Annotated in this window: 55 protein-coding genes and 2 pseudogenes (1 of these 57 only partly in view); 30 read left to right on the top strand and 27 right to left on the bottom strand. The window is 60.6% G+C overall.

The window, feature by feature from the left end:
* From CO660_RS19705 to oiaX, 8 genes are all read right to left on the bottom strand, one after another.
* Positions 1–922, bottom strand: the 5' portion of a protein-coding gene (locus tag CO660_RS19705) for a sugar ABC transporter ATP-binding protein (RefSeq protein ID WP_097600148.1). The gene continues 629 nt to the left of window position 1, outside the view; 922 of the gene's 1551 nt are visible here — the first part of the coding sequence; its start codon is at positions 920–922; its stop codon lies off the left edge, out of view.
* On the bottom strand, positions 919–1563 hold the full coding sequence (locus CO660_RS19700) for a DUF2291 domain-containing protein (RefSeq protein WP_097600147.1): 645 nt from the start codon (positions 1561–1563) through the stop codon (positions 919–921). The genes CO660_RS19705 and CO660_RS19700 overlap by 4 nt, the downstream gene beginning before the upstream one ends.
* Positions 1564–1637: 74 nt before the next feature.
* The gene (locus CO660_RS19695) at positions 1638–2579 is read right to left on the bottom strand and encodes a D-ribose ABC transporter substrate-binding protein (RefSeq protein WP_097600146.1); all 942 of its coding nucleotides are present in this window, start codon (positions 2577–2579) and stop codon (positions 1638–1640) included.
* 77 nt (positions 2580–2656) lie between these two features.
* Positions 2657–3484: a phosphogluconate dehydrogenase C-terminal domain-containing protein gene (locus CO660_RS19690; RefSeq protein WP_097600145.1), complete on the bottom strand. Its 828-nt coding sequence runs from the start codon at positions 3482–3484 to the stop codon at positions 2657–2659.
* A 78-nt stretch (positions 3485–3562) separates the two neighbouring features.
* Positions 3563–4009: an RpiB/LacA/LacB family sugar-phosphate isomerase gene (locus CO660_RS19685; protein ID WP_097600144.1), complete on the bottom strand. Its 447-nt coding sequence runs from the start codon at positions 4007–4009 to the stop codon at positions 3563–3565.
* Positions 4006–4809, bottom strand: a complete 804-nt coding sequence (locus CO660_RS19680) for a triose-phosphate isomerase (RefSeq protein WP_097600143.1) — start codon at positions 4807–4809, stop codon at positions 4006–4008. The genes CO660_RS19685 and CO660_RS19680 overlap by 4 nt, the downstream gene beginning before the upstream one ends.
* Position 4810: 1 nt before the next feature.
* Positions 4811–6148: a four-carbon acid sugar kinase family protein gene (locus tag CO660_RS19675; RefSeq protein ID WP_097600253.1), complete on the bottom strand. Its 1338-nt coding sequence runs from the start codon at positions 6146–6148 to the stop codon at positions 4811–4813.
* A 5-nt stretch (positions 6149–6153) separates the two neighbouring features.
* The gene (gene oiaX, locus CO660_RS19670; RefSeq protein WP_097600142.1) at positions 6154–7410 is read right to left on the bottom strand and encodes a 3-oxo-isoapionate-4-phosphate decarboxylase OiaX; all 1257 of its coding nucleotides are present in this window, start codon (positions 7408–7410) and stop codon (positions 6154–6156) included.
* A 179-nt stretch (positions 7411–7589) separates the two neighbouring features.
* Between oiaX and CO660_RS19665 the strand changes: the two genes are divergently transcribed.
* Positions 7590–8294: a transcriptional regulator NanR gene (locus tag CO660_RS19665; protein WP_097600141.1), complete on the top strand. Its 705-nt coding sequence runs from the start codon at positions 7590–7592 to the stop codon at positions 8292–8294.
* 371 nt (positions 8295–8665) lie between these two features.
* Positions 8666–10720: pseudogene (locus tag CO660_RS19660) on the top strand (adenylate/guanylate cyclase domain-containing protein).
* A gap of 15 nt (positions 10721–10735) precedes the next feature.
* Here CO660_RS19660 and CO660_RS19655 read toward each other — a convergent pair.
* The 6 genes from CO660_RS19655 to CO660_RS19630 form a co-directional block, all read right to left on the bottom strand.
* Positions 10736–11239 (bottom strand): YHS domain-containing (seleno)protein, encoded by a 504-nt coding sequence (locus tag CO660_RS19655; protein ID WP_097600140.1) that lies wholly within the window; start codon positions 11237–11239, stop codon positions 10736–10738.
* 12 nt (positions 11240–11251) lie between these two features.
* The gene (locus CO660_RS19650; protein ID WP_097600139.1) at positions 11252–11845 is read right to left on the bottom strand and encodes an ankyrin repeat domain-containing protein; all 594 of its coding nucleotides are present in this window, start codon (positions 11843–11845) and stop codon (positions 11252–11254) included.
* Positions 11846–12117: 272 nt separating this feature from the next.
* A complete protein-coding gene (locus CO660_RS19645) occupies positions 12118–12531 on the bottom strand; it encodes a curlin (RefSeq protein ID WP_176536326.1) in 414 nt (137 codons plus the stop codon).
* 168 nt (positions 12532–12699) lie between these two features.
* Positions 12700–13098, bottom strand: a complete 399-nt coding sequence (gene csgH, locus CO660_RS19640; RefSeq protein ID WP_097600137.1) for a curli-like amyloid fiber formation chaperone CsgH — start codon at positions 13096–13098, stop codon at positions 12700–12702.
* Between the two features lie 63 nt (positions 13099–13161).
* Positions 13162–13599, bottom strand: coding sequence for a curlin (locus tag CO660_RS19635; RefSeq protein WP_097600136.1), 438 nt, complete (start codon positions 13597–13599; stop codon positions 13162–13164).
* A 184-nt stretch (positions 13600–13783) separates the two neighbouring features.
* Positions 13784–14674 carry an alpha/beta hydrolase gene (locus CO660_RS19630; protein WP_097600135.1) on the bottom strand — a complete coding sequence of 297 codons (891 nt, stop codon included), beginning with the start codon at positions 14672–14674 and terminating at the stop codon, positions 13784–13786.
* Between the two features lie 295 nt (positions 14675–14969).
* Between CO660_RS19630 and CO660_RS19625 the strand changes: the two genes are divergently transcribed.
* From CO660_RS19625 to CO660_RS19615, 3 genes are all read left to right on the top strand, one after another.
* On the top strand, positions 14970–15374 hold the full coding sequence (locus tag CO660_RS19625; protein WP_085781361.1) for a hypothetical protein: 405 nt from the start codon (positions 14970–14972) through the stop codon (positions 15372–15374).
* Between the two features lie 936 nt (positions 15375–16310).
* Entirely contained in the window at positions 16311–17147 is an 837-nt protein-coding gene (locus CO660_RS19620) for an alpha/beta hydrolase (RefSeq protein ID WP_348627649.1), read from the top strand.
* 176 nt (positions 17148–17323) lie between these two features.
* Positions 17324–18052, top strand: a complete 729-nt coding sequence (locus CO660_RS19615; RefSeq protein ID WP_097600133.1) for a gamma-glutamylcyclotransferase — start codon at positions 17324–17326, stop codon at positions 18050–18052.
* A 49-nt stretch (positions 18053–18101) separates the two neighbouring features.
* Here the strand turns inward: CO660_RS19615 and CO660_RS19610 are convergent, their stop codons facing one another.
* Positions 18102–19001, bottom strand: coding sequence for a LysR family transcriptional regulator (locus CO660_RS19610; protein WP_085781364.1), 900 nt, complete (start codon positions 18999–19001; stop codon positions 18102–18104).
* Positions 19002–19114: 113 nt separating this feature from the next.
* Here CO660_RS19610 and CO660_RS19605 point away from each other — a divergent pair, with 113 nt between their 5' ends.
* The 6 genes from CO660_RS19605 to CO660_RS19580 all read left to right on the top strand — a co-directional run bounded on the left by CO660_RS19605 (position 19115) and on the right by CO660_RS19580 (position 25584).
* The gene (locus CO660_RS19605; RefSeq protein WP_097600132.1) at positions 19115–20047 is read left to right on the top strand and encodes a VOC family protein; all 933 of its coding nucleotides are present in this window, start codon (positions 19115–19117) and stop codon (positions 20045–20047) included.
* Positions 20048–20358: 311 nt separating this feature from the next.
* On the top strand, positions 20359–21048 hold the full coding sequence (locus CO660_RS19600; protein WP_097600131.1) for a hydrolase: 690 nt from the start codon (positions 20359–20361) through the stop codon (positions 21046–21048).
* A gap of 65 nt (positions 21049–21113) precedes the next feature.
* Positions 21114–21401 carry a XapX domain-containing protein gene (locus CO660_RS19595; RefSeq protein WP_097600130.1) on the top strand — a complete coding sequence of 96 codons (288 nt, stop codon included), beginning with the start codon at positions 21114–21116 and terminating at the stop codon, positions 21399–21401.
* Positions 21401–23383: an amidohydrolase gene (locus tag CO660_RS19590; protein WP_097600129.1), complete on the top strand. Its 1983-nt coding sequence runs from the start codon at positions 21401–21403 to the stop codon at positions 23381–23383. The genes CO660_RS19595 and CO660_RS19590 overlap by 1 nt, the downstream gene beginning before the upstream one ends.
* Before the next feature lie 162 nt (positions 23384–23545).
* Positions 23546–23989, top strand: coding sequence for a DoxX family protein (locus CO660_RS19585; protein ID WP_097600128.1), 444 nt, complete (start codon positions 23546–23548; stop codon positions 23987–23989).
* Positions 23986–25584, top strand: coding sequence for an MFS transporter (locus tag CO660_RS19580; RefSeq protein ID WP_097600127.1), 1599 nt, complete (start codon positions 23986–23988; stop codon positions 25582–25584). The genes CO660_RS19585 and CO660_RS19580 overlap by 4 nt, the downstream gene beginning before the upstream one ends.
* A gap of 98 nt (positions 25585–25682) precedes the next feature.
* Here CO660_RS19580 and CO660_RS19575 read toward each other — a convergent pair whose 3' ends face one another.
* Complete coding sequence (locus tag CO660_RS19575; protein ID WP_097600126.1) at positions 25683–26321, bottom strand: hypothetical protein; 639 nt, start codon at positions 26319–26321, stop codon at positions 25683–25685.
* Between the two features lie 773 nt (positions 26322–27094).
* Positions 27095–28018, bottom strand: coding sequence for a LysR family transcriptional regulator (locus CO660_RS19570; protein WP_097600125.1), 924 nt, complete (start codon positions 28016–28018; stop codon positions 27095–27097).
* Positions 28019–28171: 153 nt separating this feature from the next.
* On the opposite strand from CO660_RS19570, the gene CO660_RS19565 reads away from it, so the two are divergent.
* On the top strand, positions 28172–29353 hold the full coding sequence (locus CO660_RS19565) for an MFS transporter (protein ID WP_097600124.1): 1182 nt from the start codon (positions 28172–28174) through the stop codon (positions 29351–29353).
* Positions 29354–29623: 270 nt separating this feature from the next.
* Here the strand turns inward: CO660_RS19565 and CO660_RS19560 are convergent, their stop codons facing one another.
* Together CO660_RS19560 and CO660_RS19545 are read right to left on the bottom strand one after the other, a co-directional pair.
* On the bottom strand, positions 29624–30391 hold the full coding sequence (locus tag CO660_RS19560; RefSeq protein WP_097600123.1) for an IS5 family transposase: 768 nt from the start codon (positions 30389–30391) through the stop codon (positions 29624–29626).
* 907 nt (positions 30392–31298) lie between these two features.
* Complete coding sequence (locus CO660_RS19545) at positions 31299–32594, bottom strand: GGDEF domain-containing protein (protein ID WP_097600121.1); 1296 nt, start codon at positions 32592–32594, stop codon at positions 31299–31301.
* 152 nt (positions 32595–32746) lie between these two features.
* Between CO660_RS19545 and CO660_RS19540 the strand changes: the two genes are divergently transcribed.
* The 3 genes from CO660_RS19540 (at position 32747) to CO660_RS19530 (ending at position 35083) form a co-directional block, all read left to right on the top strand.
* Positions 32747–34441, top strand: a complete 1695-nt coding sequence (locus CO660_RS19540; protein WP_097600120.1) for a cache domain-containing protein — start codon at positions 32747–32749, stop codon at positions 34439–34441.
* The gene (locus CO660_RS19535; RefSeq protein WP_097600119.1) at positions 34438–34794 is read left to right on the top strand and encodes a response regulator; all 357 of its coding nucleotides are present in this window, start codon (positions 34438–34440) and stop codon (positions 34792–34794) included. Before CO660_RS19540 ends, CO660_RS19535 begins: the two co-directional genes overlap by 4 nt.
* A gap of 103 nt (positions 34795–34897) precedes the next feature.
* Positions 34898–35083: a hypothetical protein gene (locus CO660_RS19530; RefSeq protein ID WP_097600118.1), complete on the top strand. Its 186-nt coding sequence runs from the start codon at positions 34898–34900 to the stop codon at positions 35081–35083.
* A 42-nt stretch (positions 35084–35125) separates the two neighbouring features.
* Here the strand turns inward: CO660_RS19530 and CO660_RS19525 are convergent, their stop codons facing one another.
* The 4 genes from CO660_RS19525 to CO660_RS19510 all read right to left on the bottom strand — a co-directional run bounded on the left by CO660_RS19525 (position 35126) and on the right by CO660_RS19510 (position 37663).
* Complete coding sequence (locus CO660_RS19525) at positions 35126–35644, bottom strand: hypothetical protein (RefSeq protein WP_097600117.1); 519 nt, start codon at positions 35642–35644, stop codon at positions 35126–35128.
* Positions 35645–35751: 107 nt separating this feature from the next.
* A complete protein-coding gene (locus tag CO660_RS19520) occupies positions 35752–36297 on the bottom strand; it encodes a GXWXG domain-containing protein (RefSeq protein ID WP_097600252.1) in 546 nt (181 codons plus the stop codon).
* Positions 36297–36794: a metallophosphoesterase family protein gene (locus CO660_RS19515; protein WP_085781379.1), complete on the bottom strand. Its 498-nt coding sequence runs from the start codon at positions 36792–36794 to the stop codon at positions 36297–36299. The genes CO660_RS19520 and CO660_RS19515 overlap by 1 nt, the downstream gene beginning before the upstream one ends.
* 47 nt (positions 36795–36841) lie before the next feature.
* Positions 36842–37663, bottom strand: a complete 822-nt coding sequence (locus tag CO660_RS19510; RefSeq protein ID WP_085781380.1) for a DUF1206 domain-containing protein — start codon at positions 37661–37663, stop codon at positions 36842–36844.
* A 97-nt stretch (positions 37664–37760) separates the two neighbouring features.
* Between CO660_RS19510 and CO660_RS19505 the strand changes: the two genes are divergently transcribed.
* Positions 37761–38234, top strand: coding sequence for an NUDIX domain-containing protein (locus CO660_RS19505; protein ID WP_097600116.1), 474 nt, complete (start codon positions 37761–37763; stop codon positions 38232–38234).
* A 32-nt stretch (positions 38235–38266) separates the two neighbouring features.
* Here the strand turns inward: CO660_RS19505 and CO660_RS19500 are convergent, their stop codons facing one another.
* A complete protein-coding gene (locus CO660_RS19500) occupies positions 38267–39271 on the bottom strand; it encodes a LacI family DNA-binding transcriptional regulator (protein ID WP_085781382.1) in 1005 nt (334 codons plus the stop codon).
* A 446-nt stretch (positions 39272–39717) separates the two neighbouring features.
* Between CO660_RS19500 and denD the strand changes: the two genes are divergently transcribed.
* The 6 genes from denD (at position 39718) to CO660_RS19470 (ending at position 46130) form a co-directional block, all read left to right on the top strand.
* Complete coding sequence (denD, locus tag CO660_RS19495) at positions 39718–40704, top strand: D-erythronate dehydrogenase (protein WP_097600115.1); 987 nt, start codon at positions 39718–39720, stop codon at positions 40702–40704.
* Complete coding sequence (locus tag CO660_RS19490; protein ID WP_097600114.1) at positions 40701–41474, top strand: SDR family oxidoreductase; 774 nt, start codon at positions 40701–40703, stop codon at positions 41472–41474. The genes denD and CO660_RS19490 overlap by 4 nt, the downstream gene beginning before the upstream one ends.
* A 71-nt stretch (positions 41475–41545) precedes the next feature.
* Positions 41546–42613 (top strand): sn-glycerol-3-phosphate ABC transporter ATP-binding protein UgpC, encoded by a 1068-nt coding sequence (gene ugpC / locus CO660_RS19485; protein WP_085781385.1) that lies wholly within the window; start codon positions 41546–41548, stop codon positions 42611–42613.
* Positions 42614–42804: 191 nt separating this feature from the next.
* Entirely contained in the window at positions 42805–44109 is a 1305-nt protein-coding gene (locus CO660_RS19480; protein WP_097600113.1) for an ABC transporter substrate-binding protein, read from the top strand.
* Positions 44110–44293: 184 nt separating this feature from the next.
* Positions 44294–45220: a sugar ABC transporter permease gene (locus CO660_RS19475; protein WP_097600112.1), complete on the top strand. Its 927-nt coding sequence runs from the start codon at positions 44294–44296 to the stop codon at positions 45218–45220.
* 10 nt (positions 45221–45230) lie between these two features.
* On the top strand, positions 45231–46130 hold the full coding sequence (locus CO660_RS19470; RefSeq protein WP_040112047.1) for a carbohydrate ABC transporter permease: 900 nt from the start codon (positions 45231–45233) through the stop codon (positions 46128–46130).
* 76 nt (positions 46131–46206) lie between these two features.
* Here the strand turns inward: CO660_RS19470 and CO660_RS19465 are convergent, their stop codons facing one another.
* The 3 genes and pseudogenes from CO660_RS19465 to CO660_RS19455 form a co-directional block, all read right to left on the bottom strand.
* The gene (locus tag CO660_RS19465; RefSeq protein WP_097600111.1) at positions 46207–46671 is read right to left on the bottom strand and encodes a 2,4'-dihydroxyacetophenone dioxygenase family protein; all 465 of its coding nucleotides are present in this window, start codon (positions 46669–46671) and stop codon (positions 46207–46209) included.
* A gap of 39 nt (positions 46672–46710) precedes the next feature.
* On the bottom strand, positions 46711–47415 hold the full coding sequence (locus CO660_RS19460; protein ID WP_097600110.1) for an SDR family oxidoreductase: 705 nt from the start codon (positions 47413–47415) through the stop codon (positions 46711–46713).
* A gap of 496 nt (positions 47416–47911) precedes the next feature.
* Positions 47912–48109 (bottom strand): annotated as a pseudogene (locus tag CO660_RS19455) (type II toxin-antitoxin system ParD family antitoxin); the annotation flags it as partial.
* 271 nt (positions 48110–48380) lie between these two features.
* Between CO660_RS19455 and CO660_RS19450 the strand changes: the two are divergent.
* The 8 genes from CO660_RS19450 to CO660_RS19410 all read left to right on the top strand — a co-directional run bounded on the left by CO660_RS19450 (position 48381) and on the right by CO660_RS19410 (position 55698).
* Positions 48381–49265, top strand: coding sequence for a dihydrodipicolinate synthase family protein (locus tag CO660_RS19450; protein WP_097600109.1), 885 nt, complete (start codon positions 48381–48383; stop codon positions 49263–49265).
* 6 nt (positions 49266–49271) lie between these two features.
* On the top strand, positions 49272–49949 hold the full coding sequence (locus tag CO660_RS19445; protein ID WP_176536325.1) for a GntR family transcriptional regulator: 678 nt from the start codon (positions 49272–49274) through the stop codon (positions 49947–49949).
* A gap of 54 nt (positions 49950–50003) precedes the next feature.
* A complete protein-coding gene (locus tag CO660_RS19440) occupies positions 50004–51332 on the top strand; it encodes a sugar ABC transporter substrate-binding protein (protein ID WP_097600107.1) in 1329 nt (442 codons plus the stop codon).
* Positions 51332–52270 carry a sugar ABC transporter permease gene (locus CO660_RS19435; protein ID WP_085781402.1) on the top strand — a complete coding sequence of 313 codons (939 nt, stop codon included), beginning with the start codon at positions 51332–51334 and terminating at the stop codon, positions 52268–52270. The genes CO660_RS19440 and CO660_RS19435 overlap by 1 nt, the downstream gene beginning before the upstream one ends.
* Positions 52270–53085, top strand: a complete 816-nt coding sequence (locus CO660_RS19430; protein ID WP_085781403.1) for a carbohydrate ABC transporter permease — start codon at positions 52270–52272, stop codon at positions 53083–53085. The genes CO660_RS19435 and CO660_RS19430 overlap by 1 nt, the downstream gene beginning before the upstream one ends.
* A gap of 18 nt (positions 53086–53103) precedes the next feature.
* Complete coding sequence (locus CO660_RS19425) at positions 53104–54090, top strand: sugar kinase (protein WP_097600106.1); 987 nt, start codon at positions 53104–53106, stop codon at positions 54088–54090.
* Positions 54091–54712: 622 nt separating this feature from the next.
* Positions 54713–54982, top strand: coding sequence for a hypothetical protein (locus CO660_RS19415; protein WP_097600105.1), 270 nt, complete (start codon positions 54713–54715; stop codon positions 54980–54982).
* 149 nt (positions 54983–55131) lie between these two features.
* On the top strand, positions 55132–55698 hold the full coding sequence (locus CO660_RS19410) for a sugar transferase (protein ID WP_097600104.1): 567 nt from the start codon (positions 55132–55134) through the stop codon (positions 55696–55698).
* The last annotated feature ends 84 nt before the right edge of the window (positions 55699–55782 follow it).

The following is a 55782-nucleotide window of genomic DNA, read 5'->3' as shown; positions in this document are numbered from 1 at the left end:
ACTCGCTGCGTCCCGCGCCCATCAGGCCGTAGATGCCGAGGATCTCGCCAGCCTTGACCGACAGCGAGACATCGTTCACCGCAAGTCCACCGGTCGGCCTGGGAAGGCTGATGTTTTCGGCGCGGAAGACTTCTTCGCCGATGGAATGGGTGACGGATTTGGCAAAATCCTTGGCGTCCGAGCCGATCATCGAACGCACGATCCAGCGCGTATCGATATCGCGCACCATCGCCTGGCCGGTGATCTGACCGTCGCGCAACACCGTGATGTAATCGCCGATCCGCATCAGCTCTTCCAGCCGGTGCGAGATATAGACGATCGCCACGCCCTGGGCCTTCAGCTCGGCGATCACCTTGAACAGGATTTCGACTTCGGCGGACGAAAGCGCCGATGTCGGCTCGTCCATGATCAGGATTCGGGCATTGAGCGACATCGCCTTGGCGATCTCGACGAGCTGCTGCTGGCCGATCGGCAGGTCCTCGACCATCGTATCGGCCTCGATGCCGGCATCGAGACGCCGCAGAAATTCGTTGGCCTTCTCGACCTGCGCCTTGTGATCGATGCCGAACAGTCCGCGGGTGATCTCGCGCCTGGCGAAGATGTTTTCGGCCACCGACATATTGGCGAAAAGATTGAGCTCCTGGAAGATCATGCCGATGCCGTGCGCCTGGGCCTGCGCCGGACTGTCCAAGGATACGGGCTCGCCGTCCAGGATGATGCGTCCGAGCGTCGGACGCTCGACGCCTGCGATGATCTTCATCAGCGTCGATTTGCCGGCGCCATTTTCGCCGACGAGCACGTTCACCGCGCCGCGGCGCAGCTCCAGATTGGCGCGCTTGACGGCGACGATGCCGGAATAGACCTTCGACACGTCGTCGAGGCGCAGGATGACATCGTCCTGATGTGGCTCGGCCGCCGTCATGGGCCCACCTTCAGTTCCGAAGGCGTCACCAGCGGAAGCTCGCCGCTTTTCGGCAGCGGAAAGGCGCCGATCACCGTCACCGTCTTGCCGACCAGGCCATCGCGCGGGACGGCGGAGAGGAAGGCTGTATTGGCCTTCTCGTTGAAAGCCTTGCCGAATTGCGCCCATTCGATCTGGTTCTTGAATTCATTGAAATTGACGAAATCCAGCGTGTCGCGCAGCGCCGTGCCGCGCAGCGCCGGCCCGATCTGCACCTTCGCATCGGCCTTGCCGTCGCCGTCGGCATCGACATCGAGTGTCGCCGCGCGCGAGGCCGTGTCCGCCTCAACGACCTTGCCGGTGATCTTCACCGCATAGGTCCAGGGCGAGCTGCTCTGTTTGCGGGGATTGCCGTATTTCTCGCCCGCGGCATCGGGGCTCGTGGCAACAAGCTGCATCACATCCTTCAGCTCGCCGGCGCGTTTTTTGAAATAAGGCACGACCTGAGGCTGCCAGATCGCCTCCACCTTCGCATTCGGGTCGAAAGCGGTCTTGGCCGCTGCCGCCGCCTTCTCCTCCGCGGTCGGCGTCTTGATGATCTTGCAACCGGGCAAGGCCGCCGCCACGACGGCAGCGAGCAGAGCGCCCTTCATTCTCAGCATCCGGGTGAACCTCGAGGTCTTGCAAATCGGATGCAGAGGGCGCGGCTGACGCACCCTCTGCCAATCGCGGCGGATCAGTTCGTCAGGGCGAAGGTCTCAAGCTTGCCGGCATTGTCGGCATTGATGAGAACGCAGTCCATCAGCTGCTTCTCTTCCTTCGGCGCCGTCTTGTTCTTGATGTAGGCGTCGGCCTGTTCCACAGCGAGCTGCGCCTGGGCGTAGGCCGGTTGCAGGACGGTCGCCTTGATGCCGCCCGACTTGATGGAGTCGCGCACATCGTTTGAGCCGTCGAAGCCGACGACGATCACGTCCTTGCGGCCGGCCGCCTGAAGGGCGGCGATCGCGCCCATGGCCATGGTGTCGTTGCCCGAGATGACGCCCTTGATGTCAGGATTTGCCTGAAGGATGGTCTCCATCTTCGAATAGGCTTCCGTCTGGCTCCAGTTGGCCGACTGCTTGGCGACCGACTTCAGCTCCGGATAATCGTCAATGACGTCATGATAGCCCTGCGAGCGGATGCCGGCATTGGTGTCGGACTCCTTGCCGACGAGCTCGACATAATTGCCCTTTTCGCCCATCAGCTTGACGAATTCCTGCGCCCCGAGCTGCGCGCCCTGATAGTTGTTCGAGACGATCTGGGCGACGGCAACGCCGGTCGCATTGATTTCGCGGTCGATCAGGAAGGAGGGGATGCCGGCATCCTTGGCCTTCTTGACGGCGGCGACGGAAGCGTCCGCGCCGGCATTGTCGAGGATGATCGCCTTGGCGCCGCGCCCGATCGCCGTGTCGATCATTTCCGACTGCTTGTTGGCGTCGTCGTCATGGGTCATGACGAGGGTCTCGTAGCCGAGCTCCTTCGCCTTGGCTTCGGCGCCGACGGCTTCAGCCTTGAAGAAGGGGTTGTCATGCGCCGGCGTGATGATGGCGATGAGATCGGCCGCATAAGCCGGCATGGACGTTCCGAGCGCCAATGCGCCGGCAAAAGCTGCAAGTGTCAGTCTGCGCGTCAGTTTCATTCTTTCCTCCCTGTCGTGAATGAAGCCCCGTCTCCTCGGAGCGGTTAAAGGGGAGGGCTTTGCCTCCCCGGGCCGGTTCAGGTGATGCGCCGGATGCTTTCGGCGATCTCCTGCGGTTCGAATACTTTCTTCCAGTCGTCGCGCATCAGCGCCGGGATACCGAACTCGATCGCCTTGTTGCAGGCATCCGAGAAGACGCCGTCGACTTCCTTGAAGATGACCGCGCCGAGCACGTTCATATGGCCGAGCAGGAAGTCGCGGGCGGCCTGTTCCGGCACGCCGCGGGCCACGCATTCGTCCATGGCCTGGCGCATGATGACGAGAAGCGATGCGCAGACGGTTTCCGAAAGGCCGGGTTCCAGCATCGCGAGCTGCTCGACCGTGACGCGATGCGAGCGCATGACCGGCGCCCAGATGATCCTGGCGATTTCCTCGCCGAGCGCATAGGCGCTGTCGGGGCCCTGCATCAGCGCCGAGACGATGTGCTGCTTGGCGAAGAGGCCGCCGAAATGATCCTTCTTGGCCTGCATATCCGTCTCGTCGTTGAAGATCGGCGGATGGCAAGGGTGGGTGACGAAATAGGTGAGGTCGTCACGCTGCGGCAGGTGGCCGGCAAAGGGTGCCGCGGCGTCGAGCGCCACAACCATGGTGCCGGGCGCAAGCTTGTCGACGATGCCGGCCGCGACCTTGCCGATCGCCGTATCCGGCACGGCGAGGATGACCACGTCGGCGCCGTCGAGGGCGGCATCGACCGGCATGCAGTCGAGGCCGAGATCGTTCTTCAGGCGGGCCTTGCCGGCGTCGCTCACCTCGACATGGCGCACTTGGAAGCGCGAGCCCTTGAGATTCTTGGCAAGCCGGTATCCCATTTTGCCGCCGGCGCCGAAGAGAGCAATCTTGGTCATGTTTTCCTCACCTTTTCAGTTCTGGATAGGATCATATGCTGGTATGATGAGTCAATCACCATATCATTACTTGCGTGTTCAAGGCGCATGTTTTTCCGCATCGAGCCGGTCGATCGCCTGGACGTTGCCGGCCGACGGGCCGTCGGGGTCGAATTCGGAGGCAAGCCAGACGTCGACGATCGATTTCGCCAGTTCCGGCCCGATGACGCGCGCGCCCATCGTGATGATCTGGGCGTTGTTCGATTTCGCCGCGCGCTCGGCGGAATAGGTGTCGTGGGTCAGCGCGGCGCGAATGCCGGGCACCTTGTTTGCGGAAATGCACACGCCGATGCCGGTGCCGCAGAAGAGGATGCCGCGCTCATGTTCGCCGTCGACGATCGTCTGCGCCAGGCGCTGCGAAAGATCGGCATAGAAGCCGGACTGGCTGAGATCATGAACTTCGAGATCCGCCTTGCCGGCGAGATGGGCGGCAATGACATCCAGGAGCGGTTTGCCGGCGCTGTCGGCGCCGATTGCGATCTTCATGGCATTTTCCTTTCACTCGCCGTCTGGCGTGGTGATGAGCGGTCGATCGCCGCGCTGACGCGGCAGAGGATGTCGAGATAGCCTTCGACGGACCAGGCGGAGCGGCCGATGAACAGGCCGTCGATATGCGGTTGGCCGATCAGCTCCTCGCAATTGCCGGGATTGACGCTGCCGCCGTAAAGAACAGGCACGGCGCGGCCGAGAATGGCTTTCGCCACCTCGGCGATCCTGCCGTGCCGCTCCGACGCATAATCGGCAGTGGCAGGAATACCGTTGACGCCGATCGCCCAGACGGGCTCGTAGGCGAGCAGGATCGGAGCCTCGTCTGCCTCGGTATCGACGCCCCTCAAGGCCGACTCGACCTGCCGCCGCAGCACGCCATCGGCTTGCCCCGCCTGACGCTCCTGCAAGGTCTCGCCGATGCAGATGAGCGGCGTCAGGCCATGGCGGATCGCGGCCGAAACCTTGAGGCCGACGGTTTCGTCGGTTTCGCCGAAATGCTCGCGCCGTTCGGAATGGCCGAGCTCGACGAGATCGAGCCGGCAATCCTTCAGCATGAGCGGCGAAATTTCGCCGGTCCAGGCGCCGGCATCCTCCCAATGCATGTTCTGGGCGCCGACCTTCACCGAGGTTTCGGCAAGCACGCGCTTGACCTCGCGCACAGACGTAAACGAGGGAATGACAAAACGCTGCACGCGGGGATCGCGGTCGCGGTCGGCATAAGCGAGGCGGCGCGCGAAGGCGAGCGCTTCCTCCAGCGTCTTGTTCATCTTGAAGCTGGTGCCGACCCAGACGACCATCTCAGTTCTTCCTCCCGTCGCGGATCTGCGCGAAATAGCCGTCGGTGCCGACCTGGCCGCCCTTGAGCGCGATCTGCAGGCCGTTGGTCGCAGGGTAGTCGCCATGGGCGAGGCAAAGCGGCGACCCCGGCGTCTGGGGAAGCGGCAGCAGCGTCGTCAGCGCGTCAATCTTCAATTGCCGGAGTGCGTGGCTCGACGTGTCGCCGCCGGCGACGACCGCACGCGAAAGCCCCTCCGCTTCGATCAGCCGGCGCAGGATCGTGCCGAGCGCGCTGCCGAGGCGATGTCGTGCGCCCGGAAGCCTGTCGATATCGGCGCCGCGATCGGCGGATGGGCCAAGCGCGGTGTAGAGAATGACGCTTCTGCCTTCCCTGAGCTTGGCAATGCCGGCCTGCGCCGCCGCTGCCACCGCGGCTTCGCCATTCTCCGAAACCAGTGCGAGCGGATCGAGCGCGAAAGCCTCGAAGCCGTTCTCGACGGCGGTGCGGATCTGGCGCTCGGTCGTCGGCGAGACGCTGCCGGAGACGACGGCAAGGCGATCGACCGGACCGGCATCGGGAAATTCCGCGCCGGTCCGGACGATGACGCCGACCCGCCGCCAGGCATCGAGCAGGGCATATTCGACCCCGGACGAGCCGGCGACGAAGCTGCCGGAACGGCTGGCGACGCGCAGCATCTGCCGGCCGGCGGCTACCTGCGTCGTATCTGAATCGACGTCGAGGAGCAGGATGCCTTCCGGGCTCGAGGCCAGCGCATCGATACGCCGATCGGCGTCTTCGGCCGTAATCGCGACGAGATCGGCGAGAAGGACGGGGAGGGAGGTCTGCTTCGACAGATGCAGCACAAGGTCGGCCTCGTCCATCGGCGTGACCGGATGGCGGCTCATAACGGGATGGCGGTCGATGCGGAATACGCGGCCCTGATAGGCGGCGAAGAGATTGCCGAATGCCGTGTATCTTTTCAGCTGCGGCGCACCGACGATAACGGGCACGATCGCCTGCCCAAAGGTCTTGCGTCCGATCTCGATCGCCTTGCCGATATTGCCGATGCCGGGGCTGGAATCGAAAGTCGAGCAGACCTTGTAATGGCAGATGGCGGCGCCGAGCGAGCGCAGCCAGTCGAAGGCGGGCGCAAGATGCTGCTCCATCCAGGCCGGCGTCTCGCTGCGGCTCGTTCCGGCAATGCCGATCGCGCGGCAATGGCTGAAGCGCGCCAGCAGCTCCGGCGAGGGAAGATCGAGGAAGAGCACCGAGGGAACGCCGTTCGAGGCTAACGCCTCCATGACATCGGTCGAGCCGGTAAAATCATCCCCGTAATAGCTGACGAGAAGCTGATCCATGACGGTCACGCGCCCTTGCCGTCGCTGAATTTCGCGATCGAGGCGGCAAGCTCCGGATGCTCTTTCGCATAGACATCCAGCGGAATGTCGGCGACCGCCGCCTGCCAGGCCTGCTGCACGGCGCGAACACCGGCCGCCGGGCCGCCGGGATGGCTGACGATGCCGCCGCCGCAGAGATAGAGGAGATCGACAGTGCGGCCGGTACGCTGATAAGTTTCCGGCGCCTGTCCGCCCCACTGGCCGGAGCCGGCGACCGGAAGCGGCCGATCGGCGTCACCGAAGAGCGGCGCGCTGACGGCCTTGAAGGAGGAGACGAAACTGTCATCAGGCTCCCAATATTTGACCCTGATGCCGTTGATCTGGAACTGGTCGACGCCGAGCAGCCGCCAGAACTGCTGATAAACCTTGAAATCCATCCCGGCGCCTGGATCGCGCGTCAGCACGTCCCAGCCGTTGCGATGGGCATGCAGCACCAGGCTGGAGCGCTTGCGCAGGAAGCTCATGCCGCCAAAGCCGATCGAATTGATGTTGACGACGGCGCAGTTGCCTCCAGCGGCAGCGACGATGTCGTGGTTCCGCATCATCTCGTCCGGATCGGCATGCGAGATGCCGAAGGCATACATCACCTTCTTGCCGGTCTTCTGCTCGTGATCGAGAATGCGCGGCATGATCGCCGCGACGCGCTCCTTGAGCGGCGAATAGGCCGGGCTCATCAGCTTCTCGTCATCCTTGATGAAGTCGACTCCCGATTGGATCAGCTCGGCAACAAGCTCCGCCGTCTCGTGCGGCCGAAGCCCAAGCGCCGGCTTGACGATCGTGCCGATGATCGGCCGGCCTTCGACGCCGGTCAGCCGCCGGCTTCCGGGAATGCCGAATTGCGGGCCGGGATGGGCGCTCTTGAAGGCTTCGGGCAGCTTCATGTCGGCGATGCGGATGCCGGTCATGCCCTTGATCGAATAGACGCCGCCGATCGCGATGGTCATCAGGGCGGAGAGATCGGTGCCGATCGCCTCCAGCGGAAAGGCGATGTCGACATCGGCGCGGTGGAGCCGCGTGCCGGGAGCAGCCTCCGGCCAGGTCGGATGACGCGCCTCTTCGAGCGGGCGGATCGCCAGCACGCGAGCGGCGACGCGCGATTTCAGCTCTTCCGTCTCGCCGGGAACCGGAACGAAGGTTCCGGTCGACTGGTCGCTGGCGATCTTGTCCGCCATCGCCTCGACACTGCCGGGCGTTTCGATGCGGTAGGTCAGGGTTATGATCATGAAACGGCCGGTTGCTCCTCTCGCCAGGCAGATTGTCATGGCGTCAACTCATGATCTGGTATAATGAGTATTCCAACTAATGAAAAGCGGAATCTTCGGCTGTGCAAATTTTGGGTCGCGAGCTTTGTTCTCAGCCCGGAAAACTGTTAGGAGGAAACATTTTGAGCCAGCGAGATCTCATGACCCAGCCCATCGAACAGATCGTCCGCCGAAAACTCTCCGACGAGGTGTTTGATCGACTCGAGCGAATGATCACCTCAGGCGAGCTTCAGCCCGGTGATGAGATGCCCTCCGAGCGGGTACTGATGGAGCGCTTCGGCGTCGGACGGCCAGCGATCCGCGAAGCCATGCAATCGCTCGCCAACAAGGGCCTCGTCAGCATCTCGCATGGCGAGCGCGCGAAGGTGCTGCGGCTGACGGCTAAGTCAATCTTTCGCCAGGTCGATCTCACGGCCAAGATCATGCTGTCGCAATCGGCCGACTCGCTGGAACATCTGAAGAGCGCACGCATCTTCTTCGAGCGCGGCATGGCCCGCGAGGCCGCACAGCGCGCCTCGGCAACCGACATCAGCGATCTCAGGGCCATCATCGAGCGCCAGCGCATGTCGCTCGGCCGCGCCGAAGAGTTCATCAATGCCGATATGGAATTCCACACCCGCATCGCGCAAATCTCGGGCAATCCGATCTATGTCGCCGTTAGCGAGGCCATGCTTGCCTGGCTGAAGGAATATCACACAGAAATGCTGATCTGGACCGGCAAGGAAAAGTTCACCTTGGCTGAACACGAGGAAATCGTGGAGTGCCTGGAGGCCAACGATACCGACGGTTCGGAAACCGCGATCCTCAAGCACCTCGAACGATCGCGCGCCCTCTACGCAAAGTGAGGATTGGCAGAAGCACGAGCTCCAGATGTATGGCGCGACTGCTGATCTTTTGAAAAGGTGCTAGCCTTCACTCCCGTGGACGTTGCTAGGAGGTCGACTGATTGACGGTCGTGGAAGAGATTGTTCCGAAGTGAGTGCAATCGCTCGCCTCACACTCTTATGCCGCCAATTTCGGTTTATCAGGCACTTAGCTTATCTGAGTTGAGGGGCCGCGGGTTCACATCCCTTCAACTGCAAAAGCTATCTCGCGATTCGTCAGGGCGCATCACGAACGCGGGCCAAATTAGCGAAAAGACCGGACTCCTGTGCCAGCGCCTCCTCGGTCGTGGTAAGATGCTCAGCTCCCTGTATCGAAAAGGTGGGGCAGAGAAATGGATAGGCGTCTCGCCGCGATACTCTCCGCTGACGTGGTAGGCTATAGTCGTCTCATGGGAGTGGATGAGAGCGGCACGTTCGAGCGGTTGAAGGCCTGCCGTCGGGAGCTGGTCGATTCCGCCATCGAAGAGCACCATGGCCGGATCATCAAACTCATGGGTGATGGCGCGCTCGTCGAGTTTGCCAGCGTTGTGGATGCGGTTCAATGTGCGACCGAAATCCAGCGGAAAATGCCCAGCAGAGACCAAGGAGTTTCCGAGGAGCAACGCATTCGATTTCGCATCGGGATTAATCTCGGCGACATTATCGTTGAAGGCGACGACATATATGGCGACGGCGTCAACATAGCCGCCCGTCTGCAGGGAATTGCCGAACCTGGCGGAATTTTCATATCTGGGACCGCATTCGACCACGTTGCGCACAAGGTTGACGTCGGCTTCTCGGCACTCGGCGAGCATCGGCTGAAAAACATAGCGGATCCGGTTCGCGTCTATCGCGTTCTGCTTGGCCCGGGGCACACTGGCACGGTCGTCATTTCCAGTCGGGCAAGGTCACGAGGCGTGGCGCTGTTGGCGCTCGCAGGACTGTTGATCGTTGCCAGTGCGGCTGTCGTCGCTTGGCAATGGCCCCATAAACAACGCGCATCGATCGCAGTGCTACCCTTCGCCAACTTGAGTGACCAAACCCAAGATTACTTCGCCGATGGCATTACCGACAACCTGATTACCGATCTCACCAGGTTATCCAAACTTGATGTCATTTCCCAGAATTCCGTCTTCGCCTACAAGGATAAGCCCCACTTGCTGGCAGACATTCGCCGCGATCTCGGCGTGCGCTTTGTCGTGGAGGGCAGTGTGCAGCGAATGGGCGACCTGATGCGTGTCAACGCGCAACTGGTTGACACTGTAAGCGGCGATCATCTGTGGGCCAATCGGTTTGATCGCAGCGGGGCGGACGTGTTTGCTGTCCAGGATTCGATGAGCCGCCAGATCGCCGATGCGCTCGGTCTGGAACTCACCCCCTCCGAGGCAGAGCGAATTGCCCGTCCGCCGACCGTCAATCTCGAAGCTTATGATTATTATCTGCGTGCCGAGCAGGCCGCCCGTACCGGACGTCGTTCTCGGATGCTGGAGGCATTGGCGCTTTATGACAAGGCCGAGGAACTCGACAACGGCTTTGCTGAAGCATTCGCATCCGATGCGCATGCGACGGCCTTTGTCTGGCGAAGCGCATATGACGACGTCCTCCAGAGTGCCCTGGCGCGAAAAAGAGCCTACGATAAGGCAAGTCGAGCACTCGCCCTCGATCCTGAACTACCGTCGCCATATGCAGTCCTCGCTATCATGCAGGTCGTGGACCGACGTTATGACCAGGCGATCGCCTCGGCACAGAAGGCCGTGTCACTTGGGCCCGCCGACGCCGAGGCCCATATGGCGGCCGCATATGTTCAATCGGTAACGGGCAACCACGCCGACGCTACTGCGGCGGTCGATAAGGCGCTCAGGTTCGATCCGAACCCGTCCGCTGTCGACCGGTATACGGCGGGTATAGTTTTTTATCTGCAACGAGACTACGAGAGGGCGATAGACAGTTTCAAACGCGCTGGCTATGGCTCCCAGGGGAACGGCGAGTTCGTTACCCCTCTCGCCATGGCCTATGTCCGCGTCGGTCGCATTGATGAGGCTCGAGCGACTGTCGCCGAGGCCCAACGTCTTATGGGGGGCGTGACTGCCTCGCGTCATGGCGGCTCGGCAATGCCCATTTCAGGGACCAGGATTTGGCATTTATGCTGGACGCGCTACGCGAGGCGGGACTACCGGAATGGCCGTTTGGCTTCCAGGCAACTGGACGGAAAGGCCGCATTCCGCTCGGCGTCCCAGATGATGACCGAGAAAATTTCTGTCAAAGGGAACCTGCTTTGCGAGCAAAGTGAAAACGCATTTGGCCGAGCCGATTGCGGTCCGGTCTATAGACACGTAAACCTTGCCGGCGAAACCAGCTATGCTTACGTAAATTCGACCAAGGTCTTTTATTTTTCACCTGCCCAATAGGCGCTTGCCAGTCCGTCAGTGATACTGATCCCGTTCGAGATCGGCCGCGACCTTCGGCCATTTGGCGTCGGCACGGGCCACAGTGTCCGCCGGATGCGCGGCAAAGTCCTCCGCATCAGCCTTGTCATACATCAGGTAAAGCTTGCCTTCGACAATCTTGAAGGCTTCCGGATCGATGTTGACCGTGACGGACCCGCCACTCACCTCGCCCGTGCAGTAGCCGCCGTACTGGGGCGCGTATTTAAGCGGTTCGCTCATGAACATCTCCCGATGTTTGGCATTGGCGAAATGCCAGGGCGTCCCCATCCATTCGTAGGAGATTTTTTCCGAGCCTTTCGTCGCTTTGCCTTCGGTAAAGTAGGCGACGGTATCGTACCCCATGATGGCGACACCGCCGAAGTAGCCCGTATTTACCGAATCGTCGGCTATGGCCGGCGATCCACCGACAGTGCCTGCGACAGCCAGACCGATCGTTACCAAACAGCGACCAATGCAGTATTTCCCGTATCCAACGTGCATCTTCGCCTCCTGTTATTCGTGGATTTCCATGCATTTAGCGTAATTTCCCTCACCTAGGACGCTGGCCGGAGGACATGCCACGCCATGGCGCTTGAAGAGGCGCACGATATCGAAATTGCCTTTCCACATGGCCCTCGTTATCGGCGCGTAGCCGTGAACCTCGGCGTGGGTGACGTCAGCCCCCTGGGCGAGCAAAAATTCTGCGAGGAGGACGTGGTTCTCTTCGCCCGCAACCATGAGCGGCGTAACGCCCGCTTTGTTGGATGCATCGTCGAGAATTGCTCCGTGCTCCAGAAGCAGCTTGGTAATGGGTACGTTACCGGAAAATGCCGCGGCGTGAAGGGGTGTGAAGCCGCCTGAATTCCTCGCCATAACGTCGGCATTCCTGCCTATCAACAACTCGGCGACGGCAAGCTGATTTTTAAGGGCGGCGGTGATGAGCGGGGTCGCCTGGTCCCGAGTGCGGCGGTTGACATCGGCCCCCGAAGCCAGAAGCTGTTCCACGGCGGCCGTGTTGCCCGCTGAAACGGCGTCGAACAAGGGATCATCCGCGGCCGCCACTGTCGCAGACAAAAACAACGCTACCGATGTAAGGAACCGGCGCATGGCTTCACCTTGGAGATTTCCCGCAGCATAGCACGCCGTCGGCACTTCGGCTACTAGCACCTGCGGCGGCCGCCCTGACGACGCTTCTCGTTGGGGCGATGAAGAAGGAAATTTCCGCCTCTTCCAGATCAGCACAAACTAGGCGGGAAATTTCCCGATCTATAGCCAGTGCGTTCAGCAAATGGTGTCACATTGGTGCGTCAAAGTGGGGTATTCGCTTTAAAATGTGGACGCGAGCAACCGCAGAGCCACTGCCCGGCTTGTGAACTGCCTTACCAGCCATAGCTGAAGGTAGCGCCACTGCCGTTATCCCCATCTTGCACCACGTCGGTTTCAGTATTTCGCCCATACTGGAAAATGCCATAGGCATTGTTGTTGCCGTTCTGCCGCAACGTCGCGGAATGACCATTGCCCCGTTGCCTGACGAAGCCGAGGTTGCCGCGGCCGGCCTGAGCGATACCAGCCGCATTACCCCGACCCAGCTGTCGGATGTCAGCGTCTTTCAGACCGCGGTACAGCGAATAGACCCGCAGCCCGGTTGAAAAAAGTCCGGCATCCCGCGCATTGTCCGGTGCGAGGTTGAATGAGATCCGGCCGCCGGCATAGGCTGGCGCAGACAAGGCTACTTGGCCGAGGTTCCCAGCAAGAAGGGTGACGGCAAGGATCTTAAACAGGTTGCGGGTCATTCTGATCTCCATTTGCGGCTGCCTCAGCCGATGATCAACTTTCACATCTTGCAGCTGAACCCAGTCGGAATCGCCCGTTCAGTTGTCGTTCAGTCGCTTCGGCCCGGTAGAAGCAAAAGGACGCCGGAAACGGCGCCCTTTAGGAAAACTGGAGAATGTGGAGGCCGATTAGTTGCCGCCGATCTGCTTCACGCAGCTGAAACTCTCATCCCCGACGACGACGTCCAGCGTGGCTTTGTATTTGGCTCCTTTCGAGTCGAGCGAGACCGAACCAAGGATTGCCGCATGTCCCTCGACTGCATCAAAATCGCCACTCTGGTTGATCGTGGAGCTTCCGCCGCCTCCCACTTTTTCGACATGGAAGGTGTAAGTCCCGCCGACATGCTTGTCGGCGTGGACGAGCGCGTCCAGTCTCACCATACCTGCCCCCGGGGTTGCTTTGATTTCGCAAAGCTGCACCCGGTCAGATTGGTTGGCTTTCGTCATGGCGGAAACCGCGCCGACGGGAAGCAGGACCAGCGCGAGAATCGTCATCACGCGGTGCGGATGTTTGATGCTATTTGGCATGGTCGTTTTCCCCTGATGGTCTGCTGTTGCGATCTTGACCTCTTTTACGTCACGTGCAGGCGCCTAAGGGCAGGCCTGGACGAAGGCCGCGACATTGCCGTTGCCGCCCTGGCTGACATTCGCGCTGCAGCCATGGCCGACCTGAACGCCGGCCGCGATGTTGCCATTACCGTCCTGGGTAAGAATGGTCGTGTGGCTGGAGCCGAATTGACCAATGCCCGCTACGTTGCGGTTGCCGCGCTGATAGGTGGCGCCATAATTGTCATTGCCTTCCTGACCGACAGCTGAAAGATTATGATGACCATATTGACGGCCGAGAATCCGGTTGTAGCCACCGTTCTGATAGGTTCTGATCCGGTTTCCGTATCCTTCCTGTGCCCCACCGGCAGAGTTCGACCAGCCATATTGTTCGATACGAACATCATTGGCCATGGCGGGGGCTGCGGCGGCAATGCCGACGAGAGCGACGAGTGCGGTTGCAATGATAGACGTGCGGATCATGAATATGTCTCCTCAGGCGGATAAGACCGCGGTTGAACGTCTTTCTTCTAGACGCTCTCTTCGGAACGGAAGCTGAAGACACCATTCAGTCGGGGTTCATTCGCGGAGATCGGCGCCCCTCCGCGGCCAGATCACCCCTATCCTGCCTACTCGAGAGTTCAGGCGAGGGGGTAGGTGGGCCCGCTCACGCGACACCAGCCAAATTCCGCTCAAACGATTGCTGTGCTTGCTCCCTCGCAAGGTCGGTCAGCATCTGTCGGGCTACGGCTGGCACAACATGATGTGGAAGGTGGCCGACGCCCTCGATCACCCTGATCGTCGGCCTCGGATGCTTCTGCCGAAGGCCATCGATATGCCAGGCCGGCTGAACTATGCGATCCTCCGAACCGAACAGGACGTGCAATGGAAGATTGCCGGGCAGCTTCGGCTGAAGCTCCATGTCTTTGTTGAAGGCCCGCAGCTCGTTAGCCATTGTTTCAATTGCGCCCGGATTAACCATATGAGCGGCGGGCAATGCCGACAGCTGGGGAGGCAAAGGGTTTGGAAAGGACGACGATCGCAGACCACGCTCGAGAAAAAACGCTGCCCATCGGCTGATTACGTGCTGGCGGATCAAGGATCCCACCACCGGGGCCACGGATGCCCGGAGGATGGGCAGCAGTTTCGGTGGGACGGGCCTGCAGCACGGCGAAATCAGAAGCAATCCGTTCACCAGCTCCGGCCGGCGCGCGGCCAAATGAAGTGCCGGCGCGCTGCCGATGGAGTGGGCTACGATCGAGACGCAATGCAGGTCCATTACATCGATCAGGCGCTCAAGCCAAAAGGATTGGCCTATCGGTCCTCGTTCAGCAAGAGGAAGAGGGCTGCTGAAACCGTAGCCCGGGCGATCCGGGGCTACCATTCGGAACGGGCTCTGAGCAAACGGAAGCAGAACCTCTTCAGCCAGGCTCCCACAGCCATGGAGGACAACGATCGGCCTGGCGTTCAAGTCGCCGCTCTCCAGAACATGCACCTGGTGCTTGTCAATCTGGTGAATCGTTCCGATCCGGGGGCGAAATACCTGCTGCTTCAACATGATCCAACAAACGCCCGCGGTTGGTTCTCGGTTCCGCGAGGCTTGTGGCTTAATTCGACCAACCTGTTCTACGCGCAGCGTGCCTGCGGCAAGCCGTTGTAACAAGTTCAACTGACACTGCCATCAGGGTTAACCTGCTCGCCCCCGCAATGTTGTTCTAGTGTCGCCTGGCTTCCCGGCAATATTTCCATTCTGATATCGATGACAGGGCTGGCGCTCCAAAGATCCTCTGATGCGCTCTTTCTCAGAAGCTTGAAAACATGCTAAGTTTCGTCGGCTACAGAGGGGAAAACCAATGCCACGCATCGCAAATCTTTACTTCAAGACCGCCATCATTTTCCTGATCGCCGGTATCTCGGTCGGCCTTCACATGTCGATTTCAGGTAACCACGCACCGACCGGGGCCCATGCCCACGCCAATCTGCTCGGCTGGGTCACCATGGCGCTCTTCGGCGTTTACCACGCGCTCAATCCGCATAAGGCCGAGAAGCGCCTGGCGATGATCCAGTACGTCGTCTATACCTTCGGTGTCGCGGTGCTGATCCCGTCCCTCTATCTGCTGCTTTCCGGAAACATGGCAATGGAACCGATTGTCGCCATTTCCTCGCTCATCGCCTTCGCCGGCGTGCTGATGTTCGCCGTCATCATCTTCTCGGGCAGCGAGGCTTCGAGTCGGGCCGGCGTCTCCCGGGCGAGCTGATCCAATCGGGAAAGAGTGACGATCTCGGTTGCCAAGTTGCACGGTCGAATTTTCTTAGTGCATCTCCTGCTTTTGCACTGAGAATTATCGGGAGTTTCCGGCCTGGCTTGGCAACCGTTGATCGACACTGTCAAATGCGGATCGCGCCCGGTGTTGCGAAGGCTTGGATTGAGCCGATCGCTGTCACATCGGCTCCGCGAGGGCGGAGATCTCCTAGAATGCACTGAGGCCCGTTCAGCGATCACCAGGACATGAACGCGTTCGTGTCTGCCGGCAGGCTGCGATTCGTTCGATCGGAAGTGAGCGCAGCTCGTTCGGATCGACAAGCTCGGTTGGCGAAGCGATGCCCTTGGCGGTGAATTCCTCGCAAGCCTGGCTGTCTCAGTGCTTTTTCAAACCTTATAAAGCTCATCGAAGTAGGCGCAGATCGGCCCGATGCGGCGGTGCAGATCAAGAAGATAGGTTATTGCAGCGGCGTCGACAGGGTCATGAATTTCTGCATGGCCTGAATGACGCTGTCGGCGGCGAGCGTCTTCACGTCCTCGCCAATCAGCCCCGGCGACGCTTTTGGCACCGGGCTCATCTTGCCGTCCGCCGCCTGCTTCAGGAAAAACAGATGGCCTCACGACGGGAGCGCGTCAGGCCCGGGCCAGACTTCCAATTATTTCACGCGACGCAATAAACTCGCAATTATTCCCGCAATTGTGGATGTGAGGATATGACGGCAATATTACCCCTGTCAGACGAACACAAGTTAGCTGAAGTTTTCAATAACGAAATCGCAGGACGAAGATGACCCAACCTTGCCATTCCATGACCCGCCGAGACGCGCTGTTGTCCATAGGCGCCGCTGCAGCAGCCATGGCAATTTCACCCTCTCTCAGTTTCGCAGCCAATGCGGCTCCCATCATCAACCCAATCGAAGGATCCAAGAACATGCCATATGTAACCACCAAAGACGGCGTAGAAATCTTCTACAAGGATTGGGGCTCTAAGGATGCCCGGCCGATCATGTTCCACCATGGATGGCCGCTGTCGTCCGACGACTGGGATGCGCAGATGCTGTTTTTCCTGTCGAAAGGTTTTCGCGTCGTCGCCCATGACCGGCGTGGCCATGGCCGATCCGCCCAGGTGGCCGACGGTCACGATATGGACCATTACGCAGCCGATGCCTTTGCCGTTGTCGAGGCGCTCGACCTGAAGAATGTCGTCCATATCGGTCATTCTACCGGTGGCGGGGAGGTCGCCCGTTATGTGGCCAAGCACGGCGAACCTGCCGGCCGCGTCGCCAAGGCGGTTCTCGTTTCGGCCGTGCCGCCGCTCATGCTCAAGACAGAGGCCAATCCCGAAGGCCTGCCGATGGAAGTGTTCGACGGTTTCCGCTCGGCACTTGCCGCCAACCGGGCGCAGTTCTTTCGCGACGTTCCGACCGGGCCGTTCTACGGCTTCAACCGCGAAGGCGCCAAGGTGCAGGAAGGCGTGATCCAGAACTGGTGGCGTCAGGGCATGATGGGCGGCGCCAAGGCCCATTACGATGGCATCAGGGCCTTCTCCGAAACCGACCAGACGGATGACCTGAAGGCAATCACCGTTCCGACGCTCGTCTTGCATGGGGAAGACGACCAAATCGTTCCGATTGCGGACTCGGCGCTGAAGTCGATGAAGCTTCTGAAGAAAGGTTCGCTGAAGACCTACCCAGGGTTTTCGCATGGCATGCTGACCGTGAATGCCGACGTGCTGAATGCCGACCTGCTGGCCTTCGTCCAGGCCTGATCGGTCCTGGCGACGGGTGCGGCCTCCCACGCACCCGTCGCCTCACAAAGATCCACAGGCGCTCGGCACACTACCCTCTTCGATAGAAACAGTCCCCGTTAAATGATCAGGCGACAGCCAAGAACTGCCGGATGCGATGGTCCTTCGGCGTTTGTCTCGTTGAAATAATTGCCACCATGCGAAAAACAACCACCGCCAAGACACCGGTACCTGTTCCCATGCAACTGACCCCGGACCTCGTAGCCAAAACCTTCAGGCCGGTCGAGGACGAGGGCCCAGAGCCTAACTGGACTCCAATCTCGGGTCTGCGACTCGATGAACTCGTCAGCAGAGTAGAGCGGGAGGCTGGTGACGAGGAGATATGGGTGTTCGCTTATGGGTCTTTGATGTGGAACCCGGGCTTCGAAGTAGCGACAAGTGAAGAAGCCCTTGCGTACGGGTGGCATCGTGCGTTCTCGTTGAGGATAGAACGGCTAAGGGCCACCTCCGATGCGCCGGGTCTGATGCTGGCGCTTCGGCCGGGAGGGAGTTGCTCTGGCCTCGTCCTGAAGCTCCCCTGCGCCACGAAAAGGCAGGATCTGCGTACGCTTCTGGCGCGCGAAATCCGATATGCCGAGGTGTGCGACATGGTGCGATGGGTTTCGGTCGAGACACCGACGGGTAGACGCCGCGCGCTCACATTTTGGGCGAGCACGAAGCGATCACGGCTCACGGAGAAGATACCGCTCGATGACGCAGCAGTGTTGATCGCTCAAGCATGCGGACCGGCGGGATCCTGCGCGGAATACCTGCATCGGACGGTCTTGAATCTGGCAGACCGGAACATCTTCGATCGAAACCTGTGGCAGCTACAGCAAATCGTCGCCGCAAGACTAAGGGCGCTTTCACAGGACGGCTCGATCTGAGGAAGGTGTAAGTTTCCTGAGGATCCGTGATGATGCGCGGCGGTGTGCGTCAATCCAGCATGACCATCTGCGCCGCGACTTGCTCTTCGAAGAATTTCGAGAATGAAGCGATGCGTGGTGGAAGGGCTTGGTACGGCGGGTAAAACAGCGTCAGCCACAGGTCAGGCGGCGCCCATCCCTTGAAGACGTGGACGAGACGACCGCTCCTGATGTGATCGGCGATGTTGAATCCTGGGAGCAGTGCGACACCTGCACCGTCGGCGGCCATGTCCGCCAGTACCTCGCCACTGTTGGCGCTGAAGGCCCGACCTGCCGAGATCGTGATGCTTGAGCCACCGTCGGACAATAGCCAGTTCTCGCGCCGGCTTTCGCCACTATAGGCGAGGCAGTCGTCTGGCTTTAGTTCGTTGGGATGTTGCATATCGGCGAAACGGCTCCCCGGGGCCGCGACCAGGATGCGCGGCACTACCCTGATTTTTCTCCAGATGGTGTACTTGTCCGAAGGCTGTGATGAGATGCGGATCGCCAGATCGTAATCGTCATCGACGATATTCACCAAACCGTCGGACAAGGAGATCTCAAAGCTCATCTTCGGATAGCGTTCCTTGAAACCTGACAGGATCGGCGGCAGCACGGTCTTGCCGAACCACGTCGGCGCGCTGATCCGCAGCCGCCCTTCGTCCGCCTTGTGTGCATTCATAACTTCGCGGCGCGCTTCTTCCAGCGTCTTCACCGCTGGCTGGATCTGCGCGGCGAAGATTGCGCCGTCAGTCGTCAGCGAGACTTGCCTTGTCGTGCGCACGAAAAGCTGCACGCCAAGTTCCGCCTCGAGTGCTGCGATCGCGCGTGTGACGGCTGCCGGCGTCATGTCCAACTCGCGGGCGACCTGGGCGAAATTTCGCTTCTCGGCCGCGAGCAGGAAGGTTCTGAGGGCTTTATAATCGTTCATGTCATTGTTTCAGGATTTGCAATTCACTCGAGAGGAATATTGCAATACCCGATGGCGATCAACGGGCGTAGTTTTCAGATGAACAATTTCAATGCCCACTGAAAGGCCTCTCCATGATTAAGGACATCAAGGGATTACACCACGTGACTTCGATGGCATCGGACGCGCGGCAGAACAATCGCTTCTTCACCGATACGCTTGGTCTGCGCCGCGTGAAGCAGACGGTCAACTTCGATGACCCCAGCGTCTATCACCTCTACTACGGTGACGAGACGGGGTCGGCCGGGACAGTGATGACCTACTTCCCGTTTCCAAACATGATGCTCGGCCGCCCCGGTGTTGGCGAAGTTGGCGAAACACAGTTCTCAGTGCCGAAGGGTTCGCTGATGTTCTGGCAGGACCGCTTCACCGGGCAGGGCGTGGAGGGACTGGAACTCGACACCGTGTTTGGCGCCAACCGGCTTCGCTTCATGGGGCCAGACGGCGACGTCCTTGCTCTCATTGAATCCTCCGACGACAAGCGGGCACCCTGGGTTGCCAATGGAATTCCCGACGATGCGGCAATTCGCGGTTTCGCCGGCGCAAGATTCAGTCTGCACGACACCGCTGCGACCGAAGAGCTGCTCGGCTTTATGGGCTACCAGCGCGCTGACAAAGAGGGCAACGTGACCCGATTCATTATCCCCGACGGCAATGGGGCAGACACGATCGATCTGGCAGCGTTGCCGAAGACGCCTTTTGCGCGCCAAGGCGCAGGTTCGGTGCACCACATCGCGTTCGCCGTCGAAAACCGCGAGAAGCAGCTCGAAGTGCGCAAAGCTCTCATGGATACAGGCTATCAGGTGACGCCCGTCATCGACCGCGACTATTTCTGGGCGATCTACTTCCGCACGCCTGGCGGGGTGCTGTTCGAGGTCGCGACGAGCGAGCCCGGCTTCAACCGGGACGAGGATACGGCGCATCTTGGGGAGGCTCTCAAGCTCCCAAGCCGATACGAGAACTACCGCACCGAGATTCAGGCCAACCTCGTGCCATTGGCGGCGTGAGCAGCAATCTCCCGTCAAAGCCACGATAAGAGCGCCGCGTCCGAAAGGGCCGCGGCGTTTTCCATTTCGGCCGCGCTTGCGGTCTAACGATTGTTGCAGATACCGCAATTCAATGGAAAGTCTTATTGCAATTCCGTGGGCATCAGCCGTGCGATAAGTTTGTTTTCAGCAGCCAAGACAACGAGTGAGCGGCTCCGAGACGGATCCAGGAACAGGTTCTCCGAACGAGCGTCGCACCCGCGTCCGATCAATTGCTGCTGCCCATTATAACACCGCAACAGGCGGTCCAAACAACCGAAGAGGAAGTGACCATGTCCAAGCTCGAAGTCCTGACCCCGGCAAACAGCCAGCTCATCTTCATCGACCAGCAGCCGCAGATGGCGTTCGGGGTCCAGTCGATCGATCGTCAGACGCTGAAGAACAATGTCGTCGGGCTTGCCAAGGCCGCCAAGATCTTCAACATCCCGACCACGATCACCACAGTCGAGACACAATCCTTCTCGGGTAACACGTATCCGGAACTGCTTGCTGTCTTCCCGGAGAACGACCTTCTCGAACGCACCTCGATGAACTCCTGGGACGACCAGAACGTCCGCGACGCGCTGGCGAAGAATGCCGCCGAGGGCCGCAAGAAGATCGTCGTCTCCGGTCTGTGGACCGAAGTCTGCAACACGACGTTCGCGCTTTCGGCCCTCCATGATGTCCCGGAATACGAGATCTACATGGTTGCGGATGCTTCCGGCGGCACTTCAGCCGACGCGCACAAATACGCGATGGATCGGATGGTGCAGGCCGGCGTGATTCCGGTCACCTGGCAGCAGGTCCTGCTCGAGTGGCAGCGCGACTGGGCCCGCAAGGAGACCTACGATGCGGTCACAGCCCTCGTAAAGGAGCATTCGGGCGCGTACGGAATGGGCATCGACTACGCCTACACGATGGTTCATGGCGCAGAAGAACGCGTCAAGCACGGCAAGCGCATCGGTCCGAATCCCGCAAAGTAACAGTCTGATCAGACCGCTCCGATCACCCCATCGGAGCGGTCCTTTCCGCAATCGGAGAACATCTCATGAAAATCTATCTAATGTCGCTTGGCGCTGGCCTGCTGGTCGGGACCGTCTATAGCCTTCTCAACGTCCGATCACCAGCACCGCCTGTCATTGCCCTGATCGGCCTTCTCGGAATCCTTGTCGGCGAACAAATTATTCCGTTCGCGAAGACGCTTTGGAGAAACGAGCCGGCGGCGATCTCATGGGTTCATCAGATCAAGCCGCACATCTTCGGTCACCTGCCGAGGGGCGGCGACCGCATCAACATTGCTCATAAGGCAAAGGCGAGTGTAGAGGAGCGGGGCTGATGACCACGCGTCGATCCTTTCTCGGAGGTGCATCGAGCTTGGCCTTCTCGAACCTCTTCTCACCAGCGAAAGCTGCCGATCCCAGACAGACCGGAGTAGATACCATGCATCCCGACCTGATCCTCCACAATGGCCGCGTGACGACCCTTGACCGGACCAATCCGAATGCGACGGCAATCGCCATTAAGGATGGGCTGTTCCTCGAAGTCGGATCCGATAGTGAGATCATGGCGCGCGCTGATTCCAGCACTAAGATCATCGACCTCAAGGGCAAGCGCGTTCTCCCCGGCCTTATCGACAACCATACCCATGTTGTTCGCGGTGGCCTGAACTACAACATGGAACTGCGCTGGGACGGCGTGCGCTCGCTCGCCGACGCGATGGACATGCTGAAGCGCCAGGTGGCGATCACGCCCGCGCCGCAGTGGGTTCGCGTCGTCGGCGGGTTCACGGAACATCAGTTCGCCGAAAAGCGGCTGCCCACTCTCGACGAGATCAACGCTGTCGCGCCTGACACACCCGTGTTCCTTCTGCACCTCTATGATCGTGCGCTGCTCAACGGTGCGGCTCTCCGCGCTGTCGGCTACACCCGTGACACCCCGAACCCGCCCGGAGGCGAGATCACACGCGATGCCAACGGCAATCCGACCGGTATGCTGCTGGCCAAGCCGAATGCAGGCATTCTCTATTCGACGCTTGCCAAGGGGCCCAAGCTTCCGCTGGACTACCAGGTCAACTCTACCCGCCACTTCATGCGCGAGTTGAACCGACTTGGCGTGACAGGTGTGATCGACGCGGGTGGTGGTTTCCAGAACTATCCTGACGACTATGAGGTCATCCAGAAGCTGTCCGACGAGAACCAGATGACGGTGCGGCTGGCCTACAATCTCTTCACCCAGAAGCCGAAGGAAGAGAAGCAGGACTTCCTGAACTGGACCCAGTCGGTCAAATACAAGCAGGGTAACGACTACTTCCGGCACAATGGTGCGGGCGAGATGCTTGTGTTCTCGGCCGCCGACTTCGAGGATTTCCGCCAGCCCCGTCCGGAGATGGCTCCGGAAATGGAAGGAGAGCTGGAAGAGGTCGTCCGCGTCCTGGCCGAAAATCGCTGGCCGTGGCGTCTGCACGCCACCTATGACGAGACGATCTCCCGTGCCCTTGACGTGTTCGAGAAGGTCGACAAGGACATTCCACTCGAGGGACTAAACTGGTTCTTCGACCATGCCGAAACCATCTCGGATCGCTCGATCGACCGTATCGCCGCGCTCGGCGGTGGTATCGCCACACAACATCGTATGGCATATCAGGGCGAATACTTCGTTGAGCGCTATGGGCACGGCGTGGCGGAAGCGACACCGCCGATCAGGAAGATGCTCGACAAGGGCGTGAACGTCTCGGCCGGGACCGATGCCACCCGCGTCGCCTCCTATAATCCGTGGGTTTCGCTGTCGTGGATGGTGACTGGCAAGACGCTCGGCGGCATGCAGCTCTATCCGCGTGTCAATTGCCTCGACCGCGAGACGGCGCTCAGGATGTGGACCGAAAAGGTCACATGGTTCTCCAACGAGGAAGGCAAGAAAGGCCGCATCGAGAAGGGTCAGTTCGCCGATCTCGTGGTGCCGGACAAGGATTTCTTCTCCTGCGCCGAGGACGAGATCTCCTTCCTTGTTTCGGAACTGACAATGGTCGGCGGCAAGATCGTGTACGGCGCGGGTGACTTCAAGGCGCTTGACGAGAACGACATCCCGCCCGCGATGCCCGACTGGTCGCCTGTCCGCAAGTTCGGCGGTTACGCGGCTTGGGGTGAACCGGAAGGGGCAGGCGCTCGTTCGCTGCGCCGCACCGCTATCTCTACATGCGCATGTGCGAGCAATTGCGGCGTGCACGGCCACGACCATGCCGGAGCCTGGACATCCAAGCTCCCGATTGCCGACCTCAAGGGCTTCTTCGGCGCTCTCGGCTGCTCCTGCTGGGCGGTCTGACGAACATTCAGCTCGGGTGGCCCATCGGCACCCGGGCGTCACTCCATAATTGCCGATTTCGCAATTAAATCGAAACTATTGCTGCAATTGTTGGCAATGCGGTAACCAGCCAATATCGCTCCATCGAACGCAGCCGCTTGCGGCGAACATACAGGAGCAGATATGACCTACCAAACTCAATCATCCAATCCAATCCGGAGCGGCGTGGCACGCGTCGTCAGATCGCCTGTCGTGCGGACGGCGTCGCTGATGGCTCTTTGCGCGGCCTACATCCAAGGCCCGCTCACCAAGGTCTTCGACTTCAACGGTGCCCTGAGCGAGATGGATCACTTCGGTCTGCACCCAGCCTCCTTCTTCGCAGTAGCGGTCATCGTATTCGAGCTGACGGCCTCCGCCATGGTTGTCTCGGGCTTCCTGCGCTGGGCGGGCGCGCTGGCACTGGCAGGCTTCACGCTTCTAGCGACCCTCGTCGCCCTCCGCTTCTGGGAAATGGCGTCTGGAATGGACCGCATACTGGCCACCAATGCCTTCTTTGAACACGTCGGCCTTGCTGGCGCATTCGTGTTCGTTGCAGCATTCGACCTCACAAAGGGAGCAGGCAAATGAGCGCCGCAAAATCATCCGCGGGAGCCTTCGCGCCGCTTGCGCAGCCCGTGTTCGCTGTCCTCTGGATCGCCACCGTTATCGGCAATACCGGAACCTTCATGCGCGATGTCGCAAGCTCCTGGTTGATGACGGATCTGTCCGCATCGCCGGCCGCGGTCGCCATGGTCCAGGCTGCCGGAACCCTGCCGATCTTCCTGCTTGGCATCCCCGCAGGCGTTCTCACCGACATCCTCGATCGCCGCAAGTTCCTGATCGCCATCCAGGTGCTACTCGCCTCTGTCAGCATCGCGCTGATGGTTCTCTCGCAGACAGGCATGCTTTCGGTCAGCGCGCTGATCGGCCTGACCTTTTTCGGCGGCATTGGCGCGGCATTGATGGGACCGACATGGCAAGCAATTGTGCCGGAACTGGTGAAGCGCGAGGACGTGAAGAGCGCGGTGGCGCTCAACTCGCTCGGCATCAACATCGCCCGCTCCATCGGGCCTGCCGCGGGTGGCCTGCTTCTCGCAGCCTTCGGAGCCGGGATCACCTATGGCGCGGACGTGGCCAGCTATGTCGTCGTGATCGCAGCTCTTGTCTGGTGGCCGCGGACAAAGAACTCCAACGATGCGCTTCAGGAGAACTTCTTCGGTGCGTTCCGGGCCGGACTTCGCTACACCCGCTCGAGCGAGCCACTGCACGTCGTGCTTCTGCGGGCCGCGATCTTCTTTGCCTTCGCCAGCGCAGTCTGGGCTCTTCTTCCGCTCGTTGCCCGACAACTCCTCGGTGGTGATGCAGGCTTCTATGGCATCCTGCTTGGTGCGGTAGGTGCTGGTGCGATCGGGGGAGCCTTGGTGATGCCGAAGCTGCGTGAACGCTTGAGCTCGGACGGACTGCTTCTCGGCGCCGCGCTTGTCACAGCAGCCGTCATGGGAGTCCTGTCGCTTGCGCCGCCGAAGATCATTGCCATCGTGGTCCTTCTTTTCCTCGGGGGAGCATGGATCACTGCCCTGACTACACTCAATGGGGCAGCGCAGGCCGTTCTCCCGAACTGGGTGCGTGGTCGTGGTCTTGCCGTCTATCTGACCGTCTTCAACGGTGCGATGACTGCCGGAAGTCTCGGCTGGGGTGCAGTCGGCGAAGCTGTCGGCATCCAGTCCACCTTGCTCATTGGAGCGGCCGGCCTGCTCATCGCCGGGTTCATCATGCACCGCGTGAAGCTTCCCGCAGGCGATGCCGACCTTGTGCCGTCCAACCACTGGCCCGAGCCGCTCGTTGCCGAGCCAGTTGCCCATGATCGTGGCCCAGTTCTCATCCTGATCGAATACAAGGTCGAGAAGCAGCACCGCACAGCCTTCCTGCACGCTCTCGACCATCTTTCCAGGGAACGTCGCCGCGACGGTGCCTACGGATGGGGTGTCACTGAGGACTCGGCGGACCCTGAGAAGATCGTCGAGTGGTTCATGGTGGAATCCTGGGCTGAACATCTTCGCCAGCACAAGCGGGTCTCGAACGCCGACGCCGATCTGCAGGGGAAGGTTCTGGCTTACCATGCCGGTCCTGAGAAACCCGTCGTCCGGCACTTCCTGACAATCAACCGACCGGCGGCGGCTTGACACGGAAAAAAGGGGTGGCGGCTACGGCCGCCGCCTCCAAATGCTCTGGCGAGCTAGGTAACTCCTGCGATCATTTTGCGATGCGAACGCCGCCAATCCTACCGCAGCAGGCCTTCGCTCCCGAACTCGTCCCAACCGCTCAGCCCGGTCGCGGGGTCGTCATCGTTCGCATCAGCTTGTTTGACTTTTTCTTGTTTTTTCAGTGAACGCGTCAGCTTCGCCTGATAGGCGGCGCGTCGCCGGTTTTCCGCTTTCACCACCGCGTCTTGCTCGCGCCATTCGTCCACGGCCCCGCGGTCGAGCAGATCCTCTACAACCCGTGGATCAAATACGTGGAAGGTGATCCGTCGCGCTCGGCCTTGCAGCCGGACAGTTCTCGTTCCAGCGCTCGGAAGACGCCCATCCTCCAGCCAACGCATCCTTTCAGAGGCCGTGATCGTTAGGATGTCCTCGATCTCGCGAGGGATGATCCGAAGGTCTGAAATGTTCTGGAGGGCTTCGGTCACAATCGACGAGGTCGCGCGAAACGCCGTCTTCGAAGTCTCCGGCATGACGAGGGTAAGCTCGCCCGACTGCACATCCAGCGACTTTCTGACCGCCGGGGGCAGGCGGGACCGGATCTCCTGCAGGATTCCCTTCACCCTGACAGCCGATCCGAGCGTCGCCTCCACGGGGAGTGACCACTCCCTGATCAGCTCGGGATCATCGCTCTTATTTTTCGTCTTCGTGTTGGGCATACCGGAGCAGATGGGTCGGAAGCGGCGAGCGTCAACCGGCTGCCTGTCCGATGCCCGCCTTTGGCGCTTCGCACATTCGGGCGATTTTGCTTGATCCACCAGGGCGGCCTATTGTGTCCGTTCTGTTAGCAGGCACCCACCCTGCCGTGAGGGATCACCCACTTTAAAGCGGCAGGGCCGCTCAAGTCCTTCCGCCGCCAGCGGCCAGCGATTTGATCGGCTTGACTTCGTACTACATTGACGGGTTTTACCACAAGGAACGCGGCCATTCAGGACATCGCCAAGGTTCCGACCAACTCCCTCGAGTCTATGTCCACGTTGACGAGCGCCCTTGAAATCTGCGGTGAAAGGAACGCCCGCAACCTCGGCAGAAAGCCGCGAGTCAAGCGGCTGACGTGCGGTAGGTCGGACACTCGAGAGGATCGCCCGTACCGTGACAGACATCGAACTACCGGTCGTTGTCTTCCCCTCGCTTGAAATAGGGCAGCAGAGGCGGCGCCAATCAACAGAAAGACGCCCACGCCGGAAAGGGGTCCAAATCCCGGCAAGCGTATCGTCAGGGTTTAGGGCAAGCGACGGATGGGCGGCGGTGGGAATATCGGCCGCTCGAGAATGCACAATCGACTTGCTTCGGCACAGGCCTGAGATTGGGTCGGCCGAGATGCGCGAGAACAGACCGGCGGACGTCGCCACTCGGCAGCTGGGCAAAGCGGTCAGGCTTGATACCGTATTTTAGGGTGGACCATGTATTTGAACCTTACCTTTCTAGAGTTTCAGATGACCTGTTCCGGCGGACGATCTTTGCCGACATTTTCCGCAAGGAAATCTATGAAAGCGCGAATGCGGGCTGCGAGGTGCTCGTGCCCGGCGAATACTGCGTGGATCAATTCGATGTCTTCAGGATTGTATTCTTCCAGCACGGGGATGAGTAATCCAGAGTCGATCTCTGGCTCTACATGAAATTGGCCGATGCGAGCCAAACCAACGCCGGCAAGGCACAGCCTGCGTATGGCCATTCCGCTGTTGACCGCGCTGTTGCCGGATACGGTCAACCGATACATCTCGGTCGATCCCGGCGCTCGAAAGGGCCACTCGTTGAGCGTTCGGCGGAAATTGAAAGTCAGGCAATTGTGGCCAGCGAGATCGGCCGGTGTCTTTGGTATGCCATGGGCATCCAGATAGGCCTGAGATGCAACAATGACGCGCCGGCTTTCAAGGAGTTTTCGGGCTTTCAGTGACGAATCTTCCATGGGGCCGGAGCGGATCGCAATGTCGGTCCGCTCTTCGATCAAGCCAATGACGCCGTCCGTAAGTGATATGTCGAGTTGCACTTCGGAATAGAGTTTGAGGAACTTCGGGACGAGCGGGAGCAGATAGCGTTCGCCAAAGCCAACGGAGGCATTGACCCTGAGAATCCCTCGCGGCGCGACTTTTCTACCAGACGCGATGATCCGTTCAGTCTCCGCAATGTCGCCCAGGATTCGCCGGGCTCTCTCCAGATAAATTTCGCCTTCCGGCGTGAGCGTCATCGTGCGGGTTGAGCGGACGAGCAGTCGGGTCCCGAGCCGGTCCTCAATCCTGGTGACAAGCTTGCTCACCGCCGAGGGCGAAAGTTTCAGGCGCCGTCCGGCCGCCGAAAAACTCTGCAATTCCGCTGCGTTTACAAATACTTCCATTTCACCAGTGCGATTATCCATCGTGTCTTCCTGTGAATTCGATTCACATCTGTTTCTTCAATAGTGCCAATTATCACAAAAGTTCCGTGCAATCATATTGCGGTCAACAACTTCGTCTGACAGCGCTGCTGTCTTTGCAGCCGCCACCTCAACGGCGAGCGGAAGGAATTTATCATGCCTTTAGCAATCTTAGCCTTGACGATCGCGGCCTATGCGATCGGTACCACAGAATTCGTGATTGTCGGTCTTTTGCCGACCGTTGCCACAGACCTCAACATTACCCTGCCGCTTGCCGGGCTTATCGTCAGCGTCTATGCGCTCGGCGTCACCTTTGGCGCGCCGATCCTGACGGCGCTCACTGCCAAAATCGAAAGAAAGCCGTTGCTGCTCGGCCTGATGGCCTTGTTCATCGTTGGCAATACAATCGCGGCGTCGTCGCCGGGCTACGATCTGCTGCTTGTGGCCCGGGTGATCGCCGCCTTCGCCCATGGCGTGTTCTTCTCGGTCGGCTCGACCATTGCCGCCGATCTCGTGCCGGAGAACCGCCGCGCTTCGGCCATTGCCATGATGTTCATGGGCCTGACAGTTGCCATCGTCACGGGCGTGCCACTCGGCACCTATATTGGCCAGATCCTCGGTTGGCGCTCGACTTTCTGGGCCGTTGCCGCACTCGGCGTCATCGCCTTCCTCGCCATTGCCGCCCTGTTGCCGCACACGCTCAAGAAGGCGCCGCCGGCAAGCCTACTCGATCAGCTTCGCGTTCTTGGCTCCGGTCGTCTGCTCATCGTCTTCGCAATGACAGCGCTTGGCTACGGCGGCACCTTCGTCGCCTTCACCTTTCTGGCGCCAATCCTGCAGGAAATCACCGGCTTCTCCGAGGAGAGCGTCAGCCTTATTTTGGTTCTCTACGGCATCGCAATCGCAATCGGCAACATTGCCGGCGGCAGGATCGCCAACCTTAACCCGGTCAAGGCATTGATCGGTCTGTTCATCTTGCAGGCCATTGTACTTGTCATCTTGACCTTTACCGCGGCCTCGCCGGTTCTGGCGATCGTCACCCTTGCTGCGCTCGGGTTCCTTCAGTTCGGCAACGTGCCCGGCCTCCAGCTCTATGTCGTCAAACTGGCCAAAGAACACCGTCCGGGTGCCGTGGACGTCGCATCGGCTCTCAATATTGCCGCCTTCAACCTAGGCATCGCGATCGGCGCATGGCTGGGCGGCCTGGTGGTTGAATCGCCGCTTGGCCTCGGTGCGACCCCTTGGGTTGGTGCCCTCCTGGTTGTCATCGCTCTGTTGCTGACCGTGTTGAGCGGCGCTCTCGACCGTCGCGCGGTTCCGGCCCTGAAGACAGCCTAACACAGCGACCCGGCGCGTTCGGCGCCGGGTCGCCCCATAGGATCTCACCCAGGAGAATTCCCATGTCTACTTTGAAAGCCCGCCAGTTTTCCGCGCTTTCGGAGGACGCCTGACGCCCGGGGGGCGAAATTTCGTTTCTCGGCTGATGGCGATCAACGGGCGTGGTTTCGAGACGATCGCTGCCTTCATTGAGGGCCAGATTGTTTCCCCGACTGGTTACCGAAGGATCCAAGAGATCTGCTGAAAACACGACTGCTGATGGCCGATGAACTAGGCCGTGGACTCGTTATGGCGAAGCGTGAGGCGCACACAGGCCAGTTTTGTCATGGCGAGGAAACTCGTGCCCAACTTCTCATACCGGGTCGCAATCCGTCGAAAACATTTGAGCTTACTAAAGAACCGCTCAATGAGATTTCGCTTTCTGTAAAGCCAAGGGCTGAAGACGACTGGCCTCTTCCTGTTGGATTTTGGCGGAATGTTCGCCCATGATCCTTTCATTCTGACCTCCGCGCGGAGCCAGTCGGCATCATAGGCTTTGTCTGCAACAACCATATCACCTTGGGATAGATCAGTAAGCAGCTCTTTCGCCGCAGTTAGGTCGTGAGCGTGACCGGGCGTGATAGCAATCTTGATCGGTAGCCCCTTGCCATAAGTGACGGCATGAATTTTGGTCGTGAGACCACCGCGACTTCGCCCAAGGCAACGATCCGGGTGTTCGGTCGTTAGCGTGGCCGCCAGATGATGGACGCGAACAGAAGTGCCGTCAATCATAGCGATTCCATCATTCGAATCGCTCGTGACAGCTTCCATGAGCCTGTCCCAAATTCCAGCCATCGTCCAACGCCTGAAGCGATTGTAGCATGTCGTATATGGTCCATATCGTTCTGGGACATCACGCCAGGGGGCTCCAGATCGAAGAACCCAAAAGATGCCATTCAGCACTCGCCGGTCATCGACGCGAGCGACACCCCGTGATTTGTTGGGCAACAGCGGCTTAATCACTCGCCATTCGAAGTCAGTCAGATCATATCGGCTCATGCGGAGCGTGAATCAGAATTCGCCGCGACATGAAAGCAGTCGTTCGATAGCCAATCCTATTGCGGGCTTACACGGGGCGCTGTAATCTGATGACGCGCTCGCAGGCATCCCGCCTCAATCACTGCGCACTTTCATGACAGGAAAAACCGGTTTCGATGCGCTCATGCATCAGGTCTGTGTCGGCTGGGGTCACTGCGGGAGCGTGCAGGCAGACAAATATGTGCACGTGACTGACTTCATGCCAAACTCGGGCACAGTGACCGCAACCCAGTTCGCTGAATGGGTCCTCACCGCAGAAGGCGAGGCCGATGCTCCCTTGGCCTACAGAGAAAGATGGCTTTCCCGCCTGAGGGACGCCTTCATCGAGCACATGGGAGCAGATCGTGTGGACGCGCAACGGATGCGATGGCAATCAGAATAGCCCGTTCTGAAACTCTCCACCGGTCATTTCGAATTTACGAGTTCACGGCCTAGTTGGCGGCTTTGGACGAAATTGCAGATACCGCACGGAAACAAAACGGCAGCTATGTGGTTACTGATCAGACGCGCAGGAGCGTTTCCCTTGCGAGGAAAAGTAGCCGTAACGGGAGCAAGACGATGGACACAGGAACACATTGGGCGCTTCTCCTTGGCATATTGACGTTGGCGAGCTGGTTGGCCGGAGGCTTCGCGGCTGTGCTTGGAACGTGGAGCTTGGCCATCACGGGCAAAAGACAGCCGAATATCTGACATTCGGTCTGAGCGTCACCGGCTTCATCTCCGCCATCGCGATGGTATTGATCCTGGTGATCCGATGACCTCGATCACCCGACTGGCCATAGGGCCGGCCTTCCCGCGACCGTCGACTATGTGGCTGCGGGCTGGATGATCGTTCGGGGGAAGGAGCTCTGATCGATCTGCCTATCCGCTACCCCTGACGTCGCGCGGCGGTCTGCCCGGCGGCAGCAGGCGGACGACGAAAGATCGAGACTTGGTTGCGTCCGGCCTCCTTGGCGCGGTAAAGCGCCATGTCGGCCTCGTGCTGGAGATTGGCCAACGAAACATCCGTATCGAGTGCCGATTTGAACGCCACCCCGACGCTCAGCGTCACCGAGGGGCCAACGCTGGAGGCCGGGTTCGGCAGGGCGGCCGCTTCCACGCTTTCGCGTATTCGCCGGGCGACCGCGATGGCCTCTTCTTCATCGACATCAGGAAGCACGATGAGAAACTCCTCGCCGCCATGGCGAGAGACAAGATCGCGATCTGCGCGCACGCAGCTCTGGATGATGCCGGCAACCTTGACGAGGCAGCGATCGCCTTCGCCATGGCCGAGCTTATCGTTCAGCCCCTTGAAATGATCAATATCGCACATCAGCATGGCGACGCCAGTTTCGCGGCCATTGCGCCAGAGGCCCTCGAGCGTTTCCATCATCCAACGGCGATTGGCGATCCCGGTGAGCGGGTCGGTTCGGGCCAGCCGCTCCAATCGGGCGTTCGCGTCGGCCAGCTCCGCGACACGGCGTTGATCCCTGCAGTCCAGAAGAAATGTCTTCTGCGCCAGAATATTCATCGTTCGCCTGGCGACCACCGTAGCGATGATCCCACAGGAAAAGAACAGGGTCGCGGCGACGACACTGCCCGCTTCCAAGAGCGGGTTGTACCATTGGAGGATGAAGTAGAGACAAAGGGCATAACAGGCAATTGCAATCGTCCAGGCCAGCGGTACGCTGAAGATGGTGATTGCGCTCGTCGCGACGAACAACATGATGCTCAAATGCCGCTCGTAAAATTCGCCGCCGGCAAAAACGCCGACGAGCCCGACCGAGAGGAGAATTAGGAACATTCCCACAAGCAGCGACGCCCGCTGAACGGCCGCCGGCCGCGGCTTGTTCCAGACGACCGCGGTCAAGATTGCCGCCGGCGGCAAAAGGCAGGCGGGGGCAATCATCGACAGAACGATCTGCCCGGGAAGCAGGAGTGCGTTCAGCGCCAGCGTCAGAACATCGACGAATGCGACCCAAATCATCCAGGAGCGGATGACCTTCGCGGTCTGCCGCCACAGCCTTTCGTCAAAACGGCGGCGCAGCTCGCCCGTCAGGCGGATATCGCGGGTTCGGCCCGATAAAAGACGTTCGACCTCATCCGCCATTGCGCCAGACAGCGGCCGTGGCGGAACAGAGCCCGCTGGAGAGGTTTCAGAGGAAGTGCTTTTGGCATCACTCATCTTTGATTTAACTAGCCGCGATGCAAAGCCCGGCAAGGCTTACGTACCCGCATCGGGATTCGTATGTTGATATTTTGTAAACAAGATTGCGCGCGCGGTCTGGGCCGGATCGTCTCGCTCATGCTACCAACCCTTTTCCGAAAGGGGACAGGATGAGGCTCAAACTGGTTGCAGTTGCGGTCGCGGCGCTGGCGCCGGTGGTTGCGATGCTCGTCTACAACGAAGTCGCGCTCCGCCACCAGCGCAACGAGGAAGTGCGCGCCTCCGCGGCGCAGGCGGCGAGGCAAGCCTCGTCGGAAGTCGAACGGATCATCGAGGGTCTGCACGCCCTTCTCGTCGCCGTATCCGCCATGCCTTCCGTCCGGCACCTCGACGTCCAGGCTTGCAACGATGCACTGAAGTCGGTTGTCGAAAGCATCCCCAACATCCGCACCATCTTCGTCGCCGGTCTCGATGGGCGGCCGATCTGCGGAAGCATGGCTTTTCCCCCGGGCGTGGTGTTTTCCGACCGCGATTACTTCCGGCAGACTCTGGAGACCAAAGACTTCGTCGTCGGCACCTATACGCAGAGCCGCCTTTCCGATCGCCCGGTGTTGCCGCTCGCGATGCCGCTGATGGAAGGCGATAGCATCAAGGCGATGATCATCAGCGGAATTCGGCTGGACTGGCTGCAGAACCGCATCACCGAGCGCGGTGTTGCTCCCGGCAATGCGGTGACGCTCGCCGACGCCAAAGGGACTATCATTGCGCACGTTCCCTCTCCCGAACAGTTCGTCGGTACGGTTATGCCCGAGGAATACCAGCGGCTGATCCACGCCGAACAGCCTGATGTCATCGAGATGACCGGCCAGGACGGAACAGCGCATATCGTCGGCTATCGCCCGATAGCCTTGCCTTCCAACCCACTCTATGTCAGCGCCGGCTTCTCGAAAGCGGAAGCCTTCGCGCCGATCGACCGGGCGACGCTGATGAATACGCTCGCCATCATCGGCGGTGCGCTTTTCGCCTTCCTCGCCGCGATTTTTATCGGCAACCGCTTCATCCTGATACCGATCTCCAGGATCGCGGATGTGATGGAAAGTTGGCGCAGCGGTCAGACGACGGCGCGGACCGGCATGAAGGGACCGGGCGAGCTGGGGCAGGTCGGCGCAACCTTCGATCGGCTGCTCGATGAACTCGAAGAGCGCAGGCGCCAAAATCAGCAGGCGGAGGAGGAACGAAGCCTGCTCGTCCGCGAGCTGGCGCATCGCGTCAAGAATGGCTTCACGCTCGTGCAGGCGATTGCCAGACAGACCTTCTCGCGGTCCGATCCGGAGAGATACAATTCCTTCGCCGAGCGGCTCGCAGCCCTCGCCGGCACCTATGACCTCATCCTGTCGCGGGAGGGGTCGGCTTCGCCCATTCGGGATATCCTCTCCGCAGCCCTGCGGGCGCATGTCGCCTCGCAAGCCGAGCGCATTCATCTCGAAGGACCGGACGTCGTTCTTCCCGCAGACACCGCCCTGCCGCTCTCGCTCGTGATTCATGAGCTGGCGACCAATGCAACCAAGTATGGAAGCCTCGGCAGCGAAAATGGAACAGTCACCATCGAATGGAAACATGAGGATGGACGCGTCCAGCTTCTGTGGAGGGAAGCCGGCGGCCCGCCGGTCTCGACGCCGACGAAAAAGGGCTTCGGCTCGGTGCTCATAGAACGTGCCTTCCCTTCGAAGGCGCAGGCGCGATCCCGGGTGGACTACCGGACCGAAGGCCTCATCTTCGAAGTAATATTTTCTATTGGGGAACCGGTTGCCAAAGGCGAAGTTGACCCTCCAAGCCGGGACGAAAAGCATACGAGCCAGACATGAAAACAAAGGTAGTCGTGGTCGAGGACGAAGCTCTGCTGATGATGATGGCGGTCGCCATCGTCGAGGAGGCAGGCTTTGAGGCGCTCGAGGCACGCAATGCCGACGAGGCGCTGATGCTTTTCGAAAGAGTGCCCGGCATCCGGATCCTGTTTACGGATATCGACATGCCGGGCAGCATGGATGGCTTGATGCTGGCAAAGGCTGTCCGCGACCGCTGGCCGCCGGTGGAAATTATCCTCGCCTCCGGCATGAAGCAGCCCGACGCGAATGACCTGCCTGAGCGCGGCCTCTTCTTCTCCAAGCCTTACGACATCCGCAAGCTCACCGATGCGCTCGTCAGGATGGCCGCCTAAAGCATGGTCTTCAAAAACGTCGCCGAGGCGTCCTTGGACGCTGAGCCATGCATCCTTTTGGAATCTTGTGCGTTTCCCTAATCCAACAGCAAAGGAGACGATCATGTCGAAACGTGAACTGGTAGATACGGGCACCGACAAGCGCTACGTCCGCCGCGACAAGCGCGGTCGCTTCAAGGAATCCGACGACGTCGGCCGCTCGCTGTCGGCAGACAAGCGGCGGCGGGCAAAGAATGACACCAAGCCCGGGGAAGGCGACCGAGGCGACCATCACGCCAAAAAGCACTGAAGGTGCTGCGGCGGGAAAACCTCTTGATGTCAGGAGGAGGCCTCACTTCTTCGCTGGCGAGGGACGCTGTAGATCGATGCGGCTCGTCACGACCGACTGGCCCGAGGTCGGATCTCGGTCAACCGTTTGCAGTCGCAACCTGTCTTGCCCGACTTTCTCAATCATCAGCGTGGCGTCTCGATCGCCATTGACGATCCGCGCCCAGGTCACACGCAGGTTCAGTGCCTCACCGTTCCTGCTGCCGGCAAGCTTGGACGGCTGCCCCGATGGACCGATGTAATTCCCGGTATAACGCTGCCCGGCTGCCTTCACACTCGCCGAGAAACTTCGGGTGAAAACCGCCAGGCCGCGGCATTTTCCGTTCATCGAGACGGCGGATGCGCTGGCATCTGATCTGAGGGTACACGAGACATTGAAATTGGTGCCGCCTATCTTGGTGAGCACCATTCCACCCCCGCTCCAGTCACCTGCCAAGGATTGCAAAAATCCTGCCTCGGACGCCTTTACGTTCGACGGCAAGCAGGAGAGCGAGAGCAAAGTCGCGATCAGGACGGCACGCATGATATCCCCCACGCTAGCGTGCCCTTACAACTGGCGAACGCGGCAGATTGTTCCCGGCGCCGAGGCGCTGGTGCCATCGTGGCGGCATCGGGCAGTCGCCTCCTCATTCAATCTGGGACGGCTCGCTGAGATACGACTTCGATCTTGCGGAGATTGAAGAAATAGCGACGGGGATCATTATCGACGCACATCATACCGGCCACTTCGTGATCTCCCATCCTGCGGAAATAGTCGGCGATAGGCTGCCTGTCGTAGACCATCGCAGCAGTGCTGACGTTGTCGAACGTCCGAAGCTTCAACGAGGCGGTCGTGCCCCGCGCCCGGAGTGCCTTCTGCAGATAGGAGAACCAGTTCCGGGCGATCCGAGTGCGGCCGAACGGCGCCGCCGTTATCGCCAGGCTGATTGGGATAATTCCGGGCTCGATCGCGACTAGCCGATCCGACCGCCACTGAAAGAGGAGGGCGTCCGCGCGCATGTCGGCGTGAAACCGCTTGCCGAACCAGCCGAGGTTCTCGAGAACGCCGTCGAGCGGGTGATCCGATGGTATGCCCGCACCTCGCCACAGGCCGAGCATCTCGGTCGGCTGGACCGGCGCCAGCGAAGAGAACCAGGCCGTCATTTCGTTCTGTCGCTTAGCGCTTTTCAGCGGCATCATGACCCCGGCTTCGTTGACAACAGGGCTTGCAGCGACACCGGCCTGAGGCCCTGCGCATCGACGCCGACATCGTACTGGCGGGGCAGGGGCTTGAGGCGGCCGTGGGAATGTCCGTGCAGATTGATCGACTTCTTCCCCATCTTCTTCCAGGTGCGGAAGGGGTAATGGCACAGGATCAGCAGATGATCGTCCAGCGTCATCTCACTGTAGTGCTGAACGCTTGCCCATCCGGTCGCCTCTGTCGTCGCCGGGGGATCATTATTCCCGATGATGAGGTGCTTCCGCCCGTTCAGCATCGAAAGGAGCTGGTCGCAGTCCCCACCGCGGAACGACATGAAGTCGCCGAGATGCCAGATATCGTCCTGCGGGCCAATGATTTCGTTCCAGTTCTGGATCAGGGTCACGTCGTGGGACGTCATGTCGGGAAAGGGGCGTCGGTCGATGCGAAGGACGCGGGGATCTGCAAAATGGGTATCGCCGGTAAAATAGATCATCTGACAGAGATGGCGCAGCCCGCCTGCTTGGGAAGCCGCCGTTTTTGCTAATGGCCAGGTGTGGGGATCGAATGTTTCACGTCGTCAAGGGACGGGCTGTGCACGATGCGATAGCGCGCTTCGACGAGGTTATAGATCCCGAAGGCCGCCAGTCCGATCGCCACGGCGATATAGAGGATGGCGCCGAAAGGAAGCCGTCTCACCCATTCGAGCGCGTCCGCCATGCTGCCTGCCTGCTCAGGGTCAACACGAAAACCTGCATAGGCGAAAAAGATTCCGGTGATCACAAAGACGATGCCGCGGGCGACGAGGCCGTAGACGCAGACCGAGGTCACCACGCCGCTGGCGTCGGCGAGCCTGAGATAGCGCTCGAATTTCCTGGTGATGCCCTTAGCCGCCGTCACGACCCCGCCGATGATGAAGCCGAGACCGACGGCCATGGCAAGATAGGCGCCGAACGGCTGCGACATGATCCACTGGGCCAATCCCTTCTCACCCGAGCCTTCGCTTCCGCCGCCGCTGAAGAGTGCGTGCCCCAGCGCGTATCCGGCAAGCCCGAGATAGACAACGGCGCTGCCGAAGAAAACCGCGCGGATGGCGATGGCCTTAGTGTCGCGGCCATGGCCGTCGCTGTCGGCGAGCGACTGCGCCAGTCGCCAAGCGACGAAACCCAGAAGTCCGACGCCGATGAGCCCGACCCAGACGCGGCCGAAGGGCTGTTCGAGAAGCGTCGAAAGTGCCGATTTCGTTTCCGGCTTCCCCCCGGCAACGCCGGAGAAGAGAGCGAGGCCCGCCACGAGGAGGAACACGATACCGCGCGCCACATAGCCGCTCTTGGCAAGCAGGTCGAAACGAAATCCTTTGGGCATGGTATTCTCCGCGCGTCTGTGTGGCTGTCAGCTCTAACGCGCCACCGCGCGGAAAGTTGTCCTCGAGGAAAGACCATGATCATTGAGGGAGTTGCCGATGCCGGTCCGTAGCGCCGGGCTTCTTATCTACCGACTTTGGGAGACGAGGCCGGAGGTCCTGCTCGTCCATCCCGGCGGTCCCTTCTGGGCGACGAAGGACGATGGCGCCTGGTCGATCCCGAAAGGATTGATCGAGGCCGGCGAAGACGAACTGTCGGCAGCAATCCGGGAGGCGCAGGAGGAGCTCGGCGTCGAAATCAAGGGAAGCTTCGTCCCGCTCGGGGAATATCGCCAGCCTGGCGGAAAGGTGGTGGTCGTCTGGTCGGTGGAGGCGGACGTCACGCTTGATGTCGAGAAGGTACGGAGTTCGGAGTTTCAGATCGAATGGCCGCCGCGATCGGGTCGGATCCAAAGTTTTCCCGAGGTCGACCGCGCTGGGTGGTTTGCGATCGCAGACGCTGAGATCAAGATTCTCAAGGGCCAGGCCGCAATGCTTGCCGATCTCGTAAAACAGCTCGGTCGAGACCAGTGAACGCGCTCAATCGCCTGAAGCACGCGAGGCCTTTAACCTCGATCGACTCCGGTGATCTCCGGAGTGAAAGCAATTACTTTTTCGCATATCCGGTTTTCGTCACCGCTGTTCGCGGCTAGCAGAAGCGCGGCGGCGGCTTCGCCCATCTGGCGCCGCGGCGAGATCGAGGTCGCAATCCTGACGGGGAGGGCACTGGCAACATCCAATCCGTTGAAGCCGGCGATCAGGATTTCGGCAGGGCTGGAAATGCCGAGTTCCAGGCATGCGAAGACGCCGCCCGTTGCCATGTCATCGTTGGAATAATAGATGCAATCGAGATCCCGGGTCGCGGCAAGCATGGACATCGACAGCCGCTTGCCGTGCGCCACTGAGGAATAGGCGGCGTTGAACCGCTCGTCCACGAAGGAAAGGCCGCTCTCGCGCAGCACTTTCTCGAAGCCGGCCTTCCGCTTGCCTGCGCGCAGATCTCTGTCGATCGCGCTGCCGATATAACCGAACCGCCGGCGACCGGCCGCCAAAAGCGCCTTTGCCATCTCTTCCCCAGCCTTGCCGTGCGAGAGGCCAACGTTGAAATCGATCGGTGTGCCGTCGAGGTCCATCAGTTGGATGACGGGAATGGCTGCATTCTGCAGCATTTTGACCGTTTCCGCCGGCTGATCGAGGCCCGTCACGATGATGGCGGCGGGCCGCCAGGAGAGCATGTCGCGGATGATTTCGCGTTCCTTCGCCATGTCATAGTCGGAGATGCCGAACACCGCCTGCATGCCGGATCCGCGCAGCCCGGCGGAAATGCCCGCCAGCATTTCGGGAAAGACGATGTTGGACATGCTGGGAACGACGACGGCAACGAGGTTGGTGCGCTGCGACGACAGTGAGAGCGCCAGCCGGTTGCCGACATAGTTTAGCCGCTCGGCCTGCTGAAGCACCTTTTCGCGGGTCTCCTTGGAGACGTCGGCGGCGCCGCGAAGAGCGCGCGATGCCGTCATCTTGCTGACGCCTGCCGCAGCGGCAACCTCTTCCAGTGTGGATTTACGCATCGCACCGACCCCATCGTCGAACTGCCTCGCCAGCGGGCAACGTCAGACTCATAGGCTCTTTTCCAAAAAAGGAAAACACTCGCTACTTGACATGCACGGTAAAAATGGGCGTTGTTACCGATACCGGTATCGATACCAGCCATCGGAAACGGGAGAGAAGCCGCGCGGGGGACAAGGAAGGCCATGGTCGTCGAATGGGAGTCGATGGGCGGACAGGCAGCACTTCGGAGGGACCGGCATCTGATTAACGTTCGATACCGATCATCTGCGGATCAGGAAAGGTGACTTGACCCGCAGGTTGCAAACCTATCTGAATTCGATCAGGCATATGCCGATCGGGCCGGTTCCAGATCGCGTCGCGAGCCGGCCGGGGAGTGACCACAAGACAATACGAAGAGTAGCCTGATCTTGACCGAAGAGACCGGCCGACGGGAGGAAGAGCCGATATGCATGTGATGATCCTGGGCGCAGCCGGCATGGTCGGCCGCAAGCTGGTCGAGAAGATCGGGCGCGAGCCGCTCGCTTTCGGCCGGCCCGTCACCCGTCTGACACTGGTGGATGCCTTTCAGCCGCCGGTGCCGGCATCGCTTCGGCCCGTCTCGACGGCACTGACGGTTGACCTTGCCTCTGCCGGCGCAGCTGACAGGCTGATTGAAAGCCGGCCGGATCTGATCTTTCACCTGGCCGCCATCGTATCGGGTGAGGCGGAGGCTGATTTCGACAAGGGTTACGCCGTCAACCTTGACGGCACGCGCGCTCTCTTCGATGCGATCCGTCAGCTCGGCCTCAAGAGCGATTATGTACCGCGCGTCGTCTTTGCCTCCTCGATCGCCGTCTTCGGCACACCGTTCCCGGAGGTCATTCCGGACGAATTCTTCACAACGCCGCTGACGAGCTACGGCACCCAAAAGGCGATCGCCGAACTGCTGCTTGCCGATTATTCCCGCCGCGGCATCTTCGACGGCATCGGCATCCGGTTGCCGACCATCTGCGTGCGCCCCGGCGCACCCAACAAGGCGGCCTCCGGTTTTTTCTCCAACATTCTGCGCGAGCCGCTAGTCGGCAAGGAAGCCATATTGCCGGTCAGCGACAGCGTGCGGCACTGGTTTGCCAGTCCGCGCGCGGCCGTCGGCTTTTTTGTCCATGCCGCGACGATCGATACCGAAAAGATCGGCGCGCGGCGCAACCTCACCATGCCGGGCCTTTCCGCGCTGGTCTCCGAAGAGATCGACGCTCTGCGCCGGGTGGCCGGCGACAAGGCGGTCGCCTTCATCAAACGCGTGCCCGATCCCGTGATTGAACGCATCGTCGCCGGTTGGCCGACTCAGTTCGATGCGACCAGAGCCTCTTCGCTCGGCTTTACGGCGGAAACGAGCTTCGACGAAATTCTGCAGGTGCATATCGAGGATGAACTCGGCGGGAGGATTGCGTGAGCATATCGGCGGGAGGAGAAGCAAGGATCGCGCTTGTCACCGGCGGCGGCACCGGTGTCGGGCGTGCCATATCAAGGGGACTCGGCGCTGCCGGCTACAGGGTCGTGATTTCAGGGCGACGGGCCGATGTGCTTGAGAAGGCGGCGAGCGATCTTGGCAGCGAAACGGGGGCCGAGTTTTTCGCAGTTCCTGCCGATGTCGGCGATCCCGCTTCGGTGCGGGCTCTGTTCGACGCGATCTCGGAGAGATACGGACGGCTCGACCTCCTGGTCAACAATGCCGGGGTCACTGTGCCGGGAGTGCCGCTCGAGGAGGTTTCCTTCGAGCAGTGGAGCGCCATCGTCGCCGCCAATCTCACCGGTGCCTTCCTCTGCACCCAGCAGGCCTTCCGGCTGATGAAGAGCCAGACCCCGCGCGGCGGCCGCATCATCAACAACGGCTCGGTCTCGGCCACAACGCCCCGCCCGAATTCCGCGCCTTACACCGCGACGAAGCACGCCATTACTGGCCTGACCAAATCAACCGCGCTTGACGGGCGCGAATTCGACATCGCCTGCGGCCAGATCGATATCGGCAATGCCGCCAGCGACATGACGACGAGAATTGCGGCCGGCGTGCTGCAGGCCAACGGCAGCATTGCCGCGGAGGCGACGATCGACCCGGCCCATATTGCCGACGCGGTCGTCTACATGGCCGGCCTGCCGCTCAGCGCCAACGTGCTGACCATGACCGTGATGGCGACAAAAATGCCCTTTGTCGGGCGAGGGTGAGAAAGCCTGCAGCTGCGGCCGAAGCGACCTATATGCAGTTATGCAGTGCTCATGATCTGGGAGGAGGGAGTATGGCAAACGTTCAATTCGCGGATGTCCGGAAATCATTCGGCGCGCATCCCGTCATCAAGGGGGTGGACATCGATATCGCCGACGGCGAATTCGTCATCCTCGTCGGCCCCTCCGGCTGCGGCAAATCCACGCTTCTGCGGATGCTGGCAGGGCTCGAGAATATTTCCGGCGGCGAGATCAGGATCGGCGGGCGCGTCGTCAACACGCTGCCGCCGAAGGACCGCGACATTGCCATGGTGTTCCAGAATTATGCGCTCTACCCGCATATGACGGTCGAGCAGAACATGGGCTTCTCGCTCATGCTCAACAAATCGCCGAAGGCAGAAGCGGAAAAGCGGGTGAAATATGCCGCCGGGATCCTCGGTCTCGACAAGCTGCTCGACCGTTATCCGCGCCAGCTTTCCGGCGGCCAGCGCCAGCGCGTCGCCATGGGCCGGGCGATCGTGCGCAATCCGGAAGTCTTCCTGTTCGACGAGCCGCTGTCCAACCTCGATGCGAAACTGCGCGTCGCCATGCGCGCCGAGATCAAGGAACTGCACCAGCGCCTGAAAACGACGACCGTCTACGTCACGCATGATCAGATCGAGGCGATGACGATGGCCGACAAGATCGTCGTCATGCATGACGGCATCGTCGAGCAGATCGGCAGCCCACTCGAGCTTTACGACCGCCCCGCCAATCTCTTCGTCGGCGGCTTCATCGGCTCGCCAGCAATGAACATGATCCACGGCAGGCTCGATCCGGAGAACCCCAGCCAGTTCGTCGCTGCCAACGGCACGCGGCTGCCGGTCTCCAATCCGCCGGCAAGCGCTATCGGCCGTGACCTCGTCTACGGGCTGCGCCCAGAATATATCTCGCTCGATGCCAACGGGCTGCCGGCCGAGATCGTGGTAATCGAGCCGACCGGCTACGAGACGCATCTGACCGTCCGCCTCGGCGGCAGCGATGTCAGCTGCGTCTTCCGCGAGCGTGTCGATGCCCGTCCGGGTGAAGCCATCCGCGTGGCGATCGACGCCAAGCATGTGCATCTCTTCGACGCCGAAGGCGGCATGAGATTGACCGACTGACGCCATCCGGCGGGATAAGGGGAGAGGAGGAGTCTTCCGTTCCGCCGGAGCGCAAGCATTCGAGGGGTGAGCCCCACGGGAGCGCAAACCTCCCAGGGGAGCTTACGCCTCCGGGATGCCAGGCCGCCGTTCACCAAGCGGGAGGTGAATGCCGGAGAATTGCTCCCGCTGTTTCAATGAGGAGGAATCTCATGACGATCAAGAGACGTGAATTTCTTGCTGCATCGGCAGCCGTTGCCGGTGTCGCCGGCCTTGGCATCAAGCCGTCCTTTGCGCAGGCCGAACCGACCTACACGCCGGAAAGCGGCGCCAGCCTGCGGCTGCTGCGCTGGACGCCTTTCGTGAAGGGCGATGAGGATGCCTGGCTCGCCAATACCAAGAAGTTCACCGAGGCGACGGGCGTAGAAGTGCGCATCGACAAGGAGAGCTGGGAGGACATCCGTCCGAAGGCAGCGGTCGCGGCCAATGTCGGCTCCGGTCCGGATCTCATCATGTGCTGGTTCGACGACGCGCACCAATATCCCGACAAGCTAGTCGATCTCACTGAACTCGGCAACTATCTCGGCAACAAATACGAGGGCTGGTATGACGGCCTGAAGGGTTACGCCACCCGCGACGACAAGTTCATCGCCATGCCGCTGACAACAATCGGCAATGCCGTCGTCTATCGCGACAGCCATGTGAAGGCGGCCGGCTTCAACGAATTCCCGAACGATACCGCAGGCTTCCTCGAGCTTTGCAAGGCGATGAAGGCAAAGGGCACGCCCGCTGGCTTCCCGCACGGCAAGGCGGTCGGCGACGGCAACAACTACGCCCATTGGCTGCTCTGGAGCCATGGCGGCAAGATGGTCGACGAAAGCGGCACCGTGACGATCAACAGTCCGGAAACGCTCGCCTCTATCAACTACGCCAAGGAGCTCTACGCGACCTTCATTCAGGGCACGGAAAGCTGGCTGGATGTCAACAACAACCGTGCCTTCCTCGCCGGCCAGGTATCGCTGATCGCCAACGGCGTCTCGGTCTACTACACGGCCAAGAACGACCCGAAGCTCGCCGAGATCGCCAAGGACATCCGCACGACGAACTTCCCGATCGGGCCGGTTGGCAAGAGCGTCGAGCTTTTCCAGACGAGCTCGCTGCTGCTCTTCAAGCACAGCAAATATCCGGAAGCGGCCAAGGCCTACATCAAGTTCATGATGGAAGCCGATCAGATGAATGCCTGGATTCAGGGCTCCAGCGCCTATTGCTGCCAGCCCCTCAAGGCCTTCGCCAATAATCCGGTCTGGACTGCCGATCCGGTTCACGCGCCCTATGCGCGCGCCTCGGAAAAGCTGCGTCCGAACGGTTATGCCGGGCCGCTCGGCTACGCCTCGGCGGCGACCATGGCCGACTACGTGCTGGTCGACATGTATGCCGCCGCCGTCACCGGCCAGAAGTCGCCCGAGGACGCGATGAAGGAAGCCGAACGCCGGGCAAACCGCTACTACCGCGTCTGATCCGGAGCCGGGACCTGCGGCATGCCTGATATCCGGCATGCCGCGAGCCTCTGAAGCGCGTCACATCAGATTTGATCCATGCGCCGCGCTTTAGTTCCTTGTTTTTAGGCATGTCGTTGTCCCGGGACCGCTGCACACTTCCCGGCGACATGCATCAGGACTGAATGCAATCTGGAGACAAGCAATGTCGACCTTGGACTCAGGGGATAAGCGCGGCCCCTCGCTGATGCAGAACAACAACGTGCTCGGCTTCCTCTTCATGCTGCCGGCCGCCGTGTTTCTCGTCTGCTTTCTCACTTATCCCTTGGGGCTAGGCGTCTGGCTTGGTTTTACCGACACGCGGATCGGCCGGGACGGCATTTTCATCGGCTTGGAGAACTATGAATTCCTGGCCGATGACGCGGTTTTCTGGCTGTCAGTCTTCAACACCATCCTTTACACGGTCATCGCCTCGGCTCTGAAATTCGCTCTCGGCCTCTGGCTGGCGCTGCTCCTGAACCAGCACCTTCCGTTCAAATCCTTCTTCCGGGCGATCGTGCTCCTGCCCTGGGTGGTGCCGACGGTGCTTTCGGCGCTGGCCTTCTGGTGGATCTACGATTCCCAATTCTCGATCATCTCGTGGTCGCTGATGAAGCTCGGGCTGATCAGCGCGCCGATCAACTTCCTCGGCGATCCCACGAATGCCCGCATCTCGGTCATCGTCGCCAATGTCTGGCGCGGCATTCCCTTCGTTGCTATTTCGCTGCTCGCCGGCCTGCAGACGATTCCGGCCTCGCTGCAGGAGGCGGCCTCGCTCGATGGCGCGACGAGCTGGCAGCGTTTCCGCTATGTGACGCTGCCGATGCTGACGCCGATCATCGCCGTCGTCATGACCTTTTCGGTGCTCTTCACCTTCACGGATTTCCAGCTGATCTACGTGCTAACCAAGGGCGGGCCTGTCAACGCCACGCATCTGATGGCCACACTCTCCTTCCAGCGCGGCATTCCGGGCGGGCAGCTCGGAGAGGGCGCGGCCATCGCCGTCGCCATGATACCCTTCCTGCTCGGCGCCATCATGTTCAGTTTCTTCGGTCTGCAACGCCGCAAATGGCAGCAGGGCGGACAAGATTAAGGAGCGAACCATGTCGACCAATCTCAAAACGGCCGATGAGGTCCTGACCGACAATGCCGAGGGCATGAGCTACCTGAACCGCCTGCCGCGGCGCGTGGTGATGCTCTACCTGCCGATGGCCGTCTTCGTCTTCGTGCTGCTCTTTCCCTTCTACTGGATGGCGATCACCGCGGTGAAGCCGAACGAGCAGCTGACGGATTACAACAACTACAGCCCCTTCTGGGTGGTCGGGCCGACGCTTGACCACATCAAATACCTGTTCCTCGAAACCTCCTATCCCGGCTGGCTGTGGAATACGATGCTGGTGGCTGTGGGGTCGACGGCGCTGTCGCTCGTCGCCTCGGTGTTCGGCGCCTACGCGATCGAGCGCGTGCGCTTCACCGGCTCCAGGCAGATCGGCCTGGTGATCTTTCTCGCCTATCTCATTCCGCCGTCGATCCTTTTCATCCCGCTCGCCTTCATCGTCTTCAAGCTCGGGATCTATGATTCTCGCCTGGCGCTGATCTTCACCTATCCGACCTTCCTCATCCCCTTCTGCACCTGGCTACTGATGGGCTATTTCCGCTCCATCCCCTTTGAACTGGAGGAGAGCGCGCTGGTGGACGGGGCCAACCGCTGGCAGATCCTCGTCAAGATCATCCTGCCGCTTGCCGTGCCGGGCCTGATCTCGGCCGGCATCTTCGCCTTCACGCTCTCCTGGAACGAATTCATCTATGCACTGACATTCATCCAGTCCTCGGAGAACAAGACCATTCCGGTTGGCGTCCTGACCGAGCTGGTGCGGGGCGACGTTTTCGAATGGGGGTCGCTGATGGCGGGCGCGCTGTTCGGCTCACTGCCAGTCGTCATCCTCTATTCGTTCTTCGTCGACTACTACGTGTCCTCGATGACGGGTGCGGTGAAGGAGTAGCAACGATCGTTTCGGCGGCGGGTGGTGAGGATTTCATCCCCGCCGGCCGAAAAGATGCCGATCGGCTCGTCAACCGCTACCGGACGAACTGCCTCACGAAATCGGCGCCGAGGCCGACCTTTTGATAATGGGCGGCGCACATGTCGATCTTGGTGAAGACATCCTCGAAGCCGGTGTGATCGCCGTTTTCGTCGACATAATACATGCAGCCAGAAATGTTGAAGAAGGTGATCATCTCCTCGACGTCGTCGGGCACGGTCAGCGTATGGGTTTCGCCGGGCGGCTCGAAGACATAGGCTCCTTCGGTGGCCATCCAATCATGTTCGAGGTAGCGCCAGCGGCCCTTGATGACATAGCCGTGAACGGGTGCCGGATGGCGATGGCGGCTGAGGATACCGGCGCGGCGGACCCGCAGGAGATTGCACCATGCGCCCTGCAGCGTGTTCAGCATCAGCGGGCGGAACCAGACATCGGGGGCCTGGGGAACCCAGAGCCGTTCATCTTCGGGAACCGCCGCGACGACGATCTCGTGCGGCGACATAGGGTGGACAGATTGATAGGCCACGGAACCTCTCTCCTTTCAAGCTGCGGCATAACCGCCGTCGACCGGCAGGATAACGCCGGTCATGAAGCCGGCCGCTTCCGAGCACAGGAAGACGATCGGGCCGGCGACGTCTTCCGGCTTGCCCCAGCGGCGCATCGGCGTGCGCTGCAGGATAGGCTCTGCTCTGCTCGGGTCTTCATAGAGGGGACGGGTCAGCTCGGTGGCGATCCAGCCGGGGGCCACCGCGTTGACCCTGATATTGTCCGCCGCCCAGGCAACGGCCAGAGATTTGGTGAGCTGCGCCACGCCGCCCTTGCTGGCGGTGTAGGCCGGCACGACCGGTCCGCCGAAGAATGACAGCATGGAAGCGGTATTGACGATAGCGCCGCCTTTTCGAGCCAGCAGCGGCTTTGCCGCGACACAAACCCGCATCGTGCCCGAGAGATTGACGTCGATGACCTCCGAAAAGGTGGCGGGATCGAACTCCGCGCCGCCGCGCCGAATGAGCCCGGCGCAATTGACGACTGCATCGAGCCTGTCGAAAGAACCGACCAGCCTCTCCACGGAGGCCTGGTCGCGCACATCGAGCACGACGCCGGCAAGACACTCTCTCTTCGGCATGGCGCCGATTTCGGCGGCATCGATCCCCGTCGCCGTCACACGATAACCTGCGTCACGAAGCGCCAGGGCGGCGGAAAGCCCGATACCGCGGCCGCCACCTGTCACCAGTGCATGTTTCATACGCCAACCTCTTTGCTCAGGAATGCCAGAACGTCGCCTCTCCCAGTTATAGGCGCTGCGGCCTCGAACGAAGCGCACCATCGACCCTGTCGCTGTGACCTGTGGTATCGACCGTCTGCACCTTCGCCTGGAATGCGGATGCGTTCGCTCGCGGACGCGACGAATGCGCCATGCAAGCCCATCTTCAGCACGAAGAGTGGTCTGCCAAGCTTCGGCTAAAAATTCACATTAGCATTCGTGTCGTCAAGGGCCGGTCAGGCGGTCGCATTCTCCAGAGTAGCGAAGATGACATTACAAAGCGAGTGATCGAATGGGCGATCGCGCGAGTACGCTCGAGCGGAACGCATCTGGCCGGCGAAGGCTCTCTTCGGATCATCCGCGCCCGCTTAACATCAGAAGACGCAGAAAGCCGACATCACGAGCGAGGCAGGATACGCTGACAATGTCCCCGATGCTCGGGTATTGCGTAAATTGGATAGCACCGCCACCAGGAAGTCATCCGGCCGTTCAAACGCCGCTGGACCAACTCGCGAAGCGCTGCCGTTTCGGCGGTCTCGCTTTCCGTCCTTTGGCGGAGAAGCTCCAGGCCCTGCTGAAGAACGGAATTCATGCTGGAATCCCGGCCGCTCTCCACCAACGACCGGGCAAACGCGTCCTGCTGGTCGGTTAGCGAGATCGACGATTTGACACTCATCGGTTTTATCTCCATCGAGCCGAGTTTGCTACTCAGTTGCACATTTGTCGATCTACCGAAAGCCTTTATCTATCGTCATGGCAGGCCCGCTATTGGTAGTGTTTGCTACCAACGTCGCACTTTTCCAGAGAAACGAGTTCATCTGCTTTACGGCCACTGGCAAATGGCCATTGTGGCCAAGAAGAGGGCTCCGCACCGACCGATACGATCAGCTCTTTACAACTAACATGTCAGTCTGCTACACCTGACTCATTAGCTGGGAGGAACAAGGTTGACATCAAGATTCGGGCTCTCCGTCGCTCTCGCCACGCCGTTCGACAGTGATGGCAATATTGCGATCGAGGCGATGATCGCGCAAGCGCGGCGGTGCCTTGCCGCCGGGTGCTCCAGCGTGACGCTGTTCGGGACGACAGGTGAGGGATCTTCCATCGGGAATGGCGAACGGGAACGCATAGTGGCCGCCTTTCTCGATGCCGGCATTGCGCCCGGCAACATCATCGTCGGCGTGCTCGTCGATGCCGCAGAGGATGCGGCGATGCAGGCCGGTCAGGCCCTGTCCAATGGCGCCCGCAACATCCTTCTTGCCCCGCCGTCCTATTTCAAGAACGTGAGTGACGACGGCGTCTTCCAGTGGTTTTCCGCCGTATTCTCCCTGCTGGGCGACACGGCGCGGGATATCATCGTCTATAATCTTCCTTCGGTCACCATGGTGCCGCTGAGCGTGTCGCTGATCGGCCGGCTGCGGACCGCCTTTCCCCATATCGTCACAGGCGTCAAGGATTCCTCCGGCGACTGGCCCTACACCGAAGCGCTTCTCAAAGCGCATCGTGATCTCATCATCCTGGTCGGCGACGAGCGGCACCTCGCAAGGGCCGTGCGGCTCGGCGGCCAGGGCGCCATATCGGGCATGGCGAATTTTGTGCCTGGCGAACTCAAGCCGATGGCCGAAGAGGGCAGGGACGATAACCGCGTCGCCGATTTCGTCGTCGAATTGCTGAAACATCCGGTCATTCCGGCCGTGAAGACGATGGTGGCGTGCACGACGTTGGAGGACATCTGGGTTGCGGTTCGTCCGCCGCTCCTCCCATTATCCGCCGAAGCGCAGGAACAGCTTGCGATTGCTTTTGACCGTCTTTTCCAATCGAAGGCGGCATAGTTAGCCATGTTTGCGGGGGAGGCGATGGACGAAATGGAGGAGCAGCCGACGCTACGGGAAAAGGCCTATGCAAGTTTCACGCGCCACCTGCTTGCCCGTGACGTGCGTCCCGGCCAATTCGTGTCGCAGCGCCGTCTCGTCGAGCTGACCGGGCTGACGCTTGGCGCCATCCGAGAGCTCATCCCGAGGCTTGAAGCGGAGGGGCTGATCAAGACCGTGCCGCAGCGGGGTTTGCAGATCGCTCACATCGATCTCAACCTTATCCGCGAGGCGTTCCAGCTGCGTGTATTCCTAGAGAAGGAAGCTGTGGCGCTCTTCACACAGACAGCGTCGGACGAAACGATCGCCGGGCTGTTGAAGCAGCATCGGGATATCGCCGACGCCATCCGAAACGGCAACGTGTCGCATGAGTTGGAACTGCACGCACAGGCCGTCGATTGGGGCATGCATGATGCCTTTATCGACGCGCTTGGCAACACCATCATTTCGAACGCCTACCGCGTGAACTCGATCAAGATGCGCCTGATCAGCCAGGACCGCTTTCGCATCGACGGCCATGTCGGACCCGTCATGGGCGAGCACCTGAAAGTGCTCGAGGCGATCGAACGACGATCGGCCGAAGACGCCGTCAACAGCCTTGTCGCACACATCAATCATGCAAGGGATCGTGCGCTCAGGATATAATCGAGAATAAACCGCCGGGGGTGAGGAGATCACCGGCAAAAGAGGAGGATAGACATGCCATCATTCTTCAACCCGACGCGGCGCGGATTTCTGGCGGGCACCGCCGCTCTTGGCGCCAGCAGCATGTTCGGCATGCGGCCGGCAGCCGCTGCGGTCGACTGGAAGCGCTTCGCCGGCACCACGCTCGAAGTCAACCTGGTCAAGAGCCCGCGCAGCGAAATCCTGACCAAGTACCTGTCCGAGTTCGAGGAGCTCACCGGCATCAAGGTCAATGCCGAAGCAACGCCCGAACAGCAGCAGCGACAGAAGACGACCATTGAGCTGAGCTCCGGCAAGCCGAGCTTCGACGTTGTGCACCTGAGCTATCACGTCCAGAAACGGCAATTCGAGAAAGGTGGCTGGCTTGCCGATATCAGCGGCTTTCTCAAGGACGCCTCGCTGACGGATCCCTCGCTGGTGGAAAGCGATTTCGCCGAAGCAGGCCTCGCCTTCGCCAAGGACGCCAACGGCGTTCTGCGGTCGCTGCCTTTCTCGGTCGATTACTGGATCATCTACTGGAACAAGGCGCTGTTCGAGAAGAAGGGGCTTGCCTACCCCACGAGCTTCGAAGAACTGGCAAGTGCCGCAGAGGCGCTCACCGATGCCTCCGCCAACACCTACGGCTTCGTCGCCCGCGGCCTCAAGAATGCCAATACGCCGGTCTGGACGACATTGCTGCTCGGCTATGGTTCCAGCCCGCTCGGCCCGGACGGCAAGCTGCGAACGACATCGCAGGAAGCGATCGAGGCGGCCAAGCTTTACCAGAGACTGATGACCAAGACCGCGCCTCCCGGCGTTTCCGGCTTCAACTGGGCCGAGTCGCAGTCGGCCTTCTTGCAAGGCAAGATCGGGATGTGGCTTGATGGCGTCGGTTTCGCCCCACCGATCGAGAATCCGGAAAAGTCGCGCGTCGTCGGCCAGGTCGGTTACGGCGTCATGCCGAAAGGACCGAAGGCGCAGGCCGCGGGCACCTTCGGCGACGGCCTCGGCGTCGTCGCGGCAAGCCAGAAGAAGGAAGCAGCCTATCTGTTCTGCCAGTGGGCGATTTCGCACGACATGGGTGCACGCCTGCTGCAGGCCGGCGCCGGCGTTCCGTTCCGCCAGTCCGTCCTTGCGGATGCGAAGGTCCGCGAAGGCGTCAAGATGCCCGGCTCATGGCTGGATGCCGTTGCCGGCTCCGGCAAGATTTCCCAGCTCGCCCTGCCGGTCATCATTCCGGTCACCGAGTTCCGTGACATCTATGGCGTCGGCCTCACCAACATGATCGGCGGCGCCGATCCGGAAACCGAACTGAAGAAGGCGACGGCCCAGTTCGAACCGGTCCTGGCGAAAAGCGAGGGATAATGGCCTCGGCAGGCATCGAAACGGCCGCTATGGCCAAGGCGTCGAAAGGTGGGAGCAAACCGGACCGGTTTGCTCCCAACTACTGGCCCTTCGTCATCCCGGCGCTCATCGTCATCTCGGGCGTCATCGTCTTTCCGTGGGTGTTCACGGTGTGGATGAGCGTCAACAGCTGGACGCTCGGCCAGTCGCAGGTCTTTGCGGGGCTGGACAATTATATCAGACTCGCCACCGACATGCGGTTCTGGGAGTCGCTGTGGCATACGGTGCTCTATACGGCGCTCTCCGTGCTGCTTCCCCTTTTTCTGGGGACGCTCGCCGCACTGATCTTCGATGCCAGGTTCCCGCTGCGCGGCCTCATTCGAGGCATATTCGTGATGCCGATGATGGCGACCCCCGTCGCCATCGCGCTGGTCTGGACGATGATGTTCCACCCGCAGCTCGGCGTGCTCAATTATCTCCTCTCCTTCATCGGCATCGGCCCGCAGGAGTGGATCTACAATCAGGCGAGCGTCATTCCCTCGCTGGTCCTTGTCGAAAGCTGGCAGTGGACGCCGCTCGTCATGCTGATCGTGCTCGGCGGCCTGGCGGCGGTTCCGCGCGAACCTTATGAGAGCGCCGAGATCGACGGCGCCAATGTCTGGCAAAAATTCCGCTATCTGACTCTGCCGATGATCGCGCCCTTCCTGATGATTGCGGTGATCATCCGCAGCATCGATGCCGTGAAGAGCTTCGACATCATCTATGCCATGACCCAGGGCGGCCCCGGCACCGCCTCGGAAACGATCAACATCTATCTCTACAACACCGCCTTCGCCTATTACGACATCGGCTACGGCTCGGCCATGGCGGTCGTCTTCTTCATCCTCATCGTGCTGCTCTCCTTCGTCCTAATGATGATCCGGCAGCGCGTGAACTGGTCTGACGGGGAGGCACGCTGATGAAGCGCAAGACGCTCGATCGCATCGGACTGCTGTTCGTTGCGCTGGTGATGATCTCGCCGGTCGTCCTGTTTTTCCTCTGGATGATCTCGCTGTCGCTGAAATATGAAATCGACAACGGCGCCTATCCGCCGATCTTCATCCCGGAGCGTTTCGCCTGGTCGAACTATGTGAAGGTCTTCGAGGAGAATAATTTCTTCCTCTATCTCTGGAATTCGCTGCTGGTGACCGGCAGCGCCACGCTGCTGGCGCTCTTGATCGGCGTGCCGGCCGGCTATGGCATCGCGCGTCTGAAGGCGGAGAAATCGGCGATGGTCATCATGATCGCGCGCATGACGCCGGGCCTGTCCTTCCTCATTCCGCTCTTCCTCTTGTTCCAGTGGCTGAACCTGCTCGGCACGCTGATGCCCCAGATCATCATCCATCTCGTCGTCACCGTGCCGATCGTGGTATGGATCATGATAGGCTATTTCGAGACGACGCCGATGGAGCTGGAGGAGGCTGCAAGCATCGACGGCGCGACGCCCTGGCAGGTTTTCCGTCTGGTCGCCCTGCCGATTGCGAGGCCCGGCATCGTCGTCGCCTTCATCCTGTCGGTGATCTTTTCCTGGAACAATTTCGTGTTCGGCATCGTGCTCGCCAGTCGCGAGACGCGCACGCTGCCGGTCGCCGTCTACAACATGCTGTCTTTCGAACAGGTCAGCTGGGGACCGCTCGCGGCCGCCGCATTGATCGTCACCTTGCCGGTCCTGATCTTGACGGTGTTTGCGCAACGGCAGATCGTGGCGGGCCTGACGGCGGGCGCCGTCAAGTGAGCAGGTGAGACAGAGATTTTGACGGCTTCTTCCGCCTTCGAGCCGCCTCCCGGTCCTGCGCGCCGCGTGCTCTGCGTCGGCGCGGCGGTGCTCGACACCTTGTTCCGCGTGCGCTCGCTGCCCACCGGCCAGGGCAAGATCCTGCCCTATGAAATGCTGCAGATCGCCGAAGGCATGGCGTCGAGCGCGGCATTCGCCGTCGCCCGGCTTGGCGGCCATGCCAGCCTCTGGGGCGCGGTTGGCGACGATGCCACGGGCGAACGCATTATTTCCGATCTCGCGGATAGCGGCATAGACACGAGCGGCATGACGGTTGTGCGGGGCGCCCGCTCGGCCGTCTCGACGATCCTCGTCGATGATGAGGGCGAGCGCCTGATCGTGCCCTTCTACGATGCGCGGCTGCACGATACGGTCAAACCGGTCACCGAACAGGATGTCTCCTCCTTCGATGCGGTGCTCGTTGACGTGCGATGGCCGAAGCTTGCGCTGGCGACGCTATTGGCGGCGAGCGGGGCGGCCAAGCCGGCCATTCTCGACGGTGACGTTGCGGGCGAGGGCGTCATCGAGATGCTGGCGCCGGCGGCGAGCCACATCGTGTTTTCACAGCCCGCGGCCGAGCGGCTTGCCGGAACGGCGGATCTCGTCGAGACCGTCGGCCGGCTGAAGCGGAAATTCGAACATGCCTTCATCAGCGTTACGGCCGGCGAAAACGGCTCCCTGTGGTTCGACGATGCAAGCGGCGACATCCGTCACCTCGCCGCGCCGAAGGTGAGAGCGATCGACACGCTTGCGGCCGGCGACATCTTCCACGGGGCCTTCGCGCTGGCAATCGCAGAAGGCACGCCGATCGAAGAGACGATGCGATTGTCATCCATGGCCGCGGCTCTCAAATGCCAAGTGTTCGGCGGACGCATCGGCGCACCCACGCGAGCCGAAGTGTGCGATGCTCTACGGGATTGGAACGTCCGCGTTTCCCAGAAGGCGAGCGATATCAAGTTCAGATGAGGCCGGACATCGTGTCCTCGCCGACCGCGAGTTGCGCCTCCGCGGTACGAGGGCTGGGCCTTGCCAAATTTTGCTATGCCGTCGGTCTTGGTCGCATAGGGCGCCGCCGATCGTATGCGGCGGAGCAAAAGGGGGAGATGCGTGGCTTCCTTGAGCATAATGCGCGCGCCGGAGCGCATTATATGCGTCATAGCCACGGTCATGAACATCCTGCAGGTCGTCGCCCTCTTCAGGGACGTCAGCGGCAAGACGACGAGTGCCGCGCATCTTGCCCAGCATCTTGCCGTGGCGGTCACCGGCTTCTTGCCGTCAATCTCGATGCGCAGCGTCCCTTTCTCCCACACGGCTTTCACCCGGAGGTCGAGGGCGACGTCAACACACCAATCCAATGCTGCGCAGCATCGAGATCTCCTATGCGGCGATGACAAACCACGCACTTATGAGGCCGAGCGAAGGCAGTTTACCCGCGTGACTATGACGGCGCGAGGGAGGCGATGAAGGCGGTTAATACGGAAATCGTCGCCCTCATTCACAAAGCGTGGGGCCGGAAACGTGCAGGAAGTTTACTGCAGTAAACAATGAGAACGAGCCCATAGCGACCAGAAACAGCATATCATCTATAATGGAATTGGCGCTTGGTGCGGCCACCCGCAGCATCGCTACCTTGGGTGCCAAAGCCGATGCCGACAAAGGCGATCGAAGGGCAGCTGGCGAGCGGGAGACGGTGATCGATTTCGCCCATACGCTGATCGAAGATCCTTTCCTGCCAGAGGCCCGGTTCTGTAGGCCTGCCAGAGATTGGCGCCTGTGGACCATAGGGCGCGGTTGGGCGCGATCTGATGGCAGCGGCTACGTCGTGCGTTCCAAGCTCGAAGTGAGCCCCTTTGCCTAGGCCTACAAGGCAAGGATCTGATCGACGATCGGCCGGCGTTCAGTGAAGAAAGCTTGCGGTTGGAGTTGACGCGAAAGGGTTTTTGACGATACGGCGCTGCGGCGTATGGGCGGAAATCCGCTGAAGAGGCAATGGAAGAAGTACGGGGCATGGGCTTGAAACGCGCGGTGGATTTTTTCCTGGCTTTGGTGGCTTCGGTCATCCTGCTCGTTCCGATCCTTGTCGTCGCTCTCAGTGTCCGGCTAACCTCGCCAGGACCGATCCTCTACTGGTCAAAACGTATCGGGCGTTTCAATCAGATCTTCCTGATGCCGAAATTCCGCAGCATGCGCGTCGACACGCCGACAGTCGCGACACATCTGCTCGAAAATCCCGAGCGGTTTCTGACGCCCATCGGCTCGTTTCTGCGCAAATCCAGTCTCGACGAACTGCCCCAGCTCTGGTGCATTCTGGCGGGCAAGATGAGTTTCGTCGGGCCGCGCCCGGCGCTCTACAATCAATATGATCTGATCGCATTGCGGACGGCCCACGGCGTCGACAAGCTCCTGCCGGGATTGACCGGATGGGCGCAGATCAACGGGCGTGACGAATTGCCGATTCCGGACAAGGTGAAATTCGATGTCGAATATCTTGAGCGACGCTCCGTCGGTTTCGACATGCGCATCCTGTTTCTGACGGCCGAGAAGGTCGTTCGCCGGAAGGGAATAAAGCACTAGCTTACCTACTTCTGATAGATAAGCGGTGCGGAAGGCTTTGATTTCCGATTATTTCAGTTGCGCTCGTTGCAGAAAATGACAAGA

Origin of the sequence: Rhizobium sp. L9 (assembly GCF_002531885.1) — a bacterium.
Lineage (GTDB): Bacteria > Pseudomonadota > Alphaproteobacteria > Rhizobiales > Rhizobiaceae > Rhizobium.
The sequence above is the reverse complement of the archived record's forward strand: the minus strand, read 5'-3'. Positions and strand labels throughout refer to the sequence as shown.

What these genes read in the sequence shown, in the direction of transcription:
- CO660_RS19515 (WP_085781379.1), bottom strand. Translation starts at nt 36,794, where the DNA reads ATGATCTATTTTACCGGCGATACCCATTTTGCAGATCCCCGCGTCCTT.
- denD (WP_097600115.1), top strand. Translation starts at nt 39,718, where the DNA reads ATGCATGTGATGATCCTGGGCGCAGCCGGCATGGTCGGCCGCAAGCTG.
- CO660_RS19435 (WP_085781402.1), top strand. Translation starts at nt 51,332, where the DNA reads ATGGCCTCGGCAGGCATCGAAACGGCCGCTATGGCCAAGGCGTCGAAA.
- CO660_RS19615 (WP_097600133.1), top strand. Translation starts at nt 17,324, where the DNA reads ATGCGAAAAACAACCACCGCCAAGACACCGGTACCTGTTCCCATGCAA.
- CO660_RS19530 (WP_097600118.1), top strand. Translation starts at nt 34,898, where the DNA reads ATGTCGAAACGTGAACTGGTAGATACGGGCACCGACAAGCGCTACGTC.
- CO660_RS19565 (WP_097600124.1), top strand. Translation starts at nt 28,172, where the DNA reads ATGCCTTTAGCAATCTTAGCCTTGACGATCGCGGCCTATGCGATCGGT.
- CO660_RS19595 (WP_097600130.1), top strand. Translation starts at nt 21,114, where the DNA reads ATGAAAATCTATCTAATGTCGCTTGGCGCTGGCCTGCTGGTCGGGACC.
- CO660_RS19415 (WP_097600105.1), top strand. Translation starts at nt 54,713, where the DNA reads ATGGAATTGGCGCTTGGTGCGGCCACCCGCAGCATCGCTACCTTGGGT.
- CO660_RS19645 (WP_176536326.1), bottom strand. Translation starts at nt 12,531, where the DNA reads ATGACCCGCAACCTGTTTAAGATCCTTGCCGTCACCCTTCTTGCTGGG.
- CO660_RS19475 (WP_097600112.1), top strand. Translation starts at nt 44,294, where the DNA reads ATGTCGACCTTGGACTCAGGGGATAAGCGCGGCCCCTCGCTGATGCAG.
- CO660_RS19470 (WP_040112047.1), top strand. Translation starts at nt 45,231, where the DNA reads ATGTCGACCAATCTCAAAACGGCCGATGAGGTCCTGACCGACAATGCC.
- oiaX (WP_097600142.1), bottom strand. Translation starts at nt 7,410, where the DNA reads ATGATCATAACCCTGACCTACCGCATCGAAACGCCCGGCAGTGTCGAG.
- CO660_RS19410 (WP_097600104.1), top strand. Translation starts at nt 55,132, where the DNA reads ATGGGCTTGAAACGCGCGGTGGATTTTTTCCTGGCTTTGGTGGCTTCG.
- CO660_RS19690 (WP_097600145.1), bottom strand. Translation starts at nt 3,484, where the DNA reads ATGACCAAGATTGCTCTCTTCGGCGCCGGCGGCAAAATGGGATACCGG.
- CO660_RS19610 (WP_085781364.1), bottom strand. Translation starts at nt 19,001, where the DNA reads ATGAACGATTATAAAGCCCTCAGAACCTTCCTGCTCGCGGCCGAGAAG.
- CO660_RS19575 (WP_097600126.1), bottom strand. Translation starts at nt 26,321, where the DNA reads ATGCCCAACACGAAGACGAAAAATAAGAGCGATGATCCCGAGCTGATC.
- CO660_RS19635 (WP_097600136.1), bottom strand. Translation starts at nt 13,599, where the DNA reads ATGATCCGCACGTCTATCATTGCAACCGCACTCGTCGCTCTCGTCGGC.
- CO660_RS19430 (WP_085781403.1), top strand. Translation starts at nt 52,270, where the DNA reads ATGAAGCGCAAGACGCTCGATCGCATCGGACTGCTGTTCGTTGCGCTG.
- CO660_RS19685 (WP_097600144.1), bottom strand. Translation starts at nt 4,009, where the DNA reads ATGAAGATCGCAATCGGCGCCGACAGCGCCGGCAAACCGCTCCTGGAT.
- CO660_RS19570 (WP_097600125.1), bottom strand. Translation starts at nt 28,018, where the DNA reads ATGGATAATCGCACTGGTGAAATGGAAGTATTTGTAAACGCAGCGGAA.
- CO660_RS19520 (WP_097600252.1), bottom strand. Translation starts at nt 36,297, where the DNA reads ATGCCGCTGAAAAGCGCTAAGCGACAGAACGAAATGACGGCCTGGTTC.
- csgH (WP_097600137.1), bottom strand. Translation starts at nt 13,098, where the DNA reads ATGCCAAATAGCATCAAACATCCGCACCGCGTGATGACGATTCTCGCG.
- CO660_RS19605 (WP_097600132.1), top strand. Translation starts at nt 19,115, where the DNA reads ATGATTAAGGACATCAAGGGATTACACCACGTGACTTCGATGGCATCG.
- CO660_RS19545 (WP_097600121.1), bottom strand. Translation starts at nt 32,594, where the DNA reads ATGAGTGATGCCAAAAGCACTTCCTCTGAAACCTCTCCAGCGGGCTCT.
- CO660_RS19580 (WP_097600127.1), top strand. Translation starts at nt 23,986, where the DNA reads ATGAGCGCCGCAAAATCATCCGCGGGAGCCTTCGCGCCGCTTGCGCAG.
- CO660_RS19630 (WP_097600135.1), bottom strand. Translation starts at nt 14,674, where the DNA reads ATGTTGAAGCAGCAGGTATTTCGCCCCCGGATCGGAACGATTCACCAG.
- CO660_RS19590 (WP_097600129.1), top strand. Translation starts at nt 21,401, where the DNA reads ATGACCACGCGTCGATCCTTTCTCGGAGGTGCATCGAGCTTGGCCTTC.
- CO660_RS19445 (WP_176536325.1), top strand. Translation starts at nt 49,272, where the DNA reads ATGTTTGCGGGGGAGGCGATGGACGAAATGGAGGAGCAGCCGACGCTA.
- CO660_RS19620 (WP_348627649.1), top strand. Translation starts at nt 16,311, where the DNA reads ATGCCATATGTAACCACCAAAGACGGCGTAGAAATCTTCTACAAGGAT.
- CO660_RS19480 (WP_097600113.1), top strand. Translation starts at nt 42,805, where the DNA reads ATGACGATCAAGAGACGTGAATTTCTTGCTGCATCGGCAGCCGTTGCC.
- CO660_RS19650 (WP_097600139.1), bottom strand. Translation starts at nt 11,845, where the DNA reads ATGCGCCGGTTCCTTACATCGGTAGCGTTGTTTTTGTCTGCGACAGTG.
- CO660_RS19525 (WP_097600117.1), bottom strand. Translation starts at nt 35,644, where the DNA reads ATGCGTGCCGTCCTGATCGCGACTTTGCTCTCGCTCTCCTGCTTGCCG.
- CO660_RS19510 (WP_085781380.1), bottom strand. Translation starts at nt 37,663, where the DNA reads ATGCCCAAAGGATTTCGTTTCGACCTGCTTGCCAAGAGCGGCTATGTG.
- CO660_RS19535 (WP_097600119.1), top strand. Translation starts at nt 34,438, where the DNA reads ATGAAAACAAAGGTAGTCGTGGTCGAGGACGAAGCTCTGCTGATGATG.
- CO660_RS19500 (WP_085781382.1), bottom strand. Translation starts at nt 39,271, where the DNA reads ATGCGTAAATCCACACTGGAAGAGGTTGCCGCTGCGGCAGGCGTCAGC.
- CO660_RS19440 (WP_097600107.1), top strand. Translation starts at nt 50,004, where the DNA reads ATGCCATCATTCTTCAACCCGACGCGGCGCGGATTTCTGGCGGGCACC.
- CO660_RS19700 (WP_097600147.1), bottom strand. Translation starts at nt 1,563, where the DNA reads ATGCTGAGAATGAAGGGCGCTCTGCTCGCTGCCGTCGTGGCGGCGGCC.
- CO660_RS19540 (WP_097600120.1), top strand. Translation starts at nt 32,747, where the DNA reads ATGAGGCTCAAACTGGTTGCAGTTGCGGTCGCGGCGCTGGCGCCGGTG.
- CO660_RS19460 (WP_097600110.1), bottom strand. Translation starts at nt 47,415, where the DNA reads ATGAAACATGCACTGGTGACAGGTGGCGGCCGCGGTATCGGGCTTTCC.
- CO660_RS19600 (WP_097600131.1), top strand. Translation starts at nt 20,359, where the DNA reads ATGTCCAAGCTCGAAGTCCTGACCCCGGCAAACAGCCAGCTCATCTTC.
- CO660_RS19680 (WP_097600143.1), bottom strand. Translation starts at nt 4,809, where the DNA reads ATGGTCGTCTGGGTCGGCACCAGCTTCAAGATGAACAAGACGCTGGAG.
- ugpC (WP_085781385.1), top strand. Translation starts at nt 41,546, where the DNA reads ATGGCAAACGTTCAATTCGCGGATGTCCGGAAATCATTCGGCGCGCAT.
- CO660_RS19465 (WP_097600111.1), bottom strand. Translation starts at nt 46,671, where the DNA reads ATGTCGCCGCACGAGATCGTCGTCGCGGCGGTTCCCGAAGATGAACGG.
- CO660_RS19675 (WP_097600253.1), bottom strand. Translation starts at nt 6,148, where the DNA reads ATGGATCAGCTTCTCGTCAGCTATTACGGGGATGATTTTACCGGCTCG.
- CO660_RS19585 (WP_097600128.1), top strand. Translation starts at nt 23,546, where the DNA reads ATGACCTACCAAACTCAATCATCCAATCCAATCCGGAGCGGCGTGGCA.
- CO660_RS19505 (WP_097600116.1), top strand. Translation starts at nt 37,761, where the DNA reads ATGCCGGTCCGTAGCGCCGGGCTTCTTATCTACCGACTTTGGGAGACG.
- CO660_RS19625 (WP_085781361.1), top strand. Translation starts at nt 14,970, where the DNA reads ATGCCACGCATCGCAAATCTTTACTTCAAGACCGCCATCATTTTCCTG.
- CO660_RS19655 (WP_097600140.1), bottom strand. Translation starts at nt 11,239, where the DNA reads ATGCACGTTGGATACGGGAAATACTGCATTGGTCGCTGTTTGGTAACG.
- CO660_RS19560 (WP_097600123.1), bottom strand. Translation starts at nt 30,391, where the DNA reads ATGAGCCGATATGATCTGACTGACTTCGAATGGCGAGTGATTAAGCCG.
- CO660_RS19695 (WP_097600146.1), bottom strand. Translation starts at nt 2,579, where the DNA reads ATGAAACTGACGCGCAGACTGACACTTGCAGCTTTTGCCGGCGCATTG.
- CO660_RS19665 (WP_097600141.1), top strand. Translation starts at nt 7,590, where the DNA reads ATGACCCAGCCCATCGAACAGATCGTCCGCCGAAAACTCTCCGACGAG.